The sequence below is a fragment of the Deinococcus detaillensis genome, assembly GCF_007280555.1.
GTDB classification, from domain to species: domain Bacteria; phylum Deinococcota; class Deinococci; order Deinococcales; family Deinococcaceae; genus Deinococcus; species Deinococcus detaillensis.
Window position 1 is genome coordinate 1 of the sequence record NZ_VKDB01000016.1, and the last position, 55,984, is coordinate 55,984.

Annotated in this window: 54 protein-coding genes and 1 tRNA gene (1 of these 55 cut by a window edge); 27 read left to right on the plus strand and 28 right to left on the minus strand. The window is 61.4% G+C overall.

Translation table 11 applies throughout. The annotated features are described in order from the left end of the window. Window positions 1-234: 234 nt before the first annotated feature. The 3 genes from FNU79_RS13185 to FNU79_RS13195 all read left to right on the plus strand — a co-directional run bounded on the left by FNU79_RS13185 (window position 235) and on the right by FNU79_RS13195 (window position 3,172). Window positions 235-969 carry a hypothetical protein gene (locus FNU79_RS13185; RefSeq protein ID WP_143721286.1) on the plus strand — a complete coding sequence of 245 codons (735 nt, stop codon included), beginning with the start codon at window positions 235-237 and terminating at the stop codon, window positions 967-969. A gap of 62 nt (window positions 970-1,031) precedes the next feature. After that, window positions 1,032-2,039: a sugar phosphate isomerase/epimerase family protein gene (locus FNU79_RS13190; RefSeq protein WP_143721287.1), complete on the plus strand. Its 1,008-nt coding sequence runs from the start codon at window positions 1,032-1,034 to the stop codon at window positions 2,037-2,039. Continuing rightward, window positions 2,036-3,172, plus strand: coding sequence for a Gfo/Idh/MocA family protein (locus FNU79_RS13195; protein ID WP_143721288.1), 1,137 nt, complete (start codon window positions 2,036-2,038; stop codon window positions 3,170-3,172). Before FNU79_RS13190 ends, FNU79_RS13195 begins: the two co-directional genes overlap by 4 nt. Before the next feature lie 5 nt (window positions 3,173-3,177). Here the strand turns inward: FNU79_RS13195 and FNU79_RS13200 are convergent, their stop codons facing one another. Then, entirely contained in the window at window positions 3,178-4,074 is an 897-nt protein-coding gene (locus tag FNU79_RS13200) for an ROK family protein (RefSeq protein WP_143721289.1), read from the minus strand. Between the two features lie 81 nt (window positions 4,075-4,155). On the opposite strand from FNU79_RS13200, the gene FNU79_RS13205 reads away from it, so the two are divergent. The 6 genes from FNU79_RS13205 to FNU79_RS13230 all read left to right on the plus strand — a co-directional run bounded on the left by FNU79_RS13205 (window position 4,156) and on the right by FNU79_RS13230 (window position 11,597). After that, window positions 4,156-4,944, plus strand: a complete 789-nt coding sequence (locus FNU79_RS13205) for an SDR family oxidoreductase (protein ID WP_143721290.1) — start codon at window positions 4,156-4,158, stop codon at window positions 4,942-4,944. A 92-nt stretch (window positions 4,945-5,036) separates the two neighbouring features. Continuing rightward, entirely contained in the window at window positions 5,037-5,297 is a 261-nt protein-coding gene (locus tag FNU79_RS13210; RefSeq protein ID WP_143721291.1) for a hypothetical protein, read from the plus strand. Window positions 5,298-5,586: 289 nt separating this feature from the next. After that, entirely contained in the window at window positions 5,587-8,436 is a 2,850-nt protein-coding gene (gcvP, locus tag FNU79_RS13215; protein ID WP_143721292.1) for an aminomethyl-transferring glycine dehydrogenase, read from the plus strand. Between the two features lie 146 nt (window positions 8,437-8,582). After that, complete coding sequence (locus FNU79_RS13220) at window positions 8,583-10,748, plus strand: S8 family peptidase (RefSeq protein WP_185974710.1); 2,166 nt, start codon at window positions 8,583-8,585, stop codon at window positions 10,746-10,748. Window positions 10,749-10,960: 212 nt separating this feature from the next. Further along, on the plus strand, window positions 10,961-11,404 hold the full coding sequence (locus tag FNU79_RS13225) for a hypothetical protein (RefSeq protein WP_143721294.1): 444 nt from the start codon (window positions 10,961-10,963) through the stop codon (window positions 11,402-11,404). 4 nt (window positions 11,405-11,408) lie between these two features. Next, the gene (locus FNU79_RS13230) at window positions 11,409-11,597 is read left to right on the plus strand and encodes a hypothetical protein (protein WP_143721295.1); all 189 of its coding nucleotides are present in this window, start codon (window positions 11,409-11,411) and stop codon (window positions 11,595-11,597) included. Window positions 11,598-11,661: 64 nt separating this feature from the next. Here the strand turns inward: FNU79_RS13230 and FNU79_RS19155 are convergent, their stop codons facing one another. Both FNU79_RS19155 and FNU79_RS13235 read right to left on the minus strand, forming a co-directional pair. Further along, on the minus strand, window positions 11,662-11,829 hold the full coding sequence (locus FNU79_RS19155; RefSeq protein ID WP_185974711.1) for a hypothetical protein: 168 nt from the start codon (window positions 11,827-11,829) through the stop codon (window positions 11,662-11,664). Between the two features lie 94 nt (window positions 11,830-11,923). Then, window positions 11,924-12,130, minus strand: coding sequence for a type II toxin-antitoxin system VapB family antitoxin (locus tag FNU79_RS13235; RefSeq protein WP_143721296.1), 207 nt, complete (start codon window positions 12,128-12,130; stop codon window positions 11,924-11,926). A 473-nt stretch (window positions 12,131-12,603) separates the two neighbouring features. Between FNU79_RS13235 and ppk1 the strand changes: the two genes are divergently transcribed. Next, entirely contained in the window at window positions 12,604-14,853 is a 2,250-nt protein-coding gene (ppk1, locus tag FNU79_RS13240) for a polyphosphate kinase 1 (protein ID WP_143721297.1), read from the plus strand. A gap of 33 nt (window positions 14,854-14,886) precedes the next feature. Here the strand turns inward: ppk1 and FNU79_RS19160 are convergent, their stop codons facing one another. Beyond that, window positions 14,887-15,039, minus strand: coding sequence for a hypothetical protein (locus FNU79_RS19160; protein WP_185974712.1), 153 nt, complete (start codon window positions 15,037-15,039; stop codon window positions 14,887-14,889). An 87-nt stretch (window positions 15,040-15,126) separates the two neighbouring features. Between FNU79_RS19160 and alaS the strand changes: the two genes are divergently transcribed. Next, window positions 15,127-17,814: an alanine--tRNA ligase gene (gene alaS, locus FNU79_RS13245; RefSeq protein ID WP_143721298.1), complete on the plus strand. Its 2,688-nt coding sequence runs from the start codon at window positions 15,127-15,129 to the stop codon at window positions 17,812-17,814. A 73-nt stretch (window positions 17,815-17,887) separates the two neighbouring features. Here alaS and FNU79_RS13250 read toward each other — a convergent pair whose 3' ends face one another. The 3 genes from FNU79_RS13250 to def form a co-directional block, all read right to left on the minus strand. Beyond that, window positions 17,888-19,237, minus strand: a complete 1,350-nt coding sequence (locus FNU79_RS13250; protein ID WP_143721299.1) for a BCS1 and AAA domain-containing protein — start codon at window positions 19,235-19,237, stop codon at window positions 17,888-17,890. A gap of 259 nt (window positions 19,238-19,496) precedes the next feature. Next, window positions 19,497-20,459 carry a methionyl-tRNA formyltransferase gene (gene fmt / locus FNU79_RS13255; protein ID WP_143721300.1) on the minus strand — a complete coding sequence of 321 codons (963 nt, stop codon included), beginning with the start codon at window positions 20,457-20,459 and terminating at the stop codon, window positions 19,497-19,499. Next, entirely contained in the window at window positions 20,456-21,124 is a 669-nt protein-coding gene (gene def, locus FNU79_RS13260) for a peptide deformylase (RefSeq protein WP_225430067.1), read from the minus strand. Before def ends, fmt begins: the two co-directional genes overlap by 4 nt. A gap of 145 nt (window positions 21,125-21,269) precedes the next feature. Between def and FNU79_RS13265 the strand changes: the two genes are divergently transcribed. The 3 genes from FNU79_RS13265 to FNU79_RS13275 all read left to right on the plus strand — a co-directional run bounded on the left by FNU79_RS13265 (window position 21,270) and on the right by FNU79_RS13275 (window position 23,603). Next, a complete protein-coding gene (locus FNU79_RS13265) occupies window positions 21,270-21,767 on the plus strand; it encodes a DcrB-related protein (protein WP_143721301.1) in 498 nt (165 codons plus the stop codon). Window positions 21,768-22,031: 264 nt separating this feature from the next. Beyond that, the gene (locus FNU79_RS13270; protein ID WP_124873110.1) at window positions 22,032-22,445 is read left to right on the plus strand and encodes a hypothetical protein; all 414 of its coding nucleotides are present in this window, start codon (window positions 22,032-22,034) and stop codon (window positions 22,443-22,445) included. A gap of 69 nt (window positions 22,446-22,514) precedes the next feature. Then, a complete protein-coding gene (locus FNU79_RS13275) occupies window positions 22,515-23,603 on the plus strand; it encodes a M20/M25/M40 family metallo-hydrolase (protein WP_143721302.1) in 1,089 nt (362 codons plus the stop codon). 7 nt (window positions 23,604-23,610) lie between these two features. Here the strand turns inward: FNU79_RS13275 and FNU79_RS13280 are convergent, their stop codons facing one another. Then, window positions 23,611-24,330 (minus strand): ABC transporter ATP-binding protein, encoded by a 720-nt coding sequence (locus FNU79_RS13280; protein WP_143721303.1) that lies wholly within the window; start codon window positions 24,328-24,330, stop codon window positions 23,611-23,613. Next, window positions 24,327-25,481, minus strand: coding sequence for an ABC transporter permease (locus FNU79_RS13285; protein WP_124871383.1), 1,155 nt, complete (start codon window positions 25,479-25,481; stop codon window positions 24,327-24,329). Before FNU79_RS13285 ends, FNU79_RS13280 begins: the two co-directional genes overlap by 4 nt. 106 nt (window positions 25,482-25,587) lie before the next feature. On the opposite strand from FNU79_RS13285, the gene FNU79_RS13290 reads away from it, so the two are divergent. Both FNU79_RS13290 and FNU79_RS13295 read left to right on the plus strand, forming a co-directional pair. Further along, complete coding sequence (locus tag FNU79_RS13290; protein WP_143721304.1) at window positions 25,588-26,298, plus strand: metal-dependent hydrolase; 711 nt, start codon at window positions 25,588-25,590, stop codon at window positions 26,296-26,298. Window positions 26,299-26,475: 177 nt separating this feature from the next. After that, on the plus strand, window positions 26,476-27,459 hold the full coding sequence (locus FNU79_RS13295; RefSeq protein WP_143721305.1) for a serine/threonine-protein kinase: 984 nt from the start codon (window positions 26,476-26,478) through the stop codon (window positions 27,457-27,459). A gap of 46 nt (window positions 27,460-27,505) precedes the next feature. Here FNU79_RS13295 and FNU79_RS13300 read toward each other — a convergent pair whose 3' ends face one another. Then, entirely contained in the window at window positions 27,506-27,943 is a 438-nt protein-coding gene (locus FNU79_RS13300; RefSeq protein WP_143721306.1) for a 23S rRNA (pseudouridine(1915)-N(3))-methyltransferase RlmH, read from the minus strand. A 195-nt stretch (window positions 27,944-28,138) separates the two neighbouring features. On the opposite strand from FNU79_RS13300, the gene FNU79_RS13305 reads away from it, so the two are divergent. The 3 genes from FNU79_RS13305 (at window position 28,139) to FNU79_RS13315 (ending at window position 31,837) form a co-directional block, all read left to right on the plus strand. After that, the gene (locus tag FNU79_RS13305; RefSeq protein WP_185974713.1) at window positions 28,139-30,226 is read left to right on the plus strand and encodes a DUF5693 family protein; all 2,088 of its coding nucleotides are present in this window, start codon (window positions 28,139-28,141) and stop codon (window positions 30,224-30,226) included. Further along, window positions 30,223-31,191 carry a polysaccharide pyruvyl transferase CsaB gene (gene csaB / locus FNU79_RS13310; RefSeq protein ID WP_143721307.1) on the plus strand — a complete coding sequence of 323 codons (969 nt, stop codon included), beginning with the start codon at window positions 30,223-30,225 and terminating at the stop codon, window positions 31,189-31,191. Before FNU79_RS13305 ends, csaB begins: the two co-directional genes overlap by 4 nt. Before the next feature lie 91 nt (window positions 31,192-31,282). After that, window positions 31,283-31,837, plus strand: a complete 555-nt coding sequence (locus FNU79_RS13315) for a type I phosphoribosyltransferase (protein ID WP_143721308.1) — start codon at window positions 31,283-31,285, stop codon at window positions 31,835-31,837. Window positions 31,838-31,891: 54 nt separating this feature from the next. Here FNU79_RS13315 and tatA read toward each other — a convergent pair whose 3' ends face one another. The 8 genes from tatA to FNU79_RS13355 all read right to left on the minus strand — a co-directional run bounded on the left by tatA (window position 31,892) and on the right by FNU79_RS13355 (window position 39,736). Beyond that, complete coding sequence (gene tatA, locus FNU79_RS13320; protein ID WP_143721309.1) at window positions 31,892-32,185, minus strand: twin-arginine translocase TatA/TatE family subunit; 294 nt, start codon at window positions 32,183-32,185, stop codon at window positions 31,892-31,894. Window positions 32,186-32,341: 156 nt separating this feature from the next. After that, complete coding sequence (locus FNU79_RS13325) at window positions 32,342-33,331, minus strand: hypothetical protein (protein ID WP_143721310.1); 990 nt, start codon at window positions 33,329-33,331, stop codon at window positions 32,342-32,344. Between the two features lie 50 nt (window positions 33,332-33,381). After that, the gene (locus FNU79_RS13330; RefSeq protein ID WP_124871362.1) at window positions 33,382-34,590 is read right to left on the minus strand and encodes an ABC transporter permease; all 1,209 of its coding nucleotides are present in this window, start codon (window positions 34,588-34,590) and stop codon (window positions 33,382-33,384) included. Beyond that, window positions 34,587-35,354, minus strand: coding sequence for an ABC transporter ATP-binding protein (locus FNU79_RS13335; RefSeq protein ID WP_225430068.1), 768 nt, complete (start codon window positions 35,352-35,354; stop codon window positions 34,587-34,589). Before FNU79_RS13335 ends, FNU79_RS13330 begins: the two co-directional genes overlap by 4 nt. Beyond that, window positions 35,351-36,700: an efflux RND transporter periplasmic adaptor subunit gene (locus FNU79_RS13340; RefSeq protein WP_143721311.1), complete on the minus strand. Its 1,350-nt coding sequence runs from the start codon at window positions 36,698-36,700 to the stop codon at window positions 35,351-35,353. Before FNU79_RS13340 ends, FNU79_RS13335 begins: the two co-directional genes overlap by 4 nt. Window positions 36,701-36,845: 145 nt before the next feature. Beyond that, window positions 36,846-37,574 (minus strand): YIP1 family protein, encoded by a 729-nt coding sequence (locus FNU79_RS13345; RefSeq protein WP_185974714.1) that lies wholly within the window; start codon window positions 37,572-37,574, stop codon window positions 36,846-36,848. Between the two features lie 95 nt (window positions 37,575-37,669). After that, window positions 37,670-38,674, minus strand: coding sequence for a CPBP family intramembrane glutamic endopeptidase (locus FNU79_RS13350; RefSeq protein ID WP_143721313.1), 1,005 nt, complete (start codon window positions 38,672-38,674; stop codon window positions 37,670-37,672). A gap of 27 nt (window positions 38,675-38,701) precedes the next feature. Further along, window positions 38,702-39,736 (minus strand): threonine aldolase family protein, encoded by a 1,035-nt coding sequence (locus tag FNU79_RS13355; protein ID WP_143721314.1) that lies wholly within the window; start codon window positions 39,734-39,736, stop codon window positions 38,702-38,704. 143 nt (window positions 39,737-39,879) lie between these two features. On the opposite strand from FNU79_RS13355, the gene FNU79_RS13360 reads away from it, so the two are divergent. After that, the gene (locus FNU79_RS13360) at window positions 39,880-40,626 is read left to right on the plus strand and encodes a CoA transferase subunit A (protein WP_143721315.1); all 747 of its coding nucleotides are present in this window, start codon (window positions 39,880-39,882) and stop codon (window positions 40,624-40,626) included. A 2-nt stretch (window positions 40,627-40,628) separates the two neighbouring features. Further along, complete coding sequence (locus FNU79_RS13365) at window positions 40,629-41,258, plus strand: CoA transferase subunit B (protein WP_143721316.1); 630 nt, start codon at window positions 40,629-40,631, stop codon at window positions 41,256-41,258. 64 nt (window positions 41,259-41,322) lie between these two features. Here FNU79_RS13365 and FNU79_RS13370 read toward each other — a convergent pair whose 3' ends face one another. Beyond that, window positions 41,323-42,036 carry a peptidylprolyl isomerase gene (locus FNU79_RS13370; RefSeq protein WP_225430069.1) on the minus strand — a complete coding sequence of 238 codons (714 nt, stop codon included), beginning with the start codon at window positions 42,034-42,036 and terminating at the stop codon, window positions 41,323-41,325. A gap of 133 nt (window positions 42,037-42,169) precedes the next feature. Between FNU79_RS13370 and FNU79_RS13375 the strand changes: the two genes are divergently transcribed. The 4 genes from FNU79_RS13375 to tkt all read left to right on the plus strand — a co-directional run bounded on the left by FNU79_RS13375 (window position 42,170) and on the right by tkt (window position 46,814). Beyond that, complete coding sequence (locus FNU79_RS13375) at window positions 42,170-42,928, plus strand: phosphodiester glycosidase family protein (RefSeq protein WP_143721317.1); 759 nt, start codon at window positions 42,170-42,172, stop codon at window positions 42,926-42,928. Window positions 42,929-42,976: 48 nt separating this feature from the next. Continuing rightward, window positions 42,977-44,497, plus strand: a complete 1,521-nt coding sequence (locus tag FNU79_RS13380) for a Ppx/GppA phosphatase family protein (RefSeq protein ID WP_143721318.1) — start codon at window positions 42,977-42,979, stop codon at window positions 44,495-44,497. Between the two features lie 90 nt (window positions 44,498-44,587). After that, a tRNA-Met gene (locus tag FNU79_RS13385) sits at window positions 44,588-44,664 on the plus strand. A 173-nt stretch (window positions 44,665-44,837) separates the two neighbouring features. Next, window positions 44,838-46,814, plus strand: coding sequence for a transketolase (tkt, locus tag FNU79_RS13390; RefSeq protein ID WP_143721319.1), 1,977 nt, complete (start codon window positions 44,838-44,840; stop codon window positions 46,812-46,814). Window positions 46,815-46,872: 58 nt separating this feature from the next. Here the strand turns inward: tkt and ilvA are convergent, their stop codons facing one another. The 5 genes from ilvA to FNU79_RS13415 form a co-directional block, all read right to left on the minus strand. Continuing rightward, the gene (gene ilvA, locus FNU79_RS13395) at window positions 46,873-48,420 is read right to left on the minus strand and encodes a threonine ammonia-lyase, biosynthetic (protein WP_143721320.1); all 1,548 of its coding nucleotides are present in this window, start codon (window positions 48,418-48,420) and stop codon (window positions 46,873-46,875) included. A 159-nt stretch (window positions 48,421-48,579) separates the two neighbouring features. Next, a complete protein-coding gene (locus FNU79_RS13400) occupies window positions 48,580-49,053 on the minus strand; it encodes a hypothetical protein (RefSeq protein ID WP_143721321.1) in 474 nt (157 codons plus the stop codon). A 78-nt stretch (window positions 49,054-49,131) separates the two neighbouring features. After that, a complete protein-coding gene (locus FNU79_RS13405; RefSeq protein WP_143721322.1) occupies window positions 49,132-49,638 on the minus strand; it encodes a hypothetical protein in 507 nt (168 codons plus the stop codon). A 41-nt stretch (window positions 49,639-49,679) separates the two neighbouring features. Further along, entirely contained in the window at window positions 49,680-50,561 is an 882-nt protein-coding gene (locus tag FNU79_RS13410) for a hypothetical protein (RefSeq protein WP_185974715.1), read from the minus strand. Next, the gene (locus tag FNU79_RS13415) at window positions 50,562-51,239 is read right to left on the minus strand and encodes a nucleotidyltransferase family protein (protein WP_143721323.1); all 678 of its coding nucleotides are present in this window, start codon (window positions 51,237-51,239) and stop codon (window positions 50,562-50,564) included. A 63-nt stretch (window positions 51,240-51,302) separates the two neighbouring features. On the opposite strand from FNU79_RS13415, the gene FNU79_RS13420 reads away from it, so the two are divergent. Next, window positions 51,303-52,214 (plus strand): AAA family ATPase, encoded by a 912-nt coding sequence (locus tag FNU79_RS13420; protein WP_143721324.1) that lies wholly within the window; start codon window positions 51,303-51,305, stop codon window positions 52,212-52,214. A 46-nt stretch (window positions 52,215-52,260) separates the two neighbouring features. Here FNU79_RS13420 and FNU79_RS13425 read toward each other — a convergent pair whose 3' ends face one another. The 4 genes from FNU79_RS13425 to FNU79_RS13440 form a co-directional block, all read right to left on the minus strand. Beyond that, window positions 52,261-53,436, minus strand: a complete 1,176-nt coding sequence (locus tag FNU79_RS13425; protein WP_143721325.1) for a mechanosensitive ion channel family protein — start codon at window positions 53,434-53,436, stop codon at window positions 52,261-52,263. A 101-nt stretch (window positions 53,437-53,537) separates the two neighbouring features. Beyond that, the gene (gene plsX / locus FNU79_RS13430; protein WP_143721326.1) at window positions 53,538-54,605 is read right to left on the minus strand and encodes a phosphate acyltransferase PlsX; all 1,068 of its coding nucleotides are present in this window, start codon (window positions 54,603-54,605) and stop codon (window positions 53,538-53,540) included. Next, window positions 54,595-55,215: a LabA-like NYN domain-containing protein gene (locus FNU79_RS13435; RefSeq protein ID WP_124871281.1), complete on the minus strand. Its 621-nt coding sequence runs from the start codon at window positions 55,213-55,215 to the stop codon at window positions 54,595-54,597. Before FNU79_RS13435 ends, plsX begins: the two co-directional genes overlap by 11 nt. 211 nt (window positions 55,216-55,426) lie before the next feature. Further along, window positions 55,427-55,771, minus strand: a complete 345-nt coding sequence (locus FNU79_RS13440; RefSeq protein ID WP_143721327.1) for a DUF309 domain-containing protein — start codon at window positions 55,769-55,771, stop codon at window positions 55,427-55,429. A 134-nt stretch (window positions 55,772-55,905) separates the two neighbouring features. Here FNU79_RS13440 and trxA point away from each other — a divergent pair, with 134 nt between their 5' ends. Next, a protein-coding gene (gene trxA / locus FNU79_RS13445) for a thioredoxin (protein ID WP_143721328.1) crosses the window boundary here: on the plus strand, window positions 55,906-55,984 show its beginning. 254 nt of this gene lie beyond the right edge of the window; 79 of the gene's 333 nt are visible here — the first part of the coding sequence; it begins with the start codon at window positions 55,906-55,908; the stop codon falls past the right edge of the window.

Consider the following 55,984-nt stretch of genomic DNA (forward strand, 5'->3'; position numbering starts at 1 on the left):
GCAGATCCTGTTCTCTCAGCGTCCCAGCCATGCGCCACAGCTTAACAGCAGCACCCTCGTCCTTGGACGGGAGCGCCGGAAGCCGCTAATCAGATACGTCTGCGGATTATAAAAACACGCTATTCAAAGGGCGTGACGGGTTTCAGCGTCGCGGATTCCACTGTGGGGCGCAGTTCATTCGCTGCCAGGTGCTGTGAGGCGTCGCGCACCACGCCGAGCACGGAAAGGAGAATGATGAATAGACCTGAACCGCAACACCGCCAACCTTCCCGGCGCACCTTTCTTGAGTGGGTCGGGCTGGGCCTCCTGAGTTTGCCCGCCGCCAGTTCATTTCAAAACTCGGCGCTGGCCGCAGGACTCAAACCTACTCACTCAGCCGCCGTACCCAAAATTATGCTGATTCGCCACGCCGAAAAACCCAACGGTGACGGCAGCGGGCCGCTGGGCATCACCGCTGCGGGCCAGCCCGATTCAGAATCGCTGACGGTGCGCGGCTGGCAGCGGGCCGGAGCGCTGACACAACTGTTTAGCCAGCCCTCTCTCTTGGCCGACATCCATTACAGCGCCCTGTCACAGCCGACACGCCTCTTCGCCTCGGCGATTGGCAAGGGCAGCGCCAGCCAGCGGCCCGCCGAAACGCTGACGCCACTGGCAGAGCGCCTGGGCATCGCGCTTGAGCAGCCGTACCCCAAAACCCAGACCGATCTCCTCGGCCAGATGCTCGGCGCGGCGGCGCGGCAGGGCGGCGCTCAGGGGGCCGCCTTGGTGGCCTGGGAACATACCCTGATTCCCGAACTGGCGCGGGCCATCACCGGACAGCCCGATCTGATTCCGGCACATTCGATTCCAGCACAGTGGCCCGATGAGCGCTTTGATCTGATCTGGATGCTGAACTGGCAGGCGGGTAGCCAGCAGTTCAGCTTGACGCAGATCGATCAGCGGCTGTTGGCGGGCGACGCTGGCCTCTAAAGAAGTACCAGTGCTTCTCTATTTTGCGATTTTGGGCTCAACCTCTTGAGATACTGTCAACTATGCCAAGACCCATCACTTTGTTCACCGGCCAGTGGGCCGATTTGCCCCTTACCGAACTCGCGCCGCTGGCTAAGAAAATGGGTTTTGACGGCCTGGAGCTGGCTTGCTGGGGCGATCACTTTGACGTTCAGCGGGCCTTGAAAGAAGACGGTTATGTCCAGAACGTGCTCGATTTGCTTGCCCAGCACGGCCTCAAGGTGTATGCCATCGGCAACCATCTGGTCGGGCAGGCCATCTGCGACCCGATTGACGAGCGCCACAAGGCCATCGTGCCCGCCCACGTCTGGGGCGACGGTGAGACTGAGGGCGTGCGCCAGCGGGCCGCGCAGGAAATGATGGACACCGCCCGCGCCGCTCAAAAGTTGGGCGTCAGCGTGGTGACGGGTTTCACCGGCTCAAGTGTGTGGCACAGCATCTACGCCTTCCCGCCCACCGATCAAGCCTACTGGCAACGCGGCTTCGATGACTTTGCGGGGCGCTTCGGGCCAATTCTGGACGTGTTCGAGGAAGTCGGCGTCAACTTTGCCCTGGAAGTTCACCCCACCGAGATCGCCTTCGATACGGCCACGGCGGAGCGGGCGCTGGAAGCAGTCGGCCAGCACCCGCGCTTCGGCTTCAACTACGATCCCAGCCACCTCGCTTATCAGGGCGTGGATTACGTGGGCTTTTTGCGGCGCTTTCCCGAGCGGATTTACCACGCCCACATCAAAGACGTCTGGTGGAATCACGGCAGCGGCGAAGTGGGCGTGTTCGGTGGCCATACCACCTTTGGCGACTCTCGGCGCTTCTGGGACTTCCGCTCAGTGGGGCGCGGCGACGTGAACTTTGAAGCCATCATCGTGGCGCTGCACGACATCGGCTATGCGGGGCCGCTGAGCATCGAGTGGGAAGATGCCCGGATGGATAGGGTGTTTGGAGCCACCGAGAGCGCCGACTACACCCGTAAGCTGGATTTTCCCGCTTCGGACGTGGTGTTCGACGCGGCCTTTGCCAAGGATGAGGCGTGAGTGACTATCAACGCCCTTTAAGACTGGCGATGGTCGGCGGCGGCAAGGACGCCTTCATCGGCGCGGTTCACCGGCACGCGGCGGCGCTGGACGGGCGCTATCAGTTGGTGGCTGGAGCGCTCTCCAGCACGCCGGAGCGCTCCAAAGCCTCGGGCGCGGCGCTGGGACTACCCGCCGAGCGCAGTTACGGCACCTGGGAAGAATTGCTGGCGAGCGAAAAAGGGCGAGAAGACGGCGCGGAAGTTATCAGCATCGTGACGCCCAACCATATGCACTTTCCTGTGGCGCTGGCCGCCGTACAGGCCGGGTTTCACGTCATCTGCGACAAGCCGCTGGTGCATACGCTGGCACAGGCGCACGAACTTCAAGCGGCAGCCGAGCAGACCCAGAGCGTTTTTGCCGTGACTTATAACTACTCCGGCTATCCGCTGGTGCGCCAGGCCCGCGAGATGGTGCGCGGCGGGCAACTCGGCACGGTTCGCAAAGTGATTGCCGAGTACCATCAGGGCTGGCTGGCCGCCGGAAGCGAGGGCAAGCAGGCCGACTGGCGCACCGATCCCGCCCGCAGCGGTCCCGCCGGAGCGCTGGGCGACATCGGCACCCACGCCGAGCAACTCATCAGCTTCGTGACGGGCCTGGAGATGGCAGCAGTGGCCGCTGATTTGACCCACTTCGTCGCGGGCCGGGCGCTGGACGACGACGCCAGCATGCTGCTGCGTTTTGAGGGCGGCGCAAAGGGAATACTCACCGTTTCGCAGATTGAAATTGGCCGCGAAAATGACCTGCGCCTGTCCGTGTTTGGCACCAAAGGCAGCTTGAGCTGGCGGCAGGAAGACCCCAATATGCTGGTCTACGATCAGCTCGACGCGCCGCGCCAACTGCTGACACGCGGTGGGCCAGGGCTAGGCGCGGCGGCGACGGCAGCCACCCGCCTGCCTGCCGGACATCCCGAAGCCTTTATCGAGGCGTTTGCCAACATCTACAGCGACGTGGCGGACGACATCTGGGCGCGGCAGCGGGGCGAGAACATAGAAACGCTCTACCCGACCCTGCAAGACGGTGTGCAGGGCGTGGCCTTTGTCGAAAAGGTGCTGGAAAGTGCCGGGATGGATGGAATGTGGGCGAAGTTCTGAAGAGCTTAAAACCCCCGCCCCGCCCACAGCCCCGCACCGATCAACCCGGCGTCTGAGCCGAGTTCGGCGTGAACCACCTGCGGCTGATAGCGCTCTGGAAAATGGGCGAGGCTGTCTCGCACCCGCGCCAAATAACCACCTCGCAGGCCCACGCTGCCGCCCAGCGCCACTTTGGTAACGCCCAGCAGGGCGGCGATGTCTGCCACCTTCCAGGCGATTAGAGCTGCCGAGCGTCGGTACACGGCGTCGGCCTGTTCGTTGCCCGCTTCGGCGGCGGCGGCGAGGGCGCGGGCGTCGGCAAAGCCCAGCGCTTGAGCTTGCCCGCCCAGCGCCGTGCCGCTGGTTTCAAATTCCAGCGGCCCCAGTGGACCGAGGGGCGGCACCTCAGCGCCCGTTGCCCAGACAGCAGGCACGCTGACAAAGCCCAGTTCAGCGTCAAGGCCGTTGGCCGCCAGATGAAGCTGCCCGCCCAGAATCAGCCCCGCGCCGACGCCCGTGCTGATGGTGATAAACATGAATTCGCTGGCCCCGCGCCCCGCGCCCGCCGCGTACTCTCCCCAAGCGGCGGCGCGGGCGTCGTTGAGCGCCGAGCAGGGCAGGTTCAGCGCTGAGGCGAAGGTGTCGGCCAGAGGGATGTCAGTCCAGCCGGGGAAGGTGTGGGCGGCAGTGGCGGTAACGCGTCCAGCCGCCACCGCGCCCGCACAGGCGACGCCCACAGCGGCAGCTTGCCCGGCCAGCGGCGTGGCCAGCTCAAAGGCTGCCGCCATCACCGCGTCCGGCGTGCTGGGTTTAGGGGTGCGGGCTTCCCGGCGCTCGATGACGCGCTCGCCCACAATGAGGGCCGCCCGGAGCGACGTGCCGCCGATGTCAACGGCCAGAAGGGGCATGGAGTCAGAAGGCATGGCTCAATTTTAAGCGGAAGCGCTGGCCCCCAGAAGCTCTAGACTCCACTCCACAACTTTAACTTGATCGCAGGAGGCCCAATGGATTTACAACTCACAGGAAAAACGGTGCTTGTGACGGCGGCCAGTGCAGGTCTGGGTTACGCGACGGCAGCGGCGCTCTCGGTAGAAGGGGCGCGGGTGGCCATCTGTTCGCGTGATCTGGCCCGCGCTCAGGCAGCGGCCCAACAGATTCAAGACGCAAGCGGCAACGAAGTGCTGGCTTTCGGGGCCGACGTTGCCAGCGAAACCGACTTGACCCAGCTCTTTGCCGATGTGAACGAGGTTTTTGGCAAGCTCGACATTCTGGTGTGCAACGCGGGCGGGCCACCAGCCGGTAACTTCTCAGCGCTCAGCGAGGTGCAGTGGGCCACTGGTTTTCAACTCACCCTGATGAGCGTGGTGCGGAGCGTGCGGCTGGCCTTGCCACTACTGAAAGCGGCAGGCGGCGGGCGTGTCCTGACCATTCTCAGCAGCAGCGTCAAGAAACCGATTGACAACCTGACTTTATCGAACACTTTCCGGCCCGCCGTGCAGGGGCTGTGTAAGAGTCTGTCGCTGGAACTGGCGGGCGACAATATTCAGGTGAACGGCTTAGCGCCGGGGCGCATTGAAACCGGGCGAATCAACGAGCTGGACGACGCGCTCGCTGCCAAGCAGGGCAAGAGCCGGAGCGAAATCCGGGCCGCGTCCGAGGCGCAGATTCCGATGAAACGGTTGGGGCAACCCGATGAGTTCGGACGGGTAGCGGCCTTCTTGTGCTCGCCCGCCGCCGCTTATGTCAACGGTAGCGTGCTGCTGGTGGACGGCGGGGCAATGACCAGTTTGTAGACACTGACTTTACGAATACTGCCAAGGTTTGGGTCTGGGCCGCACGCCCGGATGTGACGCCCATGTCAGAGGCGGTGTGGTTTGCTGAAGGCATGCAAGCTGACCCCAGACACCTGACTGTTCACGCGGTTGGGCCGATTCGCGCCGCTGAGCAGGGCACCGAATACTTGGAATGTGAGACTTCACTCGGCACCATCGCCATCCTCGGCTCGGAGCGCAGCCGCTGGAATATCGGCGTGGTGGAAGCCGAAGAATTGCCATTTGAAGCGGTGATGTTTTGCGTTCCTGCCCAGAGCGGAGCGCACGCGTACTGGGTACCGGAAGAAACCACCTTGTTTTTCCCGGCGATCTGAAGGCACTCAAAAGCGTTTTTTGACCCATGATCCGGTACGCAAATTGAGGCGGCTGGGCTGGGGGCGCAGAGTTCCCCTGCCCTCCGCTCAGCCACTCAGCTTTGCCTTTAGAATGAAGAGGACTTGTTTCCTCGCCTGCCACTCCCCTGCCCAACGACTAACCCGCACAGGCGGGCGTGTCCGTTTGGCAAACACGGCCCTTACTGCAATCTCGGGGGCCGTTTCGGGCTATTCAGTGGTGAGTTGACCCTGCCCCCTCCGCTTCCAGACCACCAAAGGAGTCCTGCCCATGCGCCCCCTCTCTGAACTCTTGCAAACCGACGACTTTACCCGCCGCCACATTGCCCCGAGCCCCGCTGAGCAAACTGAGATGCTGCGTGAGCTGGGCGCTGACACTCTGGAAGCTTTCATCGCATCTGTCGTTCCTGCCGCCATCGTACGGGAAAACGAAATGCTGGTCGGCGGCCCAGTCACCGAGGCGCAGGCGATTGCCGATCTGAAGGTGCTGGCGAGCAAGAACAAGGTGTTCAGGAGCTACATCGGGATGGGGTACAGCGGCACCCACACACCGCCTGTGGTGCTCCGCAACATCCTGGAGAATCCGGGCTGGTACACCGCTTACACGCCGTATCAGGCTGAGATCTCGCAGGGGCGGCTGGAAATGCTGCTCAACTTTCAGCAGATGGTGATGGACATGACCGGCATGGAGGTCGCCAACGCCAGCTTGCTGGACGAGGCCACTGCCGCTGCCGAGGCCATGACGCTGGCCAAGCGCACCGCCAAAGCCAAGGGCAACGTGTTCTTCGTGGCCGACGACGTGCATCCGCAGACGCTGGACGTGATTCGCACGCGGGCCGAGTACTTCGGCTATGACGTGGTGGTAGGCGCAGCGGACGCCGAAATGCCAGAAGGCACCTTCGCCGCGCTGGTTCAGACGCCCGGCACTTACGGCGACTTGCACGACATCACCCCGATTGCCGAGCGCCTGCACGCTTCGCAAGCGGCCCTGATCGTCGCCACCGATCTGCTGGCCTGCGCCCTGGTGACGCCTCCCGGCGAGCAGGGGGCCGATATTGTCATCGGCAACTCGCAGCGCTTCGGTGTGCCGATGGGCTTCGGTGGGCCGCACGCGGCGTTCCTGGCTTGCCGCAGCAGCTACCAGCGCTCAATGCCGGGCCGCGTGATTGGCGTCAGTAAGGACAGCAAGGGCAAAACTGCACTGAGAATGGCGATGCAGACCCGCGAGCAGCACATCCGGCGCGAGAAGGCGACCAGCAACATCTGCACGGCTCAGGCGCTGCTGGCGAACATGGCCGCCGCCTACGCGGTGTGGCACGGGCCGGAAGGCATTAAGACCATTGCCGAGCGGGTGCATCTGCTGACGGGCATGCTGGCGAAGGCGCTGCAAGACGCGGGCCTGAAGCCGAGCGAAAGCTTTTTCGACACGCTGAGCTTTGAGGGCGATCAAAACGCGATTCGGGTGCGGGCCGAGGCGAAGGAAATCAACTTTCGGTATAGCGGCGGCAAGATCGGCGTCAACCTGGACGAAACCGTCACCGTTCACGACCTCGCGGACATTATTGAGGTCATTACGGGCGGGGCGGCAGATATAGCCACACTGGAAGCAGGCGCAACCGAGGGCATTGCGTCCAGCCTTCAGCGTTCCACGCCGTTCCTGACGCACCCCACCTTCAGCGCCCACCACTCCGAGCACGGCATGTTACGCTACCTGAAGCTGCTGGAGAACAAGGATTACAGCCTGACGCACGGCATGATTCCGCTGGGCAGCTGCACCATGAAGCTGAACGCCACCACCGAGATGCTGCCGGTGACGTGGCCGGAACTGGGGGCCATTCACCCGTTCGCGCCCACTGACCAGACCGAGGGGTACGCCGAGCTGCTGGCCGAGCTGGAACGCTGGCTGGCCGACATCACCGGCTACGACGCCGTGAGTTTGCAGCCCAACAGCGGAGCGCAGGGCGAGTACGCGGGCCTGCTGACCATTCGCAAGTACCACCAGAGCCGAGGTGACTCGCACCGCGTCATCTGCCTGATTCCGGCCAGCGCCCACGGTACCAACCCGGCCAGCGCGGCCATGATGGGCATGACGGTGGTGGTGGTCAAGACCGACGCGGACGGCAACATCGACTTTGCGGATCTGAAGGAAAAGGCCGAGCAGCACAGCGACAACCTGGGCGCACTGATGATTACCTATCCCAGCACGCACGGCGTGTTCGAGGAGAACGTGCGCGAGGTCTGCGAGCTGATTCACCAGCACGGTGGACAGGTCTACCTCGACGGAGCCAACATGAACGCGCAGGTGGGCCTCACCAGCCCCGGCTTCATCGGCTCGGACGTGTCGCACCTGAACTTGCACAAGACCTTTGCCATTCCGCACGGCGGCGGCGGGCCGGGCATGGGGCCGATTGGGGTCAAGGCGCACCTGACTCCGTTCTTGCCCAACCACAGCGTTCGCCCCACCTCGGACAGCACCACCGGAGCCGTCAGCGCCGCGCCGTATGGCAGCGCCAGCATCCTGCCTATTTCGTACCTGTACATCCGGCTGCTGGGAGCGGCGGGCCTGAAGCGCTCCAGCGAGGTCGCCATTTTGAACGCCAACTACATTGCCCACAAGCTGCGCGGGGCGTATCCGGTGCTGTACGCCGGAGCAGGCGGGCGGGTGGCGCACGAGTGCATCATCGACATCCGGCCCCTCAAGCAGGAGAGCGGCATCAGCGAGGAAGACATCGCCAAGCGGCTGATGGATTACGGCTTCCACGCGCCCACCATGAGTTTTCCGGTGGCGGGCACGCTGATGATCGAACCCACCGAGAGCGAGCCGAAAGCCGAGCTCGACCGCTTTGTGGAGGCCATGCTGGGCATTCGCCGCGAGATTCAGGAAGTGGAAGACGGCCTGATTGCCGCCGAGGACAGCCCGCTGAGGCACGCGCCGCACACGCAGGACGATCTGGTCGCTGGCGAGTGGAACCGGGCCTACAGCCGCGAGGTGGCGGCCTTTCCCGCGCCCGCGCAGAAGCACTGGAAATACTGGCCGAGCGTGAACCGCGTGGACAACGTGTACGGGGACAGGAATTTCGTGTGTAGCTGCCCGCCGATGGAGAATTGGGTCGGGGTGTGAAGTTAATTCAAACTCATATGCAACTCATCTCCAGAGGAATAATATGGATCCCCAAGACGGCAATTTTGATCACTGAATGTGAATTGTGTCATATTTAACGCATGAGACAGATTCGCATCCCTTCAAGGCTCGTGAGGTCATCTCCAGTGACATCAACAGGCGGTGGGAAAACTTACACCCGTGACGATTACTCGAGTCATGGGCGAAGATTATATTCAAAATTTATTGAAACTTCTGAAAATCTAGAAGCCAAGTCTGATTCGGATTTAATTGGTGATGTTGTCTATGCTGTTGTGACCGCAAAAGATAGTTCAATTAAAGACAGCAGACATCGTTTAAAATCTGTTGGCGTTGAAGTTATACAGATTGATGCTAAAGATAAAAGCAGAGGAATAGCGGTTAGCACAAAATCTGATTTTAAAAGATTACGTCTAAAAGTCGAAACTTATGCTACTACAGACGAACATACAGGAAAATCTTACTTTTCTTCTATTGAGAGCATAGAAGAAGTGGATCCTCTGGCTAAGATAGATACTGAACTGCTAAAAACAGGTGTTCATAATTGCATAATATATTTATATTCTAGATTATCCAATGATGAGCAGAGGAAGGTATTGCAGGATATATCCGTGAAGGTGCAAGTACGACAAGAAGCCGCGTCGAAGTTTTTGAGGACTAGCTCTTCTGGCTTAGCTCTGACTGTTACTCTCAATTCTGAGAGAATAATTGAATTGGCAACATCATATAATTCCATACGTCTTATTAAAATGAATGCCTCTTTACGTTTAGAACCAGCAATAGTAGGCGAAATAATATCACCTATAACACGAGTTGCAACTTCTGAGACGAATGTCATAGTTGCCGTCTTGGATTCAGGTATTGTGCAAGGTTCACCGTTTATTAGTCCTTTCGTTGTGGCAAGGTTTGAGGATTTAGGCTTAGGGTCATCATTTGACACATCTCACGGAACTTTAGTTGCAAGCCGAATCATATATGGCAACGATCTGGAAGATCAAGTTAATTCAGGAAACCTTTTGCCAAAATGTCATGTTATTGACGTTCCGTTATTTTATAGAGACGTTTTTGGCAGAGATCAATCTTTAATGGAGAGCGATGTTATAGATCTTTTAAATAACTTTGTTGATAGTTTTCCTCAAGTAAGAATATTCAATTTATCTTTCGGCACTCCTAATCCGATAAATAGCGGCTCCATTTCCGCACTAGCAAATGAGTTAGATTCGATTGCTAAAAAATTCGACAAAACATTCATTGTCGCCTCAGGAAATATGCGACATGGTGAGCCACATGACTGGGCAACTTTTCCTGCATATTTAGGTGATCCAGATACACGAATCAATGCGCCTGCTGAGTCAATTCTGAGTTTGGCCGTCGGCTCATATTCACACGTTCAGAGTATGACTGATATTTCGCTACCCATGCAGATCTCTGCATTTTCTAGAACTGGCCCAGGAATGGACGGTGGTATTAAGCCTGATCTAGTTTCTATCGGCGGTAACTGCTTCGTTAGCAGTGGTGATCCAGATTTCAGGAACACATCGGCTGCTGTAGGTTTAGATGCTACTGGAAAGAGACTGGCATACAACATAGGAACGAGTTTTTCAGCACCCATAGTGTCTCACTATGCAGCTCAAATTTTGGGCAGTGATCCTCAGATGTCTGCGAATCTTCTTAAATGCTACCTTCTACATTTTGCTTCTAATAGTGGGTTAAATGGAGCAATTTCCGCTAAGCCAGATAATATTTATGGATTCGGTGAATTTCAGGACGCCGACTATCAGGGTTCAAACATCAGTAGGATGATTTTCATCCATGAGGGTGAATTATCAAGTGATCAATATAGCCATATACCTTTTCACATTCCTCGTTTATTCGACAGTCAGACATCTAAAAAACTGAAAATTAAATTCACATTGATACACGATCCCGAGGTTGATAGCGATAATCCAGCTGAGTATTCTCTCGCTGATATTTTATTTGTACTATCAAAAAATGTGACAGGAGTTAAACAAAAGGTGACCGGTACGAACGAGTCTCTCTCGAAATATAGCTCTAAATTTAATCCGGTTGTAAAATACGAGCGAGTTTTCGACAGACAATTCTCTTCCGGCGAGTGGGAAATACGTTTGAGGTTAAATACGAGGGGTAGGCTGGATGAAGATTACAAGCAGGCATTCGCGTTGATCATAGAATGTATAGATGAAACTGGAACTATAGATATGTATAGAAGCTTTATGAGTGATTTTGGGGCTGATTATATAATCCCCATGACGCAACCAGGCAGCGCAGTGTAAAGAACACCAAACAGTTTTCAAACCTCCCAGCTTCAGCTCAGGCACGCGCGAACTTGGCTGGGCGGGCTTAGGTAGCTAGGGCAGATAGTATTCGGGGCAACCCCCTCAAACTGATTGAGCGGGGACATGCCTCCCTTCACTAGCCCCAGCCTCCGCTTTTGCTCGGTGGTGGGCGCGGGGCGGGGGGCTAGGGTGTAGGATAAACAACTGCCATGACGCAACTTCCAGACGACTTTCGGGAATTTCTGGAAGCCCTTAACACCCATCAGGTACGGTATCTGGTCGCTGGCGCTTTTGCTTTAGCGGTTCACGGCCACCCGCGCTACACCAAAGACCTTGATATCTGGGTGGAGGTCAGCGAGGACAACGCCACCAGGATTCTCGCGGCCTTGGACGAGTTCGGATTTGGGAGCCTCGGGCTGAGTCAGGCCGACTTTCTGACTGAAAATACAGTGCTGCAACTTGGGTACGAACCGACCCGAATCGACCTTCTGACTAGCCTCGACGGCGTTTCCTTCATCGAAGCCTACCCACGCCGGGTTATGGCCTTCCTGTCCGGTACACAAGCGCCCGTGCTGGACGTAGAAACATTCAAGGCAAACAAACGGGCCACTGGCCGCGCCCGTGACCTCGCCGACATCGAAGCACTGGAGTAAGCACATGACTGAGCGCGTTCGTACCATCAAAAAATTCCGGCTGGGCGAGGAACCCAAGGAAAGCATCTACTGGCTGACCCGCCCCACCCATGAACGGATTGCCGAGGTGTTCCGGCTACGGGCCATGTGGCCAGGCACTGATCAGCCGATGCGCCGGGACGTGGTGCGAATAATCAAACTAGGCGAGAAGTAGACGCCCGCGCCATATACAGCCCCTGTCTCTATTCCAGCTGGGTAACTTCTGACACCCGCATCAGTCAGCCATTCGTCGCCAATTCGCCATAATGAATTGACCTCAGCAGTTCTAGTGCTTCCAGCCGCTCAGCAGGCGGGTGGGTCAACCAGTACTCAAGGTCGCTGCTTTGGGTTTCAAACGTGGCAACTTCCAGAATGGCGCGGTTCATGCGGGCGTCCCGTAGGGCCATATTCAAAGTTTATCCGTCAGGGCAGGCGGTCTTCTATGGCGGGTTCCACTTTAGGGGCTTTAGCGAGAACGGCGAGGAAGGCTTCGCAGTCAGCCTAGTTTTTGCGCTCGTCCATACGCCGCTGCTCTTTGTAGTCATACGGCGGGTCAGCGTCAAACTGGCCTTCAAAATCCAGAACCCGGAGTTGCCGCTGATAAATATAATCCTCAAGCGCCTTCAGCACGGCGGCGTCAGCGCCCTCTTGCCCAGTGATGGTCTGTAGATGCCTCACCAGTTCGTCGGGAAGTTGCACGGTGGTCATGGCTTATTTTACTCGCTTCAGCCTCCGCTTTGGCTCTGTGGTGGGCGTGGGGCGGTCTTCAGAAGCGGGTTCCATTACGGGAACGAGAGCCATCCGTTCGCCAAATTTTTCGCGGCTCCCCTTAACGGCCCGTGTTTGCAAATAAGCCGAGCCTCTGTACTTCTCCACAAAGAACGAAAGCGCCGCCGCTTCCGGCGTGGGCTGCTCGGTCAGCGCCGTCAATTCCTCCACCGGCTCCCCTAAACGTTACGCGGTGGTTGTCCCCCGACTTGCCCTGTGCCAATCCAACCTTAACCTTTTTTATTTTGCCTGCGCCGCCCAAAGCGTTAGGCTCATGGCACCTTCCCGCGCCCGGCGGGTCAACTCACGCTCCGCTGACTTGTTTGCTTTCTAATACCAATTCGGCACGGCCCGTTCAGATCCCTTCACCAAAAGCCCCATTCTCAAGCAGTCCAAAGCGGTGAATCCAAACCATGAATAAGCAGACCCCCAAACCAGCGCCGAGTGGGGAGCATTCGGCCCCGGAACCCAAAGCCACAGACCTCAAGGTGTCAGACCCCAAAAAGGTGGCGGCCCCCAAAACCGCTGCCCCGAAGAGTAAAGGGGCGGGCAAAACGCCGCCCAGCAGCGTGGGTATCGAAACCCAGAGCACCAGCGCGGTGGATGACAGCACGTACCTCAACCGCGAACTCTCGTGGCTGGCCTTCAACGAGCGGGTTCTGTTTGAAGCCCAGAACGAGAGCAATCCCCTGCTGGAGCGCCTGACCTACGCCGCCATCTGCGGCAGCAACCTCGACGAGTTTTTTATGGTGCGGGTGGCGGGCGTCCACCGCCAGATCGCCGCCAACGTGACCACCAAGAGTCTCGACGGCCTGCTGCCCAAGGAAGTGCTGAACCTGGTGCGCTCCCGCACCCACGTGATGCTGCAAGGTATCGAAAAAGTCACCCGCAGCATCTTTAAGGCGCTGCAAGAGCGGGGAGTGGAAATTGGGCGGGTCAAGGATTTGGGCAAGCGGGCGCGGGCCACGCTGCGCGAGCAGTACCTTTCGCAGATTCAGCCGGTGCTGACGCCGCTGATCGTTGATCCCAGCCACCCGTTTCCGTATATCAGCAACCTCAGCCTCAATCTGGCGGTGCTGATCGACGCCGGAGCAGGCGAAGACCCGGAGTTTGCCCGCGTCAAGGTGCCGGTGGGCGTGCTGCCGCGCATCGTCAAATGCGGCGGCCAATTGCTGCTCCTCGAAGACGTGATCGCCGAGCATCTCAGCGAGCTGTTTCGGGGCCGGATGGTGCTGCGCTCGCACGTGTTCCGCGTGACCCGCAACACCGATTACGAGTTTGACGAAGAAGAAGCCGAAGACCTGCTCGCCACCATCGAGGACGGCCTGCGGCGGCGGCGCTTCGGCTCGGCGGTGCGGCTGGAAGTCACCCGCGACATGCCCGCTCCGATGCTCGAATTTCTCAGAAGCCGCCTCAAGCTCGCTCACGAAGACATTTTTGAGCTGCAAGGCCCGCTCGGCACCGCCAATTTGATGGGCCTTCCCGTCGAGCGCCCCGATTTGCAGTTTCCAACCTTCTCGCCCCGCGTCCCCGACCTCGGCGGCGAGGATGACGAGGGCATCTTTCACACCCTGAGCGGCGGCGACGTGCTGCTCCACCACCCCTACGACTCGTTTACCAATGTGCTGGCCTTCGTGCAGGCGGCGGCCAACGACCCCGACGTGCTGGCGATCAAGCAGACCCTCTACCGCACCGGAGACGACCCGCGCCTGATCGGAGCGCTCAGGACTGCCGCCGAGAACGGCAAGCAAGTGGTGGCCCTGATCGAACTCAAGGCCCGCTTCGACGAGCAGCGCAATATCTCCTCGGCGCGGCAGCTTGAGCGGGTCGGGGCGCACGTGGTCTACGGGGTCAGCGGCCTCAAGACGCACGGCAAGGTCACTTTGGTGGTGCGGCGCGAGGGCGAGAAGCTCAAACGCTACGTGCATGTCGGCACCGGCAACTACAATCCCAAAACCGCCCGCCTCTATACCGACCTTTCGCTGCTGTCGGCCCGCGACGAACTCGGGGAAGATGTGGCGGCGCTGTTCAACCACCTGACCGGTTACGCCGAGGCCGATTACGATTACCTGCTGGTGGCCCCCGACACCGCCCGCACTGGATTCCTGAAATTATTGGAACGCGAGGCGGCCAATGTCGCGGCGGGCAAACCCGGCTGGGCACGGCTCAAGTTCAACCAGCTCACCGATCCGCAGATGATCGAGGCGCTGTATAAGGCTTCGCAGGCGGGCGTCAAGGTGCAGCTGATGGTGCGCGGCGTGTGCTGTCTGCGCCCCGGCGTGGCGGGCTTTTCCGAGAATATCGAGGTTCGCAGCCTGATCGGGCGCTTTTTGGAACACGCCCGCATCTACGCTTTTGCCGGAGACGCCAGCGAGCACAAACCCCACACCAAAGCCAGCAAGGACCGCGCCCCCGACGTGTACTTCGGTTCCGCCGACTGGATGAGCCGCAACCTCGACAGGCGGGTGGAAGTGATTGCTCCACTGTTTGACGAAAAGCAGAAAGTCAAGCTGCTGAGCTTGCTCGATACCGAGTGGGCCGACACACGTGGCGCGTGGGTGCTGGCGGCCAGCGGCGAATATGCCAAGCTCAGCGGCGACAGCAGCGCTCAGGCCGCCTTCATGGGCGCGGAAGAGTTGCCGACTGCTCGAACTTTGGGGTAGAACCTCTCAAGTCAAATTACGCTGGCCTGCCCCTTACTCCGGCGGGCCAGCATAGTTTGGCCCCACGTAAGGTCCGCTGCCTTCCGGCCCGTCACCCATTTGCCGCATGGCCTTGTTCAGCCGCGCTTGGCGCACACCCATCCACACCGCGAGGCCGATAAACCCGCCCAAGAAGAGAAGTCCCATGCCACTGAGTATGCGCTCCTACTTAAACAAGTTCCCAACGTTCCCTCCGGCACGGCGTCACTTTGGCCCGCCGTTATACTGCTGAACATGACTTCTGCGCGTACCACAACCCTGACCACCGCCCAAATCCGCGAGAAATTTCTGCACTTTTTTGAGTCCAAAGAGCATTTGCGCTTGCCCTCGCACTCCAGCATTGCGCCCGATCCGACCACGCTGTTCACGGTGGCGGGCATGCAGCCGTTCAAGCCGCAGTTCATGGGCGCTGCCGCCAAGTTTGAAGAGGGCGCGAGCAAGCGTGTGACCACCGCCCAGAAGTGCATCCGGGTGGGCGACATCGAAAACGTGGGCCGCACCCGCCGCCACCTGAGCCTGTTTGAGATGATGGGCAACTTTTCGTTTGGCGATTACTTCAAGCGTGAGGCGATCAGTTGGGCCTGGGAGTTTCTGACCGAGCCGCAGTGGATGAACATGAACGCCGAGCAGATGTACGTGACCATCTACGAGGACGACGACGAGGCGTTCGGTTACTGGACGCAGGACATCGGCCTGGACCCCAGCCACATTCACCGCTTCGGCGCGGACGAGAACTTCTGGCCTGCCGACGCGCCCGCCAAGGGGCCGAATGGACCGTGCGGGCCTTGCAGCGAGATTTTTTATGACCGTGGGCCGAAGTACGGCGACGATTCGTGGGCCGACTATCACCAGACCCGCGAGAGCGCCCGCTTTCTGGAAGTCTGGAACTTGGTGTTTCCGCAATACGACCGCCAAGAACCGCAGGCGGACGGCACGCCAACTTTGAAAGATTTGCCGTTCAAGAATATCGACACCGGCATGGGCCTGGAGCGCGTCGCCAGCGTGGTACAGGACGTACCCGACTTTTACAGCAACGATGTATTTTTGCCGCTGATCGAGAAGATTGCCGAGCTGTCGGGCAAGCCGTATGAGGGCGAGCAGAGCGTGTCTCACCGGGTGGTGGCCGAACACGCCCGCGCCGTGAGCATGACGGTGGCCGACGGCGTGGCACTGAGCAACACCGGACGCGGCTACGTGATCCGCAAGATTCTGCGCCGCGCTTCCCGGCACGCCTACTTACTGGGCCTGCGCGAACCGAGCATCTACAAACTGGTGCCGCTGGTGGTGCAGAGCATGGGCGAAGCGTACCCAGAATTGAAAGAAAATCAGAGCCGAATTGAAGCGGCTTTGAAGGGTGAGGAAGAGCGGTTTTTGCGGACATTGGAGAGTGGGATTCAGCGGTTGGACGCCTTACTGAATCAGCAGGAAAAAGACAGCGTATTGAGTGGTCAAGACGCCTTCACTCTCTACGGCACTTACGGCTTTCCCATCGACCTGACCCGCGAGATTGCCGAGGAGTACGGCGTCAGCATTGACGAGGCGGGCTTTGATAAAGCGCTGGCCGAGGATCAGGAACTGGCGCGGGCAGGAAGCAAGTACGGCAAGTCCGAACTGTTCGGCGGCGCAGACGAAACGCTGGCCAATGTGCCGCCCACCGAATTTGTCGGCTACGGGCAGCTTGAGGCGTCGGGGTTGGTGCAGGCCATTGTCAGCGGCGGCGAGAGCTTGCCCCACCTTCCGGCGGGCAGCGAGGCGCAGGTCGTGCTGCACCGCACGCCCCTGTATGCCGAGGGCGGCGGTGAGGTGGGCGACACCGGGCGACTGGAGTGGGAAGGCGGCGAGGCGCAAGTATTAGATACACACAAAACCGCACAGGGCGTCTTCCTTCACCGCGTTTTGGTCGAGCGCGGCGAACTGGTGGTGGGACAGAAGGTGCAGGCCAGCGTCAACCCCGAGCGCCAGTCTACCGAGCGCCACCACACCGCCACCCACCTCTTGCACGCGGCTCTGCGGGCGGTGCTGGGCAGCGGCGTGCAGCAGAAAGGCTCGCTGGTGGCCCCCGAACGCCTGCGCTTTGACTTCTCGCACGGCGCGGCCCTCAGCGCCGACGAACTCAGTCAGGTGGAACAACTGGTCAACCGCTGGATTACCGCCAACTTTGCCGTGACCTGGCAGCAGTTGCCAATTGCACAGGCGCGGGCAGCAGGCGCGATGGCCCTCTTCGGCGAGAAATACGGCGATGTGGTGCGAATGGTGACGGTGGAAGGCGGCGTGCCTTACGGCGAGGCAACCGTGACCAGCCTGGAACTCTGCGGCGGCGCACACGTGGAGCGGACCGGCGACATTGGCGCGTTTGTGATCGTGGGCGATGAAAATGTGGCAGCGGGTGTGCGGCGCATTGAAGCCCTCACCGGAGACGTGGCGCTCAGATGGGTGCGTGAGCGCCTCACCTTGGCCAGCAAAGCGGCCAGCAGCCTTAACACCAGCCCCGAGCAGTTGCCGGAGCGGGTGGCTCAGCTTCAGTCTCAACTCAAAGCAGCCCAGCAAGAAACCGTACAGGTGCGCCGTCAACTCACCCAAGCTCAGATGGGCGGAGCGGGCGAGGGCGGCACCCAGACCCGCGAGTTGGGCGGCTTTAAGGTGGCGACGGCCCGTCTTAGCGGCATTGAAGCGGGCGAGCTACGCGGCGCAGCAGACAACCTGCTCGACAAGAGCGGCGCGGATATGGCGATTGTGGTGGGCGACAAAGGGCTGGTTGTGAAGGCCACCAAAGACGCCGTGACACGCGGCGCACACGCGGGCCAACTCATCAGCAAGCTGGCGGCAGCGGGCGGCGGCAAGGGCGGCGGGCGGCCCGATATGGCACAGGCGGGCGTGCAAGACCCGGAAGCGGCTTTGGGAGCGCTGGAAGGGGCTTTCTAGGAGAGTCCAAACCCAAAGAAAGAACTCCGGCCACATGCACCGGAGTTCTTTCTTTGAAGGGCCAAGCAGTCGCTCAGGCGCTTTGCAGCCGCAACCGGGTTGGGCAGGGCTGGTCTTTTGCCGCAGACAACTGAGTGCCGCACAGCTCGGCCCAATCGCTTTCCGCCGCGCTTAGATTGCCGCGCCGCTCCAGCAAGTACTCCTGCACGCGGGCCATGCTGAGGGTCTGTTCAGGGATGCGCTGGGCCAGGGCACTGGCGCGGGCTTCTTCCAGCTCGGGAAAGAAGCGACGCAGCATTCCAGCGATCTGAGTAGTGCTGGCGTTGCTGATCTGAATATGGCGATCCGCTCGGCCCGGACGGATTAGCGCCGGATCGAGGTCGCCGAGGTGGTTGGTGGTCATAAAGGTCAGGCGGCCCTCACCCGCTGCCACACCGTCCAGTGCGTTGAGCAGGCCGTTAAAACTCAGCTTGACGCTGGGGCTACGCGGCTCGCGGCCCTTGAACACGGCGTCGATGTCTTCCAGCAGCAGCAGGGCGCGGTTCGGCAAGCTGGAGAGCAGGGCGCTGAGCCGGTCATCCGAGAGATCAGGCGTGGCCAGATTCAGCACGCAGATATTCAGCCCCGCTGCGCCCGCCAGAGCCGCCACCAAGCTGCTCTTGCCGTTGCCCGGCGGGCCGTGCAGCAGGTAGCCCCGGCGGTAAGGAATGCCCATTTCAGCGTACCAGGCCTGATCGGTGCCGAACTCCAGCACGTCGGCCAGCACGTTTTCGAGCAGATCCGCCGCGTAGACCAGACTGCTCAGGGGCCGAACCTTGCGGCGCTCAGCCACCTGCCAGTCGTTGTACTGGGGAATATGGATTTCCAGTTTGCCGCTGTTGGCTCCGGCGGTGGCCGTGTACGCCTCGCGCAGCAGTTCCGGCAAAATCTGGCGGGAAGCCGAGAACAGCCGTAGGGTCAGCGTCTGGGTGTAGCCGAGCAGCCGCTGATCCTGGCCGCTCTGCTTTTCGCGGCTGGGACGGGCCAGCAGCCAGTGGCCCCGGTAGCGCAGCAGCGTCTGACCGCTGAGCGGAATCAGGCGCACCGTGATCTCGTCGCCGTCAGCGTCAGTGCCCACCGGCAGGTTGTGGCCGCCGAGCTGTTCGTTGTAGCGCGTGACAATGCCGAGGTGTCGCAGCCGTTTGCCCTGCGGTTGAGCGGCCAGCCAGGCGGTGAGCCAGGTGTAGGCCGCGTCGTCGCCCTGCACTTCTACGGTCAGGGTCAAGCGGTTTTTGAGGCGCTGGATCATCTCGCCGGGCAAGTTCCGCAGGTAAGCGGCCACCGCGCCCAGAATGCCGAGCATCAAGCCGCCCTGCGCGAAGGCATTGCCGCTGAAGGTCGTGGAAATAAGGTGGATAAAGTCCTGAAAAAAAGTGTGCAACATAATAAAGGTCGCTGCCAGTGCAGAGGCAGACGTTTCTGAATCGGAGGTAAAAGTTTGAGAGGCGGTCAGCCAGTAGCGCCGCACGCAGCGTTTGACCCCCTGACTCTAATCTCTCCTGCACATCCGCGCCTGCGCGAAATGGCGGCGCAGAGCTAGGCTAACTGGCTCAGCTTGACCGCTGATTCGCGTTCTCACTCCTCAGCTAAGCTATGCTCCACCAGAAATCTCTTTCACTGTGCTGCATCTTCTGATATCAAGCTCAGCAGAGCGGGTTACCCGCATCAAATCTCTCCCCCACCTTCAAGTTGCTGCCGCGCTGCCAGTCGGCGGCGGACATGGCTTTTTTGCCTTCCGGCTGCACCGTTCGGATGAGCAGTGCGCCCGCACCGCAGGCCACCCGCAGTCCCTCGGCACTGACTTCGAGCAGCTCGGCGGGCTGACCCGCGCCTTCGGTAGGCCGCAGCTCCAACAACTGCATATCCAACAGCTTGAGCCGCTTTCCGCCCACGAAAGCGCTGGTTTTCGGCCAGGCATACACGCCCCGGTAGCGGTCGTAAATGGCCCGCGCCGAATCCGCCCAGCGCACGTCACCGTCGGACTTGTCCAGCATCGGGGCGTGGGTGGCATGAGCGCCGTTTTGGGCAGTGGGCGTCAGGGTATCCAGGGTATCCAGCGCCCGCACGATCAAGCGGGCGGCCTGAGTTTGCAGCGCCGCAGAAAGATCCAAGCTCGTCCAGTCCGACGCAATCGGCAGCGCTTCCTGAAGCAAAATCGGCCCGGTGTCCATGCCCACGTTAGTCTGCATGATAGTGGTTCCGGTGGTGTCCAGCCCCGAAATCAGCGCCCACTGAATCGGAGCCGCGCCGCGCAACTGGGGCAGCAAACTGGTGTGGGTATTCAGGAAACCGTATTTCGGAACTTCCAAGAGTGCAGCGGGCAAAATCTTGCCGTACGCGCAAGTTACCGCCACTTCCGCACCGCTGCCGCGCAACACCACTTCAAAGTCGGTGTTCTTTTTGAGACGGGTCGGCTGCGCGAGGGGCAAGCCCAGTTCGGCGGCGCGGGCGGCTATCGGCGGCGCAGTCAGCTTCAGGCCGCGTCCGACGGGTTTGTCTGGCTGGGCCACCACCAAGACCACTTCGTGCGCGGCCAAGATGGCGTCCAGCACCGGCAGCGCGAAAGCAGGCGAGCCGAAGAAGGCAACCTTACGGCGCTGACTCAACCTTCCAACTCTTTGAGATTGGCTTTGGCTTGCCGCTGCAACGCGCTCAGTTCCCTGCGGTACTCGTCGGTCACGCTGGCGGGCAAGTGATCCAAAAACAGCACGCCGCTCAGGTGATCCATTTCATGCTGAAAGACGCGGGCCAGATAATCCTCAGCCTCGACGCTCTGGGACTTGCCGTCCAGATCAAAATAATCGATCCGCACGGCCCGGTTTCGCTTGACGCCTTCTTCGTAAATGTTGGGAATACTCAGGCAGCCTTCGGTGAGGTCCGCATCTTTTTTCTTGTTGAGTACCGTCATCACCGGATTGACGAACACGAAGTCACGTAGCACCTTACTTCTGAGGGGCCGGTCTTGGCCTTCGTTTTCTTCTTCGTCGTCTTCGTACTCGACAGCCACAAAGAGGCGCTGCGACAAGCCGACTTGCGGCGCGGCAATACCGACACCCCGCGCTTCAAACATGGTTTCGAGCAAGCTGCGGGCGACTTGTTTGAGGCTGGCGGCAGCGTAACCCGGCACGTTCACGGGCGCGGCAAAGTCGCTGACGGCATTGGCTTTGCGGCGCAGCACCGGATCGCCGTAGAGGCGCAGCGGGTAGACGCTGGGCTGGGGGCGCAGCACTTTGGGTTTGAGCGCAGGGGGTTTGAGGACAGGATTAGGCACAGTGCCGCTTATTTTACGGCATTTGGGTCAGGCTGCGGGAACACGCCTCACCAAGTTGAGCGCCCAGCCCCGAGCTTGGGTACCGGGTTTGGGTATCCATTCGGCCGCTCACCCTCCGTCAGCTCCTCACTGCTAGCCTGCGTCTATGAAACGCCCCACCGTGTTGCTGCTGGCCCTCCTGCTCGGCAGCAGCCAAGCCGCCACCTTTAAGAGCAAAGCCTACCCCTACACCCTCAGCGTGCCCGACGACTGGCAAAGCAAAAAAGTCGCGGGCGTAGACGTGGCCCTCGCCGCGCCGAGCAGCGGCGGCAGCGTGCCCGCCAGCTTCAATGTCACCGTGACCAAATCGGCCACCTCGCTCAAAGTCACGCTGGCCGACGTGCGGGCTTTGGCCCTTCAGCAAGCCGGTGAAACAGTCAAAAACCTTCAAATGCTCAGCGACGCCGACGTCAAAGTCAGCGGCTTGCCGGGCCACCTGCTCAACTATGTCGGCAGCCAGCAAAACGTGTCGATGCACTGGGTTCAGGTGTTTACCATCAAAAACAACCTGACCTATATTCTGACGTTCGCCGCGCCGCAGGCCAACTTCGACGCCGACAAATTGATTGCCAACACCATGCTTAACAGCTTCAAGATCAACTGAAGGCTGGGCGCGTGAGGAGGCCAGTGCTCTGAGCGCAGCAGGCCCAACGCGCCGAGCGTTCAGAAGGCTTTAGGTGTGTCTCACGCTGGCTAAGCGCCGGCGTCTTACCGTTGGAAAGGAAGAACCCATACCATTTTCTGCCGCCCGCTTCTCGGCGTGGTGCAGGCAGTCAGGGGAAGTGGGTAAGGAGGCACCATCATGGCTTTTGATCTCAACAGCTTGACCAATCTATTCGGCGGCAACCAAGACCCCCAGGCCCAGCAAATGCACCAGCGCATGTCGCAGGCGGCTGACCCCCGCGACACCAACGGCGACGGCGTTGTCAGCCCTGAAGAAGCCGCCGCTTACGTCCACAGCTACTTGCAGCAGGCCAGCCCCGAAGAGCGCAGCCAGGTGCTGGGCGGCTACTTCCAGAACATGCCGCAGGAGCAGCGCCAGCAAATTGGCAACGCCATCGTCCAAGACCCCAACAACCCCGTGCAGAGCGTCAATGCCAATGATCCGGCTGAACTTGCCAACGCGTATAGCCAAGCTGCGCAGGCCCCGGTACAAAATGGCAAAAGCCCGTTGGAGTCGGCGTTCGGACAAGGCGGAATGCTCAGCAGCCCCCTCGTCAAAGCCGGATTGGTGGGCTTGGCCGGTGTGATCGGCAGCCAACTTCTGCGCGGCAACCGCTAAAACCCAATTGACCTTGAGTCTCGCTTAGAGACGGCCTCAAACTGCGCCCAAGTGGTTTAGACTGGTGCCGTGCCGCTTGCTTACCTGACCCGCATTGCCCAAACGCCCGCGCCTACCTTTCACGAGGAGGAGCGGGCGCAGCTTATTGAAACGCTGTGGCGAGAACTCGGCTACCGCCCCGAGCGCGACGCGGTGGGCAACGTCTTGGTAAAACTGGGCCCGAGCGTCAGTTTGTCGAGCGCCGCCTCGCCGCACAGCAAAGCCCTGCTGCTAGCCGCCCACCTCGATACCGTGTTCAGCTCGGAAACCGACGTCACCGTGCGCGAGGAAGGCGGACGCTTGGTCGGCCCGGGCGTGGGCGACAACTCGTCGAGCTTGGCGGTGCTGAGCGCTTTTTTGCGCGACCTCGATGCTAGCCAACTGCGCCGCCCGTTGTGGCTGGCGGCCAATGTCGGCGAAGAAGGCTTGGGCGACTTACGCGGCGCGAAGGCGCTGCTCTCGGCCCACGCTCCCGAACTTGCGGCTTTTGTGGCGGTCGACGGCTACCTCGGCGTGGCCGTGACCAAAGCGGTGGGCGTGCGGCGCTACCGCGTGACCTTCACGGGTCAGGGCGGCCACTCGTGGGGCGACCAAGCGCCCAGCGCCCTGCACGCGCTGGGGCTGGCGATCACGGCGCTTTACGCCCTGCCGCTGCCGCAAAGCCCGCGCACCACCCTGAATGTCGGCACGGCGTCGGGCGGCAACAGCGTCAACAGCATCGCGGGCAGCGCCGAACTGCTGCTCGATCTGCGCTCGCTCGACGCCCAGCTTCTCGCCGACCTCGACAACAAAGCCCGCTACGCCGTGCAGGGCGCGGCCAGACAAGCGGGCGTGCAGGTGCGCCTCGACCAAGTGGGCGACAGACCCGGCGGTAACCTACGCTCCGATACTTTGCTGAGGCTGGCGCGGCTGGCTTCTCAGCCTGTGGGCATCGACCTCAAGACCGCCGCCAGCAGCACCGACGCCAACGCCGCCGCGCCGCACGGCGTACCGTCTATGGCGCTGGGCGTGTACCGGGGCGGCAATGCCCACCGAGAAGACGAGTGGGTGCAGCCAAGCAGCTTGAACGTGGGGCTGGGCATTTTACAGCGCTTCGTGCGCGGCTACATGCACGAGTGAGGGGAAGTTATTGGCTCCCCTCCACACTCACTTCGCCGTCTCTGACCCGCAAATGATAATCGGCGAGGGCGGCCACATCGGGGTCGTGGGTGATCAGCACCACCGTTTTGCCTTCGAGCGCCGGGCGGGTCAGCAACTCCAAAATCACCTCGCCGCTGCGGGTATCGAGGTTGCCGGTGGGCTCGTCGGCCAGCAGCACCGCCGGGTCAGACACCAGAGCGCGGGCGATGGCAACCCGCTGGGCCTCGCCACCGGAGAGGTGTGAGGGCAGGTGATGGGCACGCTGCTCCAAGCCGACTTGAGCCAGCAGCGCCCGCGCCCGTTCGCGTCGTTCTTTGGGCGGCACCCCAGCCAGCATCAAAGGAAATTCGACATTTTCCTGAGCGCTGAGAATCGCCACCAGGTTGTGACTTTGAAAGACGAAGCCGTAATTCCCCAGCCGGAAGTCGGCCCGGCCCGCTTCGCTGAGGCTGTGAATATCGGTGCCGCCCACCCGCACCGTGCCGCCGCTGGGGGTGTCGAAGCCCGCCAGCAAATTGAGCAGGGTACTTTTGCCGCTGCCCGACGGCCCCACCACCGAGGTCATCCCCGCCGCGAAGGTGTGCGAGAAGGGCCTGAGCGCCGTGATCTGGCCGTCGCCACTCGGATAGGTGCGGCTGAGGTTCTCGGTCTGAAGCTGAATTTTGGGCGTCACCACACTCGCTGGCGGCAAAACTGAAGCGGTCATACGCGCCCCAGCGCTTCGTTGATACTCAGGCGCGAGGCCGAGCGGGCAGGCAGCAGTCCGGCGAACAAGCCCAGCAGCAGCGAGATGAACAGGGCCAGCAGCGTCAGGCGCGGAGTCAGCGCCGCCGCGTCGAAGCCCGCCAGATTCTGGGTGTACAGGTTCACGCCCCAGATGCCCACCAGCCCCAGCAGCAGGCCGCCCACACCGCCCACCAGCGAGAGCAGCAGCGACTCGGTCAGCACCAGCTCACGCACGAAGCTGGGGCGTGCGCCGATGGCCCGCAAAGTCCCAAACTCACGGGTGCGCTCGAAGACGCCCATCATCACGGTGTTGGCCACGGCCAGGCCGCCCACGATCAGCGAAATCAGCGAGATGCCGAAACGCACCGCGTCGCTGATTTTGAGGGCCCTATCCGCAAAGCTCAGGAAGTCGGCCTGGGTCTGGGCTTCGAGCTTGAGTTCATTGGCCAGCGCGGTGGCGACAGGCTTGGCCTGACGGGCGTCGTTGAGCTTGAGCACCACCATCGAGATGCGGTTTTGTGCGCCCTCAGCGGCCTGCATGGTGGCCAGCGGCAAAAAGATGAACGAGTCGTTCAGGCCACCGGATTTGTCCAGCACGCCCACCACCTTGACCGCGTTGCGGCGGTTGAGCCGCAGAACGCTGCCGACTTTGAGTCTCAGGTTCTGCGCGGCTTTGGCTCCCACCACCGCCACGCCGCTGTCACCGGCCTTCAGGAGCCGTCCCTGACCGATGTTGACGGTGCTGAACACCGCATTGATGCCCTGCTCGGCGGGCAGGCCGTACAGCACGGCGCTCTGCGACGGATCGAGGCCGCCCCGAATCGCCATGATGACCGGCGTGACCCGCGCGATGCCCAGCTTGGCACTCAGCTTCTGAATGTCGTCCACGGTGCTCTGCGGCAGGTTAGGCTGCGGCGCGATGCCCTGATTCAGGCCGTTGAGCGTGACCTGAATATCCGGCCCGATACCGCCGAGTTCATCGTTAAAGACTTTGCGGATGCCCTCGCCCAGCGACAAAAAAATCACCATGCTGGCCACCGCCACCACGATCCCCAAGGTCGTCAGGAAAGTTCGGATGGGTCTACGGGTCAGCCCTCGCCGGGCCAGCGTCCACAAGTCTCGCCTTTGCACACCCGCCAGATTAGCGCCTGTTGGCAAGCAGGGTGTAGGCCAAATGACAAGGCAAGGCGCTTACGCGGTGCATCCTTAACGCATTCCCGGCTTTAGAGGAGACTTTATGACGCAGTCCAGCAACTCGGCTTCCAATCTGACCATCCGCTTTTTAGGCCACTCGGCGTTTTTGTTTAGCGCAGGCGATCAGCAAATCCTGATCGATCCGTTTCTGGAAGGCAACCCCAAGTGCCCGGTGACGCTGGACGTTGCGCTGAGCTGGAAGGTGGACGCGGTGCTGCTCAGCCACGCGCACGGCGATCACTGGGGCAACGCGCTGGACTTTGGCAAGGCCGGCACCATGATCATCGGCACGGCGGAAATCGCCGGTTACGCCGCCCAGCACGGCGCGGCCAACACCACCGGGGCCAACATCGGCGGCACGGTGCGCGGCGACTGGGGCGCGGTGACACTGACTCCAGCGTGGCATTCCAGCAGCTTTCCTGACGGTACTTACGGCGGAATGCCCACCGGCCTGATTATCGAGATAGGCGGCAAGCGGGTGTACTTTGCCGGTGACACCAGCCGGTTTTCCGACATGGCCCTGATCGGTGAGGGTGGCCTCGACTTGGCGATCTTGCCGATTGGCGATCACTACACCATGGGGCCACTGGAAGCTGCCAAGTGCCTCGATCTGCTAAAGCCCCAGGCCGCCATGCCGATGCACTACGGCACCTTCCCAGCGCTGAGCGGCGACCCGAAAGTCTTTGCCGCCGAAGCCGAGAAGCGCGGGATTGAGGTGTACCTGCCGCAGCCGGGAGACAGCGTCACCCTCTAAGCTCTGCGCAGTATCTGACGACCCGTCAAGGTAACGTGATAAAAACGGGGGCCACCGCGCCGTCCGTCCGTTAGAATGTTGTCATCTGGCGGTGGTTATCCTTGAACCTGAACACCCCGTACTTGCGTGTGCAGTTTAAATCCACAATCCCGCTCCACCCTTAGGACTCTTTTTATTTTGACAAATGCTGATCTCCCTCAACTCGCTGGCTACACCCTGAGCCGCCCGATTGGTCGCGGCAACACTTCTTTGGTGTTTTTGGGAAGTGCAGACGCCGCGCCGGAGCGGGAGATGGCCATCAAAGTCCCGCTGGGCACCACCCTCGCCAATCACACGGCGGCGGAGCGGTTCGGCAACGAGGTCAGGCTCTCGCTGCAATTTCGCCACCCGCATCTGGTGCGCGGCTACGCGGGCACGGCGTTCGGGCCGGGGGCTTACCTCGCCATGCGTTACTTTGCCGAAGGCACCCTGGCCGAGCTACTCGAAGGCCGGGTGCTGCCTTACGAAGCGGCCCTGCGGGTGCTGGCCGACGTGACAGCTGGAGTGGCCTACTTGCACCACCAGGGCGCGGTGCATCAAGACATCAAAACCCAGAATGTCTATTTGAGTGGGGGCCGCGCCGCGCTGGGCGATTTCGGCAACACCTACTTCGTCTCGGCGGGCGGCAATATCTCGGGCAGCCCGTTTTATATGGCCCCGGAGATTTATCACGGCGAAGCCAGCAGCATCCAAAGCGACGTGTACAGCCTCGGCGTGCTGTGTTTTGAGTTGCTGGCCGGGGTGCGGCCCCACCTCGGCAACAGCTACGAAGAGCTGATGATCTCGCACCTGACCCGCTTTCCCGCGCCCGTAACGGCCAGCAACCGGCAGGTGCCGCGTACCTTGTCGCGCCTCATCGAGCTGGCGATGGCCAAAAAATCCCATGACCGCCCCAGCTCGGCGGCGCTGCGCCGCGCCCTGCTGGAAGCGCTGGGAGAAGAGGACGAGCAAGTTGAGATTGAACCCTCCGACTCGCCGCCCGCTCAGCGCAGCATCATGGGCCGCCACCAACATACCGACGCCGTAGCCATGCCGCGAGTGCCTGGCGGGCCATCAGAAGAAAGCCCGAAGCCGCAGAAGCCTGGCGCGAAAAGTTGGAATCCGTTCAAGCGCGGAAAGTGAGAGCGGCGGGGCAAGTTGGCGCAGTTCGGAACAGGCACTTCCCGCTTCAGCGGTGGTACGGCTCGCCCGCCGAGATGGTGGCGGCACGGTAGAGCGCTTCGCTCATCACCACCATGGCCAGGTCGTGCGGCAAAGTCAGGTGGCTCAGGCTCCACAGCGCACGGGCCTGAGCGCGGAGTCCGTCACTGTGCCCGTCGGGGCCGCCGATACAAAAGGCCAGCTCTCCGGTGCTCTGCACCCCCTGCTTTTCGATGTACGCCGAAAGTTCCTCGCTGCTCCATTCCGCGCCGCGCGGATCGAGCGCGATGACCGGAGCGCGGCCCGCCGCCCGCAGCATCGCCTCGCCTTCCTTTTGCGGCGTGCTGCCGCCTAGGTGGGTGAGTTTGAGCTTGTGGTAGCGCCCCAGCCGCGCCGTGTACTCTTGCCAACCGGCGCGGGCGTAGGCCAGTTTGGGTTCTCCAACGGTGATGAGGTGCAGGCGCATGGCCTTTACTCTAACCGCCGCACTGGCTCGCAGACCTCCGGAGCGGCAAGGTCTCATCCAATTCCCAACCTGGCGTTTCTGGTCATCTTTAGAATACCTTGATACAGTGAGTGGCTTACACCCGTTACTCAGCGGTGTATCTGTGCCGAGTTCAGCCCCCGCTCTCACCACCCGCGCCGTACCAAGGACAGCGAAATGACCAATGCCAACAAGCCCACCAACGCCCTCAGCGCCCTGCCGCTGCCGACCCGCTCGCGCTTTCAGCCGATCTTGCTGGGCGTCTTGGCCCTGAGCCTGATTCCCGCCGGACTGCTGGCCGTCAGCCGCGTGCAGTTTGAAAACAGCGAGAAGAATGTGGCGCTGGTCATGGATTACCCGGCCCTCTCGCAGCAGGCCAAGGAAACCGGCCAAGACCCCAACGCCCTGCTGCTGCGCTACAAAAAGCTGGGCGTCAACGGCGTGGCGGTGTTTGAAGACGTGGTGGCCTCCACCATTCAGCGCGGCGACGCTTACTTTTTGAGCGGGGCCGAATTGAAGGCCCGCAATCCCGGCGCGGTGGGCATCAACCCCGAGTGGTCGTACATGAGATCGATCAAGCCGGGCACGGTGGAAAATCTGGTGAACAGCTTCGGCTATATCTCAAATGCCGGAGCCATCAGCGAAGCGCAGGCGGCCAATCTCGCGCTGCCCAAAGACCAAAGACCAGAATTGCCCGCCGCCGTCTACAAACCGCTCGACACCAACACCCTGAATGTGGCCGGGCAAAAGTGGATCGGCTGGGCGGTTGACCCACGCTACTTGCCGGCTGGCCCCGACACCGAGCGCATCAAGCAGCTTCAAGACGAAGGCTTCGTGGTGGTTTACCGACCCTGGCCGGATCAGCGGGTGCGCGATCCCGGCAAGAACTGGCCGGATGTGCCGTTCATCTCGTTTACCGGGGCCAAAGTCATCGGCGCGGGCAATCCGAGGGTGCTGCAAGACATCAAAGACCGGCTGGGCAAGCGGATACCGACCATCATCGAAAATAGCGTGCAGCAGGGCTTACCTGAGCTGATCAAAGACCGCACCGCCGCGCGGATGTTCAGCCTCAATCCCAGTTGGCAAAACAGCCTGACCCCCGACGAAGTGGCCAGCAAATTCGGACTGGCCGCCCGCGAACGCACCCAAAGGATTTTGTATCTGCGCCCTTTCCCGACGCAGGGCGAAACCGAAGTCTTCCTGAACAACCTCACCAAACTGCTGGCCACCCGCGACATCAAGATCACGCTGCCCATCATTGAAAACTACGCGCCCAGCGACGTGCTGCGCTGGCTGACCATGCTCGGCACGCTCTCGGCGCTGCTGCTGCTGGCGCTCAGCTATCCACTGCCGCGCCTCGGACTGTTGGTGGCGGGAGCGGCGCTGCTCGGCGCACTGGGCCTCAACGGATTTCAGCCGTATCCGGGCTTGGCGCTGGTCTCGGCCATCACTTTTCCGGCACTGGGGCTGGTGCTACGGCGCAAGCAGATGACCGATTGGTATTTGGCCACCGGCTTCAGCTTGCTGGGCGTGCTGTACGTCAGCGCTCTGGGCACCGACAAAAACAGCATGCTGGGCTTAGATCCGTTCAGCGGCGTGGGCCTGACTTTGGTGCTGCCGATTGCTTTGGTGGCGCTGAGCTTCTTGCCGCGCCAGGACATCCGACAAACTGTCAGGGACTTGTTTGCCATTCGCCTGACGCTCGGCGACGTGATCATGATGGGCGTGGCGCTGGGAGCCTTCGCGGTGGCGGTGCTGCGGCGAGGCAACACCTCAGCGGTGGGCGTCAGCGACACCGAAGCCAAAATCCGCCAAGACCTGCAAGACGCCATTATTCGCCCGCGTTTCAAAGAAGTCTTCGGCCACCCGCTGCTGCTGCTGGGCTTGTCGGGCACCTTGCCGGGGTACTTCACCATTTTGGCGCTCTTAGGCGGCTTAGAAGGGCAAGCGAGCATTCTCAACACCTTCTCGCACTTTCACACGCCGCTGCTGATCAGCCTCACGCGGGCGCTGCTCGGGCTGGCGGCGGGCTTGCTGCTGGGCTATCTGGTGGTCTGGGCGCTGCGAGTGGCGATTCGGATCTGGAACAATTACGGCGGCTGGAACGGCGGCAACCCGTCTTCCGGCACGCCCACCACTCCGCCCAGCCAGCCCTCACTGGGAGAAACCCTGCGCCGCCCACTGGTGCCGCGTACCGAGGCCCGCATGACGGATATTCGTCCTGAAGACGGACTGGGCCTAGACCGTTTGGGAATGAAACCCTGAACGTCACGGTCAGCGGCTATTACGGCTTTGGCAACACCGGAGACGAGGCCATCGCACTGGCGATTTCACGGGAGCTCAAAGGGTTGGGCCACTCTCCCCTGCTGCTCTCGCAGACACCAACCCAGACCGCTCAGCTTTACGGCTGCCGCAGCGCGGGCCGGATGCAGCCGCTGGCACTGGTGCGGGCGGTTGCCAGCAGCGGGGTGCTGCTCTCCGGCGGCGGCGGGCTGCTGCAAGACAAAACCAGTTCGCGTACCCTGACGTATTACCTCAGCGTCATCCGCTTGGCGCGGACGCTGGGCAAGCGGGCGGTGGTATTTAACCAGAGCATCGGGCCACTGAGCGAGACGGGTGGGGCGCAGGTGGCCCGCACCCTGCGCGGCGTGCGCGTGATCGTCAGGGATCGGCAGAGCTTGGAGACGCTCGGCAAGCTGGGGCTCAAGGGGAAACTGGGCGGCGATCCAGCTTTGCTGCTGAGACCCTCGGGCAACATTGTCAGAGACAACAACACAGTAATTCTGGCTCCACGCGGCGACGTGAAGGACGCCACCGAGCGCCTGACCAGCCTCGCTACTCAGCTGAGGGCCAGCGGGCGTCGGGTGATTGCCCTCAGCTTTTACCCGCCGGAAGACGACGCGGCGGCCCACTCGCTCGGCGCGGACGAGGTTATCAGCACCCAAGACCCTCAGGTGGCCTTAGATGCCATCGCGGGCGCGGGGGCAGTGGCGGGCGTGCGGCTCCACGCGCTGATTCTGGCAGCGGCGGCGGGCACGCCTTTTGTGGGGCTGAGTTACGATCCCAAAGTCAGCGGCTTTTGCTTGGACGCCGGAGCGCAGAGCTTTCCCACTCACGTTGACCCCGGAACCCTGCGGACAGCTTTGGAGCGGGCCCAGCCGGATTGGAACGAAGTCGCGGCCATGCAGACGCGGGCGCGGGAAAGTTTTGAATGGGCTTTGGCAAAATGAAGTGGGCCTGACAGCAAAATTAGGCCGTTCAACGCTCACGGCGCGGTGCGGAGTGGGCCACGGCGTCCCCCCGGCGCGTTAAGCTCAGTCCATGACAACCTCTACAGGTGCCAACCCGTACCAGATCACCGTCGGTTCCGTGACCCGTCAACTCCGTTTGGTGCCAGTGGGCCAAATGGGATTTGTGCCGCTGATCGAGTTTATCGGCGACAGCGAACTGACCAAAGCGGCGGCGCAGGCGCTCGTCCCGCTGATTCCTGAAGGCACCGAGGCGCTGCTCACCGTCGTGACCAACGCCTTGCCGCTGACCCACGAACTCAGCGACTTATCGGGTTTGCCTTACCAAGTGGCCCGCAAAAAGCGGCGCACTTATATGCAGAATCCACTGATTCAGGAAATGCCGGGCCTGACGCTGGGCGTCTCCGAGACGCTGTGGCTGGACGGCCCCCACGCCGAGCGGCTGAGCGGCAAAAAAGTGGTGATCGTGCAAGACGTGATCGCCACTGGATCGATGGCGATGGCCCTCGCCCGCTTAACGGAACGGGCAGGCGGCACGGTTCACGGCTACCTCGCCGCCTTCAAGCAAGGCGAAAATACCTTGCCGGTGCAGTATTTACAGGAGTTGCCGAAGTGGGTGCAAAGCTAAGCGCGGGAAGGTAAGACAACTTTGCCCACCTTCCCGCGCCTTTGGTCTCCGCTTTTAAAGAGGAGGCTCTTGGCGGAGGTGCTCGGCGGCGGGAGCGGGCACCGCCGCGATCACCTGAACGGTTTGACCCGCCGGCAAGATCTGGGGTTGGGGTACTGCCTGGGTTTGAGCAGCCGGCTCCGACAAACTGGCGGACAGGTCGCTGCTCAGACCGCTGGTGTGTTGGCGAAACTCGCGCAAGGTCTGGCCGAGGCTCTTGCCGAGTTCCGGCAGTTTGCGGGGCCCGAAAATCAGCAGAGCGGCGAGCAAAATTAAGATCAGGTGACCGGGTTCTAGAATGCCGAGCATAGTGCCTCCGAGCGGGGGATTGGCCCTCAGCCGATTGGAGCTGCTTGGGTCTGTTCCCGCGTTCCCTTAGTCTGGAGAGGGCAGGGAGCGGGCAGATGAAAGGGTGAAGGCTTTTAACCGCCGTTAAGGAGGTAAAGAGGGAAAGCTCTCCAGGCTTTATCCTTGAGCTGAGGTCATGATCAGGCCCACAGACATGGATAACCAATCCATGCCTTGATCCAATCGATTATCCACAAAACGCGGCATACCGCTCCACCAACGACTCGGCTTTTCATCTTCCGGGCCGCGTCTCTGCACATCTGAAGGCAACTCAGCTTCTCGCGCAGCCAGCGTCAACTGACTCAGATAACGCTCCATCACGCGGAGCAAGGCCAAACGCTGAGCCAGTGAATTGCGCGATCTGGCAAAGTGAAAACGCAAGCCCTTCTCCTGACTCATACTGATCACCATAGGCAAGCCGCTGGGACACTCAACGTGGGCGTAAGCCGTTTGCGCTGGAAAATCAGCCCGTGCTACGCCGCTCTCCGCTTCAGCCCATCCGACTTGAAGCGCGATCACCCCGCACAACAGTGACCCATATTCATCCTGAAGCTGATAAATCCGATCAAGCATCTGTGCATACTCGCTGCCCACCAAGCGGTCTTCGGCACTTTCTGGCCACCACATCAAGTAATCGTCTTCAGGGAGGGGCTTATCGTGCTCCAAAACAGAGAGCGGAAAATGGAAAGGATCGAAAAGTGACCTTCCTTCAGCGCCCTTAAGCGGTAAAGGGGCAGGAGCAAAATAACCCGCTGTAGCACCAGCTTTTAGGGCCATTTGCTCCACACTTATGAAATGGCTGGCCGCTTGTGGAGTGGCAGCCGAATAGATGAAAATCCAAAATGCTTGCTGATGCTGATATGCCAGTAAAGGAACTTCCAACAGCATATCCTGACCTGTTTCATCCTGGGTCAACTGTGGAGCAAGAAACTGGGCGATTTTAATTCCTACGGCTTCCCAGACTTCAAGGTGGCGGCCAGACAGCCGAACAAGATTGAGCGCGTCGGCTTCTGAAGTCTGCGCCGTGTCCCAAGACTCCACTGGCACCACCGGCCAGTTTAAGTTGCTGAAGAGCACCGGCTGGTTCGTTTTTTTGCGCCTGAACATGGCTGCATTTTTGCAGATAAATCAGACAAAACATTGATTATCTGGCATAGTCACTCATACCGCAGCGCTTCAATCGGCGGCAAAGCGGCGGCGCGTTGGGCGGGCCAGACGCCGAAAATCACGCCGGTCAGGGCGCTGACGACGAGGGCCAGCAGCGCCACGCCCGGCGACAAGATCACCTGCGGGAAGAACTTGGGCGCGGCCAGACTCACCAAAGTGACGGTCACGACAGTCAGCAGGTAACCGACTAAGCCGCCCAGAGCTGTCAGCGTCACCGCTTCGATCAGGAACTGGCCCAGAATAGTGCCGCGCCGAGCGCCCAGCGCTTTGCGGAGGCCAATTTCGCGGGTGCGCTCCGTGACCGATACCAGCATGATGTTCATGATGCCGATGCCACCAACCAACAAACTCAGCCCGCCGATGCCCGCCAGCAAAATCTGCAACACGGTGGTGATCTGCGAAAACTGCTGCACGAACTGATCGAGGTTAATGACCTGAAAGTTGGTGCTGCCGCGTCGCCGCTCCAAGATTTGCTTGAGGCGGGCTTCGGTGCGCACAGCGTCGGCCTGTGGACTGATCTTGAACTGCAAAAAGGAGTAGGTGCCGCGCTCAGTGTAGTTGCGCCAAACATACGACAAAGGAACATAAGCGCTGTCTTGCCCGCCACCAAAAACCCCACCCTGCGGCTGGGTCACGCCGATAACGGTGAATTGCTCGCGGCTCACCGTCTGGCCTTTTGCGCCCAACATCTCCAGCCGCACGGCTTTGCCGACAGGGTTTTGATTGGGAAAGAGCTTGTTGGCAGTGGTGGACAAAATCACCATCACCGGAGCCGCGCCCCTCTCCTCGGAAGCAGTAAAAAAGCGCCCGCTGCTGAGGGTCACGTCACGGGCCTTTTCGGGATAATCTGCCGCCACGCCGCTGGCCTGCACACTGACGCTTTTGCCCGCAGCGCTGGCCTGCAAGCCCACTGGAACAGAACTGATGTTGGTGATCGGCAGGCTTGCCAGAGCATCGACGTCATCTTGGGTGAAGTTGGGGCTGGGTTTCCCGCTGGAAAAGTCCTGCTGCACGAACAAAGTGCGCCCGCCGATGCTATCGAGCTGCTTGGTAATGGTCTGCGTCGCCATTTGCCCGAGGCTGAGCATGGTCGTCACCGCAAAGACCCCGATGATGACGCCCAGCATGGTCAGCAGGCTGCGGAGCTTGTTGGAGGCAATCGCCGAGAGGGCGGTTTGAATATTTTCTAGAACGTTCACGCGCTGGCCTCTGGCACTCCGGGCTGGTCATCTAAAATGTTCTCGTCTAAATCGTCGTCCAGCACCGGACGCCCATCCGAGATCAGGCCGTCACGCAGCCAGATGATGCGCTGTGCCCGCGCTCCGACTTCTTCTTCGTGCGTCACCAAGACGATGGTGCGGCCCTCGGCGTGCAGCTCGTCAAACAACCGCAAAATGCCTTTGGTGCTTTTGCTGTCGAGGTTGCCGGTGGGTTCGTCGGCCAGCAGCACTTTGGGATCTTGGACGAGGGCGCGGGCAATCGCCACCCGCTGCTTTTGCCCGCCGGACAGTTCGCTGGGCTTGTGGCCGAGGCGGTCGCCTAAGCCCACCCGCGTCAGGGCAAGTTTGGCCCGCTGGCTGCGCTCACGCATTCCCACCCCCCGGTAAGCCAGCGGCAATTCCACATTTTTCTGGGCGCTGGTGCGGGCCAGCAAATTAAAGGCCTGAAACACGAAACCAATCCGCTCGTTGCGAATCTGGGCCAACTCGTCTTCACCCATCTGGCTCACGTCGTCGCCGCCGAGCCGGTAACTGCCCTGCGTGGGTTGATCGAGGCAGCCCAGAATGTGCATCAGGGTGCTTTTGCCGCTGCCGGACGGCCCCATCAGCGCCACGTACTCGCCTTCAAAAATATCCAGATCAATGCCCGAGAGCGCGTGAACTTCAGCGTCGCCCTCGCCCCCATAGACTTTGGTGATGCCGGACAGTTGAATCACCGGTTGACGTGCAGCGGCCTGACTCACGGCGCTCGGCGGCTCGGCGCGGAATACAGCACGCGGCTTCCGGCTTTGAGATCGGGGTCTGGGGTGTCCACGATCAGGTCGCCCGCTTTGAGGCCCGTCACGGCGGCGAGGTTGGCGTTGCGGTCTTGCTGGGTGACGGTCACAGGCTGGGCGGTGCCGACGAGTTGAGCGCCTTTGGGTGTGCCGGGCGTGACTCTAAAGACTTTGAGGGTGTTGCCCTCTCCCTCCAAGGTGGCTTCAATCGGCACCGTCACGGCGTCTTGAATGCGGCGCACGGTCACGACTGCCGTGCCGGTAAAGCCCGGTTTAACTTTGCTCACACCCAATTTACTGACATCGGGCAGCCGGATTTTAACCACCACGCTGGCCGCGTTGCCGCTGGCGTCGGCGGTGGGGTCTATTCGGGCCACCGTACCGCTAAAGGTCTGGTTGGGCAGCGCGTCGAACGTTACCACAGCAGGCTGGCCGCTTTTTAAATCGGGAGCACGAGTTTCGTCAAAAGGCACTTGCAAGTAAAGCTGGGCCGGATCGGTGATCACCACAGCAGGGCTGGCGGTGGCGTTGCCCGCTGTGATGCCCACCGCACTGACCACTCCGCCCGCCGGAGCCTTGAGTTCGGCGTCCATCAGCGCGGCCCCGGCATTGGCCAGCCGCACGCGGGCGCTTTCTAGGGCTGAACGCGACTGGGCTACGCTGGCGGCACTGCTCTGGGGACTGCGGTTTTGGGCGTACCGCAAATCCGCGTCGGCTTGGTCACGCTTGCGGGCAGCGTCGTCGCGGCTGGCCTGCGCCGCTTGCAAATCCTGAGCGCTGACGGCTCCCAGCGCTTGCAATTTGGTTTGACTTGCCAGAGTGGTCTCGGCGGTTCTCAGCGCCGCCTCAGCGCTCGCCCGCGTCAACTGAGCGTTGATGAGGTTGCGGCTGTTGTCTTGGGCAGCGTCGCTGGCAGCAGCCTCGGCGCGGGCGACATCAGACTGCGCCGCGTCAAAAGCGGCCTGAGCGCTGGCAAGGTCGCGGATTTGGGCGGCGGTGTCCAGCTTGGCCAGCACCTGCCCCACCTGCACGGTGTCGCCCACTTTGACGTTGACCTGCGCCACGTTGCCGTTCACGGCAAAGTTGACGCTGCGGGCCACTTCGGCTTTGGCACTGCCGGTGCCGCTGACGGTGCGGGTAAAAATCTGGGTGGTGGCCGCCACCACATTGACCGGCAGTCCGGTAGGGCCGCTGGGCCGCAAGAAGGCAAACGCGGTGATCCCGACGCTGATAACCACCAGCGCGGGCAACCAAAAGCGGCGCACGAAGCCGGGGCGGCGCTTTGGATTACCGGCAGATGTGGGGGTGGTCATGGGGTGACTCCTCGCTGAACGCTCATGCCTCAAGAACTATCACGCGGCGGCAGGGTGGCGCGACTTACTTTTGGTGGAGGCTGGCTTTCTGTAGAGGTCAGCTTTCGGTGGACGTCGGGAAAGAAACGCCGTGGATCACAGACGCTCAGCCTGCCACCAAGCTGGTCACGGCTTTTGAAACCAGGTAGCTGGCCAACACCAAAACCGCCAGCAGCGCCGCCGGAAACAGCACGCCGCGCCAGGCTTTGGTTTGGTTGCCGGTCAGTACCCGGAAGCCGATGAAGGCGAGGATAAATTGCCACAGGTAAATGGCGTAACCGACATAAGTGCTGATCTTGCTGATGACCAGGCCGTTAAAGGAGGCCTGCAAAGCTTGGGTATACGGCTGCAAGGCTTTTTGCAGCTCCAATCCGGTCAGGCCCGTCAAGTTGGGCGCAGCGACAGTGATTTCCGGCGCAAAAAGAGCGCCCAGCGGCAGCAAGAGAATCGCCCAAATCAGCGAAGGAAAAAAGACCGCTCCGTACACTTCGGCGGCGCGTCCTTCCTTGCCTGCGCCCAGCGTGCCCAGACCCCACAACAACAACCACAGCAGCACACTGATAAAGGTGGTGGCAAAGGCCGCCGCGCCGTAGCTGAACAGCGGTGAAATGGCCAGGCCGCCAGACAGGGCGCTGGACTGGGCCGACAGTAAATGACGGGCCAGCACTGTGGTCGAAATTCCGCCGACCAGGGTGGCCAGGGCCACCAACCACAGGTAGCGGCTGGGCTTGGCGGGCAGGCGGCCCAGCGCTTCAAAAAAGGCTCTCGGCTGAGTGATCAGGTCGGCGAGGTTGGGCGCAGGGGCAGGGGCGGCAGACTTGGAAAGATTGGTCATCAGCAGTTGGCCTTTTTGGAGAGGGTGAAAGTCACAGGGAGCACTTGAATCTTGATACGTGACCATGCGGCGGCGAGTTGCCAAGCCGGTGCGGGTTATAGCCCTTTAGGATTTAGTTGCGGGAAAAAGATCGGTACCGTCGCCAACACCACCACTGCCACCACCAAAACCACCAAGACCAGAGTGCTGACGGTCCAGACGGGCCAACTCGGAAAGCGCAGGGCAGGCGCGGGTGAGGTACGGGGCGTGAGCCACAGTGTGCCCACCACCAGCGCCGCCACGCCGATCAATAAAGCGGCCAGACCCAAACTCAGCGGTATGGTGGTGCTGGCGAGGTCTCCGGTCAGGGCGTTCATGTCGCGCCCCTGCAATAGTGCGCCGAGACCGACGGCCAGCGCGTTGTTGAGGATGTGCACGCCGACGCTCGTCCACAGTGAGCCGCTGTACTGCACGCTGCGGGCCAGCAGCCACGCCAGCGGCAAAATAGCGATGACCTGAGCGGGCGCACCATGCGCGAAGCCGAACAGCAAGCTGGAAACGACGGCAGCGAAGACTGGCCCACGTACCCATTCCAAGCCGCGCAGCAACAGCCCCCGGAAAGCGATTTCCTCGGCCACCGGAATCAGAAAGCCCGCCACCAGCAGCAGCACCCACACGTCGTAGCCTTTAGAGGCGAACTCCGGCACGGTCTGAGCGCCCTGCGGCCAGAGACTGAGCACGAACAGCAAGAAGGCCCGCGAGGCGACGAAGCCCAGCCCGAACGCGCCGAACATCACACCCCAGTTGGGCCTGGTGCGCCAACGTGAATCTTGGAAGAGGGCCAGTGCGGTGCGGCGCATAGTCAGGCCGAACACGATGACGGTGCTGAGAAAAGCCAGCAGCAGAGACACACCCAGCGGCAAGTGGAACACGCGTGTGGCCAGCGCCGAGATCAGGTTTTGCATTCCCAGCACGATCAGCGCCGCCCAAGCGCCTTCAGCGGGGGTGATGGGAGGCTGGCCCGGCTTCAACTCGGCAGGCAGCGGCGCGACTTCGCCAGCAAACAATTCGGAAACCGGATGCAGATCAGGGGAGGTTTTGTAGGGCGGCAGATCAGCCATGCCGTTAGGTTAGCGCCCGCCTTCCCCCTAAGCGGTGAGTACCCTTACCGCCCGCTCCAGCATTTCATCGGTGATTTGGTAGTGCAGCACAAAACGCACGCTGTCGATGTCGAGGGCGCTGGCGAGTAGACCCTGCTCGGCCCAGCGCTCCACTTTGCTTTGGGCGTCGGGAATGGTGGCGTAGATGATGTTGGTCTGCACCGCCGCCAGGTTCACGGCGTAGCCTGCATTGACCAGCGCTTCGGCCAATTTGCGGGTGCGGGCGTGGTCGGCGGCTAAGCGGGCGGGGCCGTCGCGCAGGGCCATCAGACCCGCCGCCGCCAGGATTCCGGCCTGACGCATGCCGCCGCCTAGCATCTTGCGGTAGCGGTGCGCCCGCACCAAGTCGGCTTTTGTTCCGGCCAGTACGCTGCCCACCGGAGCGCCCAGCCCTTTGCTCAGGCACAAAGAGACGCTGTCAAAGGGTGCGGCGACCTCGGCCAAACTCACGCCCAGCGCCGCCGCCGCGTTGGCCATGCGTGCGCCGTCGAGGTGCAGCGGCAAGCCTTCTTCGTCAGCCACCGCCCGGACGGCCCACATCACGTCGACTGGAATGACGGTGCCGCCCATTTTGTTGTGGGTATTTTCCAAGCTGATCAGGCCCGTCGGCGATTGGTGAATGCTATGGCGCACCGCGCGGCGAACTTGCTGCGGGTCAGGAATGCCCAGTGGCGCAGGCACAAAACGCGGCACCACTCCCGAAAAGGCCGCCATCATGCCGAGTTCCCATTCGTAGATGTGCGAGCCCTCGGCGCAGATGACTTCCTGGCCGCGCGAGGTGTGCATGGCAATGGCGGCCTGATTGGTCATGCTGCCCGAGGGCATAAACAGCGCCGCTTCCTTGCCGAGCAGCCGGGCCACCTCACTTTGCAGGGTGTTGACGGTGGGGTCTTCGCCGTAGACGTCGTCACCCACCACCGCCTCGGCCATCGCCAAGCGCATTTCAGGGGTGGGCACGGTGACGGTATCGGAGCGCAGATCGATACGCTGCGTGGGAACAGGCTGAACGTCTTGAAAAGTCATGCCGGAATGCTAGCGCCACAATACCGTATGAGCGCTTTATGGACGTGATTGCCGCACGCCAAACGCCACCTGGGCCGCCCCTCTCCAGATTCCGTACTAAAGTGGGCCAAGAACTTCAATTCAACTTGCATTTCAGGAGAGCCATGAACAAGGTCTATCCCAGCGCTCAAGCCGCGCTTTCGGACATAGTGCAAAACAATCAGACGGTGGCGGTGGGCGGTTTCGGGCTGTGCGGCATTCCCGAAGCGCTGATCGCGGCCTTAAGAGACAGCGGCGTGACGGGCCTGACGGCAGTCAGTAACAACGCGGGCGTGGACGGCTTCGGGCTGGGGCTGCTGCTGCAAAGCCGCCAGATTCGCAAAATGGTCAGCAGCTATGTGGGCGAGAACAAGGAATTCGAGCGCCAGTACCTCAGCGGCGAACTGGAGCTGGAATTCACGCCGCAGGGCACCCTGGCCGAGCGGATGCGGGCGGGCGGCGCGGGTATTCCGGCCTTTTACACCAAGACGGGCGTGGGCACGCTGGTGGCCGAGGGTAAAGAACTCAAGGACTTTGACGGCCAAATGTACCTGCTGGAGCGCGGCATCGTGGCCGACGTGAGCTTGGTCAAGGCCTGGAAGGCTGACAGGGCAGGCAACCTGATCTACCGCAAGACCGCCCGCAACTTCAACCCGGTGGTGGCCACCTGCGGGCGCGTCACGGTGGCGGAAGTCGAAGAGATCGTGGAAATCGGTGAGCTCGACCCCGACGCCATCGACACCCCCGGCATCTATGTTCAGCGGGTGGTGCTGAATGCCGAGCCGGAAAAGCGCGTCGAGCAGCGCACCGTTCGGGCCGCCGTTGCTACATCGGCCGCGCCCGCGTCTTCCGCCGCTGGCGAGGAGGTTTAAACATGCCTTGGACGAGAAACGAAATGGCCGCCCGCGCCGCTTTAGAGCTGAAAGACGGCATGTATGTCAATTTGGGCATCGGCCTGCCCACCTTGGTCGCCAACTTCATTCCTGAAGGCGTCAGCGTCACGCTGCAATCCGAAAACGGGCTGCTGGGCATCGGCCCCTTTCCCACGGATGCTGAAGTGGACGCCGACCTCATCAACGCGGGCAAGCAGACCGTGACGGCCCTGCCGGGAGCCAGCTTTTTTTCCAGCGCCGAGAGCTTTGCCATGATCCGGGGCGGGCACATCAACTTGGCGATTTTGGGTGCCATGCAGGTCAGCGAGTCGGGCGACCTCGCCAACTGGATGATTCCCGGCAAGCTGGTCAAGGGCATGGGCGGCGCGATGGACTTGGTGGCCGGCGTGCAGCGGGTGGTGGTGCTGATGGAACACGCGGCCAAAGACGGCAGTCCCAAGCTGCTGCGCGGGTGCAACTTGCCGCTAACGGGCCTCGGCGTCGTCAACCGCATCATCACCGATCTGGCGGTGCTGGACGTGGTGGAAGGCGGCCTTAAGGTGCTGGAACTGGCCCCCGGCGTGACTTTGGACGAACTCAAAAGCAAGACTGAGGCGCGGTTGGTGGACTGAACAACACCGCCCGAATCTCATCTTGATTCGGGCGGCGTTGCTTTTACTCATTACTGCTCAAGTTTTACTTGCCACCTGTCATCTCCACCTGAATTTCCACGCTTTGGATGCTGTCTGGCTTGATGGCAGAGTCGGGCTTTTGCGGGTCGATCTTTTGCAGGGCGTCCACCACTTTTTGCCCGTCCACGACTTTGCCGAACACGGTGTATTGCCCGTTGAGGAAGGTCGCAGGGGCCAGCGTGATAAAGAACTGGCTGCCCTGCGAGGACAGGCTCTGCGAGCGGGCCATACCCAATACGCCCGCCGCATCGAACTTCAGCGCGTCGTCAAGTTCCACGTAATAGCCGTACCCAGGGCCACCCGCACCCGTGCCGGTGGGGTCGCCGCCCTGCGCCATAAAGCCGTCGAGGACGCGGTGAAAGGGGTTGCCGTCGTAGTAATGATTGAGCGCCAGAAACACGAAACTATTGACCGCTTTGGGCGCTTGCTGAGCGTAAAATTCCAATGTCACGTCGCCCTTGGTGGTCTTGAGAACGGCGCGGTAAGTTTTAGCCGGATCAATGACCCATTGGGGCTTGTCAAATTTCAGCACGGGTTTGTCGGATAAGGGCGTAACCGGCACCCAAGCGGCGTGGGCTGAACCCACCGCCAACAAGCCTGCCGTGAGCAGAGCGGCTTTGCTGACTTTGCGGCGTGGCTGGTTGGTGCGCAGTTGGACAGAGGAATCGGAAGTCATCAGGCGGGGGGCCAAGCCGATCAGGGTGAGAAATGGGCGCATGGCGTTAGGGTAGCAAGCGGGCCGCGTCAGCGGATTGGAGAATGCTGGGGCGTGACAGGGACTCGGGTTGAATCGGTGCCCTCCCATCCCCGCTCATCTCACCCACCCGCTCAGGCGGCATGATAAGCGCCTTATGCGCCGCGTTTTCTGTTTTTTGATCCTCACCCTCAGCGCCTGTGCGCCCAGCCACGCGCTTGAAGTCAGCCAGACCGTCTGGGGCGGCGCGAGTTACACCGTCACCACGCTTGACCTGAGCCGCGACACCTTGCGCCTCTACTGGCAAAACCCGGGCACCAAACAGCCGTTTTTGCGCTTTCAGACGCTCCGCACTTTTCTGGCGGGGCGCGGCGAGAAGGTCTTGTTTGCGACCAACAGCGGCATTTACACCCCCGAATATGCTCCGCTGGGCCTGCACATCGAGGGCGGCCAGACGCTCCGGCGGCTCAACAATGCCCGCAGCAGCGCAGGCGGCGGCAATTTTGCGCTCAGGCCCAACGGCGTGTTTTGGATAAGAGGCCAGCAAGCCGGCGTCACGGAAACGGACGCTTACGCTGCCAGCACCCTAGCGCCGGATTACGCCACCCAGAGTGGCCCCCTGCTGGTCATCGGCGGCAAACTCCATCCCGAATTCAACGCCCGCAGCACCAGTTTCAAACTCCGCAGCGGCGTGGGCGTCTGCAAGAGCGGCCCAAACGGAATCAGCACGGTCAAGTTTGCCATCAGCGCCGCGCCGGTCAACTTTTATACCTTCGCCACCTTCTTCCGCGACGCTTTGGGCTGCCCCGACGCGCTGTATCTGGACGGCTCGATCAGCGCGGTGTACACGCCCCAACTGGGCGACGGGCAGTTTGTCAATTACGCGGGCATCTGGGCCGTGACCCAGCAGCGCTGAGAAAACGGGCGTGCTGAGCGCAGAGCGACCAACCGGTATGCTGAGTTCATGCGCGTTGCCGTTGCCGATATTGGAACCAATTCCTGTCACCTCTTGATTGCTGAAGCGCGGGGCAGCAGTTATCAAGTGCTCGACACCCTCAAAGAGCGCACTCGGCTGGGCGCGTGCTTGGATGAGCAGCGCAACATTACCCCCGAAGGTGAGCGGCGGCTGACCGAAGCCCTCAAGCAGTTTCAAGAACTCGCCCACGCCGCGCAGGTCTCCGAGGTGCGGGCCTACGCCACCAGCGCCATGCGTGAAGCGCCCAACGGCAAGGAGGTGGCCGCGCGGGTCAGTGAAGCCTCCGGCGTTTATCCGGTGATGATCAGCGGCGAGCGCGAAGCTCAACTGACTTATCTGGGCGCGGCCCACAGCGTCGAGTTTGGAGCCGACAACCTGCTGCTGGATTTGGGCGGCGGCAGCTTGGAACTGGCACGCGGCGGCCCCGAGCAGCCGGATCACGTCATCAGTTTGCCGCTGGGCAGCGTACGGCTGCACCTGACGCATCTGCAAAAAGAGCCGCCCGGCCCCCGCGCCGTCAAAGCCTTGCAGCAGCTCGTGACAAAAGCGCTTGAGCCGCACTTAAGCACCTTCCGGGTCGGCAGCGCCACCCGCGTTTTCGGCTCCAGCGGCACCTTCGAAGCGGTGGGCGCGGCGATTGCCCAGCGCCGGGGCGTCTTGGGCGTTACCGAAATCAGCGTGGGCGGCTTTTCGTTTGAAGTCTCGGCGCTGAGCGACTTGGTGCGCGACCTTCAAAAACTGACTCCAGCCGGACGCATCAGAGCGGGCATCGATCCGCGCCGCGCCGACATTATCGTGGCGGGAGCGGCCATTTTGGAAGCGGCCCTCAGAGCGGTGGGAGCCGAGCGGGCCACCGTCAGCGAGGGAGCGATGCGCGAGGGAATGGTCATCGAGGAACTGGCCGCCCAGACCCACTGGGAAAGTGGCCTGAGCGCCCGCCAGCGCAGCGCCGCCGCCTTGGCCGAGCGCTTCATGGTCAGCTTGCCGCACGCCCGACAGGTCACCGCGCTGGCCCAAGACCTGCTCTCACGCCTCCAGCGGCGGGGTGAGTCTTTTCCCGAAGAAGCGCCCAGCTTGCTCAGCGCCGCCGCTTTTTTGCACGAAATCGGCCAAAGCGTTTCGCAGAGCAGTCACCACAAGCACAGCGCCTACCTGATTCGGCACGCAGGCCTGCGCGGTTTTGACCCCCGCCAACTCGAACTGATTGCCCAAATTGCCCGTTACCACCGCAAAAGTGCGCCCAAGTCCAGCCACACCGAATTTCAAGCCCTCAGCAGCGTTGACCGCGAAGGAGTGGCCAAGTTGACGGCCATCTTGCGGGTGGCCGACGGCCTAGACCGCACCCACAGCAGCCAAAGCCAGATCGTGGATTTGCACCGGGAAGGCGGCAGCTGGGTTCTCACGGTGGCGGGCGTTACCGCGCTGGATTTGGCCGGAGCGCAGGACAAAAGTGATGTATGGCGGCAGGTGTACGGCGAGCTGAAGGTGGAGGCGGCGCAGGGAAGCTGAGCGCACTGAGCAGCGCTGCGTCCCTGCAAGGCTTGTATTTTGCCCGCGCCTCCGCTAAAGTCTTGAAGCCTGCTGCGTGCGGGTGAGTAAGGCGATGTAGCTCAGTTGGTTAGAGCGAACGACTCATAATCGTTAGGTCCCCGGTTCAAGTCCGGGCATCGCCACCAAGACCAGGAACCCTGTCTGAGACGGGGTTTTTTTTGTATCTCGCGAAAAATTGTACTCGGTACAGCCAACTGTGATCGTTCGCTCTCCAGACCCATCTGAAGCCGCCTGTCAAAGCGGCGTTCATGGTAGATAACCAAGCGCCTTGTCTCAAAGAGGCAGTAAACTGAGCGGCATGACCACCCAATCGTCCGTGGAGCAACTCAGCGTCAACACCATTCGCACCCTCAGCATTGACGGCGTGCAGGCGGCCAACAGCGGCCATCCCGGTGCGCCGCTCGGCATGGCCCCAATGGCTTACGTGCTGTGGCAAGACTTCTTGCGCCACAACCCCAAGCACCATGAGTGGCTGGGCCGCGACCGCTTCGTGCTGTCGCCGGGCCACGCCAGCATGCTGATCTACTCGCTGCTGCACCTGACCGGCTACGATTTGAGCTTGGAGGAACTCAAGAATTTCCGGCAGTGGGGCAGCAAAACCCCCGGCCACCCCGAGTTCTTCCACACGCCCGGCTTAGACGCCACCACCGGCCCGCTGGGTCAGGGCGCGGCGATGTCGGTGGGCATGGCCCTGGCCGAAGTGCATTTGGCCGCCCGTTACAACAAGCCCGACCTTAAGATTTTTGACAACCACACCTACGCCATCGTCTCGGACGGCGACCTTCAAGAAGGCATCAACCACGAAGTCGCTTCACTGGCCGGACACCTGCAACTCGGCAAGTTGATCTGGATGTACGACGACAACGACGTGCAGCTCGACACCGGCACGTCCAAAACGTTTACCGACATCACCCCGCTGCGCTACGAGAGCTACGGCTGGCAAGTGCTGGAAGTCCACGACGGCAACGATCTGGTGGCCATCAAGAACGCGCTGGAATCGGCCCGCAACGACACCCGCCGCCCCAGCCTGATCAAAATCAAAACCATCATCGGTTACGGCAGCCCCAAGGCCGGAACCAGCAAAGCGCACGGCGAGCCGCTGGGCGAGGAAGGCGTGGCCGCCACCAAAGCGGCCCTCGGCTGGGATTACCCGCCGTTTACCGTGCCGGAGGAAGTGGCCCAGCACATGGACGCCACCGAGCGCGGCGCGGCGCAGGAAGCCGAGTGGAACACCCTGATGGACAAGTACCGCGAGGACTACCCCGCCGAGGCCGCCGAACTCGACGCCATGATCGCCCGCAAACTCGCGCCCGATTTCGCGGCCACGCTGCCCAACTTCGAAGTCGGCAGTAAAGGCATGGCCACCCGCGCCGCCAGCGGCAAAGTCATCAACGCGATTGCCGCCAAGGTGCCGTCGCTGCTGGGCGGCAGCGCCGATTTGTCTGGCAGCACCAAGACCACCATCGAAGCCTCAGGGGCCATTCAGCCTGGCGACTACGGAGAGCGCAACATCTACTTCGGGGTGCGCGAGTTCGGTATGAGCGCCATTGCCAACGGCCTGAGCTTATATGGCGGCCTGCGCCCGATGGTCGGCACCTTCTTGGTGTTCGCCGACTACCTCAAGCCTGCGGTTCGTCTCTCGGCCCTTCAGATGCAGCCAGTGATCTATGTGCTGACCCACGACAGCATCGGGCTGGGCGAGGACGGCCCCACCCACCAGCCCGTCGAGCAGCTCGCCATGCTGCGCTCGATTCCCAACACCTTCGTGATGCGTCCCGCCGATGCCAACGAAACCGCCGCCGCTTGGCAAGTCGCTTTAGAGCGCACCGACGGCCCCACCGCACTCATCTTGACCCGTCAGGATTTGCCTACCCTGCCGCGCAATTACAGCGGCGTGCAAAAGGGCGCTTACGTGGTCAAAGACGCCGAGAACGCCCAGATCATTCTGGTGGCCTCGGGCAGTGAGGTGGCGCTGGCCATAGACACCGCCGAGAGCTTGGCCGCCGAGGGCACCCCGGCGCGGGTGGTGAGTATGCCGTGCATGGAAGCCTTCCGGCAGCAAGATCAGGCTTACAAGGACAGCATCCTGACGCCGGGCGTCAAGCGGGTGGCCATCGAAGCCGCCTCGCCGCAGCCCTGGTACGAATGGGTCGGTTTGGAAGGCGCGGTCGTCGGCATGACAACTTTCGGCGCGTCGGCTCCCGCCAAGACCTTGTTTGAAAAGTTCGGCTTCAGCGTGGCGAATGTCAGCAAAGTGGTCAAGAGCGTTCTCTAAATTCAGCCGCCCCAACAAAAAAGCCGCCCCACATTGGAGGCGGCTTTTTTGTTGAGTTTCATTTCAAAAACAACTTGTACGCCGCGTTCTGGCTCATGTCGTGGGCCGGGTAGCCGAGCGCCTCCACCGACGCCAGAAAGTCGGGCAACTCGGCGTCTGGCACCTGAATGCCGGCCAGCACCCGCCCGTGTGCGCTGCCGTGGTTGCGGTAGTGAAAGAGGCTGATGTTCCAGCGGGACTGCAACTGAGTCAGGAAGGCCAGCAGAGCGCCGGGGCGTTCGGGGAAGTCGAACGAGTACAGCCGCTCATCCTGCGCTTCGGGAGCGCGGCCTCCGACCATGTGGCGCACATGGACTTTGGCGAGTTCGTCTTCGGTCAGGTCCGTGACGGGATAACCCTGCCCTTCCAGCGCGGCGACGAGTTCGGGCCGCTGATCGGGGCGCTCAAGTTGCACGCCGACGAAGATTCGGGCGTCGGTGCGGGGCGCGTAACGGTAATTGAATTCGGTGATCTGGCGCACGCCCAGCGCGGTGCAAAAGGCCTTAAAGGCTCCAGCCCGCTCAGGAATGGTGACGGCGAGAATGGCCTCGCGCTGCTCACCGATCTCGGCCCGCTCGGCTACGTGGCGCAACCTATCAAAGTTCATGTTGGCCCCGCAGGTCAGCGCCACCAGCGTCTCACCTTCTAACTTGTGCTGCCGGGCGTACTTCTTGAGGCCCGCCACCGACAGCGCTCCAGCAGGTTCCATCACGGCGCGGGCGTCGTCGTACACGTCTTTGATGGCGGCGCAGACTTCATCGGTGCTGACGGTCACCCAGTCGTCAACGTACTGGAGGGCCAGCGCGAAGGTGTGCTCACCGACCATCTTGACTGCCACGCCGTCCACGAACAGGCCCACCGTGTCAAGGCGCACCCGCTCTCCGGCCCGCACACTCTGGGTCATGGCGTCGGAGTCGTCGGGTTCGACGCCGATGATTCGCACATTCGGCTTGAGCGCCTTGAGAAAGGCCGCCACGCCTGCGATCAGGCCGCCACCGCCCACCGGGACGAATATCGTGTAGGCGTCGGCTTTGACCTGTGAGAGGAGTTCCAAACCCACCGTACCCTGCCCGGCGATCACGTCGGGGTCGTCATAGGGATGAACGAAGGTCAAAGCCCTTTCGCGCTGTAACTCGTAGGCGTGGGCCTCAGCGTCGCTGAACGAATCGCCGAACAAGACGACCTCGGCTCCCCGCGCCCGGCAGGCCCGCACCTTGATCTCGGGCGTCGTCACCGGCATCACAATGACGGCCCGCACGCCGAGTTTCTGGGCGCTGAAGGCCACCCCCTGCGCGTGATTGCCCGCCGAGGCGGTGATGACGCCGCGTGCTTGCTCCTCGGCGCTGAGCTGGGCCATCTTGTTGTACGCTCCTCGCAGCTTGAACGAAAAGACCGGCTGCTGATCCTCGCGCTTGAGCAGCACGGTGTTGCCGAGTCGGGCCGAGAGCTGCGGCGCAAGCTGCAAGTCGGTTTCGATGGCCACGTCATACACGCGGCTGGTCAGCACGCGGCGCACCCAGTCCATATTGGCTCGGGAAGGTTGAGTAAGGACGGCGGGTTCGGTCATAGAAGCTCCTTTGGAAGTTGGACAGACAAAAAAAGCCCCCAACACGAAGTTAGGGGTCACGGTAGGCGCGAACAAGCCGCCCGGTTTACCCGGTGGTGAGAATAATTCGCGCCTGCATGTTGAACAGTCTACGCTTTAAGCGCAAATGGGGGGAAGGGGTTAGGGCTTGGCAATAACCTTGATATTGATAGAACCTGTACCACCCGGCCCACTGGAACCCACTCGGCGGATACCGAAAATTGAGCCAACAAGATTGGGGGCTGACAGCGTGGCGTCCGCGTCTACACTCACTGAAATTCGGGCGATTGACCCGGTGAACGTCTGTGCGCTGCGTCTGACCGTGACCCGGCCAGCATCCAGATAAGCCAGCAGATTTGGGTCTTTCTTGGCGGTAGCTTCGGTTTGTTTAGAGAAGAGTTCCAAGATCGCCGAGTCAGGTACGCCGTTCTTTGTGAGAGGAATTTCTATCTGTGTTGTTGAGCCGCGTGCCAAAGTTACTTCCACGTAAGCGGCGTAAGGCTGATCCGGCCCATTGTCCACAAACGGGCAAATCCCCGAGTCCCGGCAATTGTTACAGCTCGTCAGCAGCGTGGGCGTGAGCAAAAGCGCCGCCACCAGAAGCAAAGATTTCATAGGCCGTAAGTGTAACACATACTTTCACGAGGTATGAGGCAGCATTTTATTCAGAGTTGCAGAGTATCGTCAGACAGCTTATCTCCACGGAGCCGTAATCTCCGGCCCGATCTCGATAACTGGCGCAAATCCAGTACGGCTGACATAGGTGCCGACGTAGGTTTGATCGGGTTTGGGGGCGGAGATGTGGATGGAAACGGATAAGACCGTATCTTCTGTATCGTTGACAGGACGCATATTCCTGATACTTTCGCCAACAACATTGCCATTTTTAACGCATTGCAATGTAATTTTTGGTGAAAATATTTTCTGGCTTGTATGGGAAGGATATCCCCTCAAAGCGTAACCATTCGTGTAGCCCGAGCCGCTAATGTTGGCGGGACTGAAGTCACCTGAAATAGACGGACTTTCGCCTGAATCAACTTTCAAACGGAGTAATGGGCAAGTGTCCGTGACATCCAATTGAGGGTTAAAGATTGCTGTGGCACCTGCATTCAAAAAAGGCTCCTGATTGCACCCAGAAAGTAGATTTGCCGCTACAACGAATCCAGATAAAAGGAGCGATCTCTGCAAAGGGTTGGTCATACGCCTCAAATCTTAACACATATTTTTCCAATGTATACGTCTTAGCTTAACTTGGCTCCCCACCCGCTTACCGCTCTCAATCTCAGCACATTCAGCGTTCCGTCATCTGCGAACATAGGCAGCACATCGCTCAGCGCCAGCACTTGCCGGGGCGAGTCCCAGCACTGCGAGGGCTTGTGCAGGGCGAAGCCGCCGCCGAGACTGAGCGCCGCGTGCTGCACCAAGCCGTCCTCGCTGCGCCACACCAGTACACTTCCGGGAGTGTCGAGTGGGCCTCCTACAACAGTATTGGCCGATAGCCAGGCTTCAAACGGTTCGCGCTGCATCCACTCGCGCTCAGCATTCAGAACGCCCGCCGCCGCCATCACGGTGCCGAAGCAATTCGGGCCGCTCCCCGCCGCGAAGGTTCCGGCCAACTCGCGGGCGCGGGGGAGAATCGGGGACACCTCCGCCCAGAGAGTTTCCGGTACTTCACCGCGTTGACACGGCAAACGATCCCGCGACAGCAGGCGCTCAAGAATCTGGCGCTCGCGGCCCACCAGAAGAGAAGGCCACCAGACGAAGCGCTCACCACCTGCCTGAGACTCGGTGTCCAGGACATCGCGCCACGCTTCTACCCACTCCACTGCTCCGCGCCGATGCCTGATTTGAGCTTCCAGCAAGCCAGCCCGAGCCGTTGGTGGCAGAGCTGAAAATGCCCGCTCGTCCAACAAAACGGCTCCCGGCACTGCCACCTTCCAAAGCTGAAATGTGTCGCGCAGTTCGGGCGAAAACTCAAGTTCGCTGGGACCCGTCAGCCCGAAGGCCCGTGCTTCTTCGTCGGTCAGAAAAAACGGCTGCACCTGGGGAGCCAGCCAGCTTGACCAACGGCTGAGCAAAGCAGGGCCAACCGGGATATTGAGGATGTGGTCAGGAAGTTGCATTTACTCGCCCCACCCGGCCTGGAGCTTCGTCCAGTCCTGCGGCGTGTCCACGTCGCGCAGAGCTTCTCGCGGCAAGTCCACCCACACCGCTTCCTGCCCGTACTCCGCAATCAAATGTTTGGGGCCGTGATCGCCCGTCTGGGTAAAGCCGCCGAACAAATCGGCCCTGAACAGATGCGGCGGGGCGCGAACACCGCCAGTTTCCATTTGATACGGGCCAAACCGGGCCAGCACCAGTGGCGCACCGCTCGCCACAAACGCTTCCAGCACGGCGCGGTGATGCTCAGCCGTCACGAACGGCATGTCGGCCAGCGCGAAGTGAGCCGCCGCCACGCCCGCAGGCAACGCCGCCAGCCCCGCCCGGAAGCTCTCCGATAAGCCGAGTTCGGGATGGGAACATTCGGCCAAGGTCAGCGGCAAACCGGCGAGGGCGGCCCGGACTTGTTGCCCCAGTTCGCCCGGCGGAGTCACGACCACCACGCCCGTGAATCCAGCCTCCAGTACGGCGCGGGCGGCTCTGCGCACCAAGGCTTCACCCTCCAAAATCAGCAGTTGTTTGGGCTGCCCCAAGCGGCGACTCTGACCCGCTGCCAAGACGACGGCCCACACTTCTGGCCACACCTCCGGCACTGTGATGGTGGTTGGCACTGCGGTGGTGGTTGGTGCAGTGGCGGTCATTGGCACACGCTCAACATGCCGAACAGTCTAAAGCGGCCCGCGCCTGCTAGCCTAAGCTTATTCATGTCTGCACCCAATCTCAGCGCACCTGATCCCAGCGCATCCAGCCTTGGCGCGGCCCTGATCGCCACTGGTTATTTGCCTTCACCAGCTCTCGGCACGGCGCTGCGCCTCGTGACCTTGCTGGGCAAGCCGCTGCTGCTCGAAGGCCCCGCCGGAGTGGGTAAGACGCAGGCCGCCAAAGCGCTCGCGGAGGCGCTGGGCACCCGGCTGATTCGGCTGCAATGCTATGAGGGCCTAGACGCGCAGTCCGCCCTCTACGAATGGAATTATCCGCGCCAGTTGCTTCATTTGCGCCTCTTGGAAGGTCAGCACGCCTTAGAAACGAACCCAGAAGCTGAGCAGGATTTGTACCGCCCAGAGTTTTTGCTGCGCCGCCCACTTTTGGAGGCCATCACCCAAGACGCCCCGCCCGTCTTACTGATTGACGAGGTGGACCGCGCCGACGAAGCTTTCGAGGCTTTTTTGCTCGAACTGCTGGCCGAGTGGCAAATCAGCATTCCCGAACTCGGCACCATCAGCGCCACGCACCGCCCCCACGTCATTTTGACCAGCAACCGCGAGCGCGACCTGAGTGACGCCCTGCGCCGCCGCTGCCTGTACTTGTGGGTGGATTACCCCACGCCGGAAGCAGAACTGGCCATCGTGCGTGCCCGCTTGCCTGATGTGGAAGCCAGCCTCGCCCAGCAAGTCGTGAACGCGGCGGCGTACTTGCGGGCCCTGCCGCTGAGTAAAACCCCCGGCATTGCCGAAACGCTGGACTGGGTGGAAGCGCTGGTGGCGCTGCACAGGGACGCGCTGACCCCCGACACCGTGGAGGAAACGCTGGGCTGCGTGATCAAGCTGCGCGAAGATCAAGCGGTGGTGCGCCAGAAATTACAGGGCTTGATGACGGCGGCCCTGCAACAACTTTGAATGGGCATCAACTCTGAGCGGGCATCAGCCAGTCTAATTTTTACCCTCACTCGTCTTCTCCTTCCGGGTCGCGGGTTTCGCTGGGGCGCGGGTGCGGAGCGTCCACTTTCTGCTTGCTAAGATCACTTTTGGGGCTGTTCCGCACTAGGCGAATAGAAATAGGCGCGTCGCCCAAGCTGATCGAGCGCTGCGGAAAGGGAATCTCGATGCCGGCCTGATCCATGGCGATTTTGATGCGGCGGTTGAATTCGCGCTGCAAGGCGTACTGGGTTTTGGGCTGCACTTTGAAGAGCGCCCGCAGCTTTACGCCGTCGGCAGCCAAACTGGTGACGCCCTGAACCTCGGGGGCGTCCAGAAAGTTGCCACTCCATTCAGGGTCGGCGTAGAGGTCATTGCAGACTTTTTCCAGCACTTGCAAAGCCTCGTCGACGTTGGCGCTGTAGGTCACGTCCACAGTGGCCACCACCCGCGACCAGTCCTTGCTGCTGACGCTCACGGTATTGATCTGGCCGTTGGGCACGATATGCACCGTGCCGTCGAGGGCACGCAGAGCCGTGACCCGCAAGTTCAGCTTCTCGACTTCGCCGCTGAGGGTGCCGCTGTTGACGGTAATCACGTCGCCCACCCCGTACTGGTCTTCGAGCAGAATAAAAAAGCCGTTGAACACGTCTTTGATTAAGCTCTGCGCTCCGAAACCCACTGCCAGACCGAAGACCGAGACGCCCGCCAGCAAGGTGGTGGCGTTGATGCCCAGCGCCTGCAGGATGCTGATGGCGGCGATCAGCACCACGATGACGCGCAGGGTGCTGTCGACCACGCCGCGCAGGGTGCCGAGGCGCACCGCCCGGCGGTTAAACTCGTCGCCTGGCACGATCCGCGACGACAAATTACCCACCAGACGCCAGCCGATCAGGCTCAGCGCCACGATGACCACCAACTGTCCGGCGCTGACCCGGAACCAAGACGTGATGATCTGGCCCGCGCTGAACAAAATCGGCACCGGCACATAAACGGCGTAGACCACCACCGCCACCGCGCAAAAAATGCAGGTAAAGAGCCACCACCACCTGAGCAGCAGCAGCAAACTGGGCCGGATGTGAGGGGTGAGCTGGCGCAGCAGCAGGCGGCCAAAGCGCCAGACGGCGTAGACCACCACCAAAACCAGAACCACCTTGAGCCAAACCCAAGGCTTGGAGAGCTGTGCGACGAGGAGATCAAACATTAAGCGCTAGCCTGTCACGCGCGGATGAGATGAGCGGGTGAGCGAGCGGCCGAGCCTACCGGCGGCGCGGCCAGCCAGCCACAATTCTCAGCCAGCAGGGCTCAGGGCTGCGCCGACTTTGAACCCGCCAAACCCTCACTCAGCCGCTCGATGAGGCGCGACTGGTGCGCCCGTGAAGCCCGCAGCAAAGCGTTTTTGACCGCAACCGCGTCGGCGCTGCCGTGACCGATGTAGCTCAGGCCGCGCACGCCAAGCAAGATACTCGCGCCGTAGGTGCTGGGATTCATCCTTTCGCTGATGGCCCGCAGGCCGTCGCGCACCAACAAGCCGCCCAGCTTGGCACGCGGGCTGGAGGTCAGCGCGTCTTTGACCCAGCCGAGGAGCACCCGCGCTTCACCTTCGGCCAGCTTTAGCACGATGTTGCCGGTAAAGCCGTCGGTCAGCACGATATCGGTGGTGCCTTTGAAAATGTCGCTGCCCTCGATGTTGCCGTAAAAGTTAATGCCGGCTTGCTGCCGCAGCAGGGCGTGGGCTTCCAAAGTCATGGCGCTGCCTTTGTGGGCTTCCTCGCCAATGCTGAGCAGGCCCACCGTGGGGTTTTCGCGCTCCTCGATGACCCGCAAATACAAGCTAGCGAGCTGCGCCCACTGCGCCAGATAGCTGGCTTTCACGTCGGCGTTGGCTCCGGCGTCGAGCAGCGCCACCGGCCCGGTGCGGGCGGGAATGTAGGTCAGGATAGCGGGGCGGTCTATGCCGGGCAAGCGGCCTAAGATCAACAGTGAGGCGGCCATCGTCGCGCCGCTGTGACCCATGCTGACCAGCGCCGCCGCCTGACCCGCCTTGACCAGGTGGGCCGCCACGTTGATGCTAGCTTCTTTGCGCCCGCGCACGTCGCTGGCGTGCTCATCCATTCCGATCACGTCCGGCGCGTCGACCACCGTCAGCGGCAGCGCCGAAATGCCGGAATGTTTGCTGAGTTCGGCGTGCAGCTTGACCTGATCGCCCACCAGCGTGACCCGCACGCCCGCTTTGGCGGCCATCACCGCGCCTTCCACGTTCGGCACCGCGCCGTGATCGCCGCCGACAGCGTCTAGGGCAATCGGTAAGGTGGCAATGGGTAAACTTGCAGCGGCGTCGGGTGCTGCGTTGGTTTCAGACTCAGCCGTCATCTTCTGAATCCAGAGCGCTGCTCACGTAAAAGGGGCGCGGCTCGAAGCGGCCTTCGCTGCGGTTGCCCGTCCCACCCTCGCTGGGGAGGCGGTAGCCGGGACGCTCCACCGAGGCGCGGATGTCTTTGAGATCCACGTATTCGTCGGCGGCGTTGCGCAGCTCGTAACTGGTCATCTCGGGAATCGAGGCCACCACCACCCGCTTGCCGCGCAGCCGCAGCGCTTCGACGGGCCGCTCGAAATCGCCGTCGCCGGTCAGCAGAACGGCGGTATCATAGAGGCCAGCGGTGGTCAGCAAATCGGTGACGATCTCGATGTCGAGGTTGGCGCGGCGGTGGGTGTCGCCGTGTTCGTCGGTATTTTCGCGCAGAGTGCGGGTTCTCACGGTGTAGCCCATATAGGTCAGGGCGTCGATGAAGCGCTTTTGCTTGTCATCGACCGGCGTGGGAACGGCAGTGTAATAAAAAGCGTTGTAGAGCCGTCCCATGCTGGCAAAGTGCTCCAAAATCTTGCGGTGATCAAAGTTCCAGCCCAGCCGTTTGGCCGCCGCGTAAACATTTGCTCCATCAATAAAAAGTCCAATCCGCTCTAAATACTGTGGTTGTTCCATCTGTCCTCCGGGCGCGGCCAAATCGGGGAAGCGCCCATCTATGTGGTGCTGAAGTGGTGTTCAAAGGGTCAATGAGAGTTGAGTATGCCCGCAGTCACGCATCGGCAGTTGCCGCCCGCCAAAACAGTGGCCTTTGGCGGCTGGCTTTAAGATACCGGCTGCCCGCCCCGAAATGTCAATTCAGGTTCCCCTGAACAAGGTGTCGCTGAACTCACTTTAAGTTTGAATGCACCGGCAACTGTGGCCGCTGTCCCTCCTGTTGCAGCGCCGCCCACACGTCCTGATTGAGTTTGAGTAGATCAACGCCGCCGTATTCGGCTGGCAAGGCCTGGAGATATTTCTGGGCTTTGTCGAAGTTGCGGTGGGTGAGACTGCCGTACGCCCAGCGCCTGTGCAGCGCGGCGGCCAGCAAAATCAGGGCCTGCAAGAACGCCCGCTCCTCACCGGCAGCAATCAGCCAGCGGCCTTCCCACGCTTCGTGGGCTTCCCACCACAGGCCCGCATTAAACAGCCGCGCTCCCTCATTCCACTCCTGACTGCTCTGGGCCGACCACATGTCCTCAGTGTGGCGCATCCCTGCCGCGCCGCCCCCACACCCTCCCCAAAACTAAAGGCCGCCTGAAGGTGTTCACGCCATAATGCCAACTTGTCACACATGTGATTACAGGTTAGGCAGCGTAAACTGTGGACATGAAACCCGTAGAACTGAGCGACAGCAATTTTAAGAGCGAAATCGAAAGTGGCCTGACGTTGGTGGACTTTTGGGCCC

What these genes read in the sequence shown, in the direction of transcription:
- FNU79_RS13185 (WP_143721286.1), top strand. Translation starts at nt 235, where the DNA reads ATGAATAGACCTGAACCGCAACACCGCCAACCTTCCCGGCGCACCTTT.
- FNU79_RS13190 (WP_143721287.1), top strand. Translation starts at nt 1,032, where the DNA reads ATGCCAAGACCCATCACTTTGTTCACCGGCCAGTGGGCCGATTTGCCC.
- FNU79_RS13200 (WP_143721289.1), bottom strand. Translation starts at nt 4,074, where the DNA reads ATGCCTTCTGACTCCATGCCCCTTCTGGCCGTTGACATCGGCGGCACG.
- FNU79_RS13205 (WP_143721290.1), top strand. Translation starts at nt 4,156, where the DNA reads ATGGATTTACAACTCACAGGAAAAACGGTGCTTGTGACGGCGGCCAGT.
- FNU79_RS13210 (WP_143721291.1), top strand. Translation starts at nt 5,037, where the DNA reads ATGCAAGCTGACCCCAGACACCTGACTGTTCACGCGGTTGGGCCGATT.
- gcvP (WP_143721292.1), top strand. Translation starts at nt 5,587, where the DNA reads ATGCGCCCCCTCTCTGAACTCTTGCAAACCGACGACTTTACCCGCCGC.
- FNU79_RS13225 (WP_143721294.1), top strand. Translation starts at nt 10,961, where the DNA reads ATGACGCAACTTCCAGACGACTTTCGGGAATTTCTGGAAGCCCTTAAC.
- FNU79_RS13230 (WP_143721295.1), top strand. Translation starts at nt 11,409, where the DNA reads ATGACTGAGCGCGTTCGTACCATCAAAAAATTCCGGCTGGGCGAGGAA.
- FNU79_RS19155 (WP_185974711.1), bottom strand. Translation starts at nt 11,829, where the DNA reads ATGGCCCTACGGGACGCCCGCATGAACCGCGCCATTCTGGAAGTTGCC.
- FNU79_RS13235 (WP_143721296.1), bottom strand. Translation starts at nt 12,130, where the DNA reads ATGACCACCGTGCAACTTCCCGACGAACTGGTGAGGCATCTACAGACC.
- ppk1 (WP_143721297.1), top strand. Translation starts at nt 12,604, where the DNA reads ATGAATAAGCAGACCCCCAAACCAGCGCCGAGTGGGGAGCATTCGGCC.
- FNU79_RS19160 (WP_185974712.1), bottom strand. Translation starts at nt 15,039, where the DNA reads ATGGGACTTCTCTTCTTGGGCGGGTTTATCGGCCTCGCGGTGTGGATG.
- alaS (WP_143721298.1), top strand. Translation starts at nt 15,127, where the DNA reads ATGACTTCTGCGCGTACCACAACCCTGACCACCGCCCAAATCCGCGAG.
- FNU79_RS13250 (WP_143721299.1), bottom strand. Translation starts at nt 19,237, where the DNA reads ATGTTGCACACTTTTTTTCAGGACTTTATCCACCTTATTTCCACGACC.
- FNU79_RS13265 (WP_143721301.1), top strand. Translation starts at nt 21,270, where the DNA reads ATGAAACGCCCCACCGTGTTGCTGCTGGCCCTCCTGCTCGGCAGCAGC.
- FNU79_RS13270 (WP_124873110.1), top strand. Translation starts at nt 22,032, where the DNA reads ATGCACCAGCGCATGTCGCAGGCGGCTGACCCCCGCGACACCAACGGC.
- FNU79_RS13280 (WP_143721303.1), bottom strand. Translation starts at nt 24,330, where the DNA reads ATGACCGCTTCAGTTTTGCCGCCAGCGAGTGTGGTGACGCCCAAAATT.
- FNU79_RS13290 (WP_143721304.1), top strand. Translation starts at nt 25,588, where the DNA reads ATGACGCAGTCCAGCAACTCGGCTTCCAATCTGACCATCCGCTTTTTA.
- FNU79_RS13300 (WP_143721306.1), bottom strand. Translation starts at nt 27,943, where the DNA reads ATGCGCCTGCACCTCATCACCGTTGGAGAACCCAAACTGGCCTACGCC.
- FNU79_RS13305 (WP_185974713.1), top strand. Translation starts at nt 28,139, where the DNA reads ATGACCAATGCCAACAAGCCCACCAACGCCCTCAGCGCCCTGCCGCTG.
- FNU79_RS13315 (WP_143721308.1), top strand. Translation starts at nt 31,283, where the DNA reads ATGACAACCTCTACAGGTGCCAACCCGTACCAGATCACCGTCGGTTCC.
- tatA (WP_143721309.1), bottom strand. Translation starts at nt 32,185, where the DNA reads ATGCTCGGCATTCTAGAACCCGGTCACCTGATCTTAATTTTGCTCGCC.
- FNU79_RS13325 (WP_143721310.1), bottom strand. Translation starts at nt 33,331, where the DNA reads ATGTTCAGGCGCAAAAAAACGAACCAGCCGGTGCTCTTCAGCAACTTA.
- FNU79_RS13340 (WP_143721311.1), bottom strand. Translation starts at nt 36,700, where the DNA reads ATGACCACCCCCACATCTGCCGGTAATCCAAAGCGCCGCCCCGGCTTC.
- FNU79_RS13345 (WP_185974714.1), bottom strand. Translation starts at nt 37,574, where the DNA reads ATGACCAATCTTTCCAAGTCTGCCGCCCCTGCCCCTGCGCCCAACCTC.
- FNU79_RS13350 (WP_143721313.1), bottom strand. Translation starts at nt 38,674, where the DNA reads ATGGCTGATCTGCCGCCCTACAAAACCTCCCCTGATCTGCATCCGGTT.
- FNU79_RS13355 (WP_143721314.1), bottom strand. Translation starts at nt 39,736, where the DNA reads ATGACTTTTCAAGACGTTCAGCCTGTTCCCACGCAGCGTATCGATCTG.
- FNU79_RS13360 (WP_143721315.1), top strand. Translation starts at nt 39,880, where the DNA reads ATGAACAAGGTCTATCCCAGCGCTCAAGCCGCGCTTTCGGACATAGTG.
- FNU79_RS13365 (WP_143721316.1), top strand. Translation starts at nt 40,629, where the DNA reads ATGCCTTGGACGAGAAACGAAATGGCCGCCCGCGCCGCTTTAGAGCTG.
- FNU79_RS13370 (WP_225430069.1), bottom strand. Translation starts at nt 42,036, where the DNA reads ATGCGCCCATTTCTCACCCTGATCGGCTTGGCCCCCCGCCTGATGACT.
- FNU79_RS13375 (WP_143721317.1), top strand. Translation starts at nt 42,170, where the DNA reads ATGCGCCGCGTTTTCTGTTTTTTGATCCTCACCCTCAGCGCCTGTGCG.
- FNU79_RS13380 (WP_143721318.1), top strand. Translation starts at nt 42,977, where the DNA reads ATGCGCGTTGCCGTTGCCGATATTGGAACCAATTCCTGTCACCTCTTG.
- tkt (WP_143721319.1), top strand. Translation starts at nt 44,838, where the DNA reads ATGACCACCCAATCGTCCGTGGAGCAACTCAGCGTCAACACCATTCGC.
- ilvA (WP_143721320.1), bottom strand. Translation starts at nt 48,420, where the DNA reads ATGACCGAACCCGCCGTCCTTACTCAACCTTCCCGAGCCAATATGGAC.
- FNU79_RS13400 (WP_143721321.1), bottom strand. Translation starts at nt 49,053, where the DNA reads ATGAAATCTTTGCTTCTGGTGGCGGCGCTTTTGCTCACGCCCACGCTG.
- FNU79_RS13405 (WP_143721322.1), bottom strand. Translation starts at nt 49,638, where the DNA reads ATGACCAACCCTTTGCAGAGATCGCTCCTTTTATCTGGATTCGTTGTA.
- FNU79_RS13410 (WP_185974715.1), bottom strand. Translation starts at nt 50,561, where the DNA reads ATGCAACTTCCTGACCACATCCTCAATATCCCGGTTGGCCCTGCTTTG.
- FNU79_RS13415 (WP_143721323.1), bottom strand. Translation starts at nt 51,239, where the DNA reads ATGACCGCCACTGCACCAACCACCACCGCAGTGCCAACCACCATCACA.
- FNU79_RS13420 (WP_143721324.1), top strand. Translation starts at nt 51,303, where the DNA reads ATGTCTGCACCCAATCTCAGCGCACCTGATCCCAGCGCATCCAGCCTT.
- FNU79_RS13425 (WP_143721325.1), bottom strand. Translation starts at nt 53,436, where the DNA reads ATGTTTGATCTCCTCGTCGCACAGCTCTCCAAGCCTTGGGTTTGGCTC.
- plsX (WP_143721326.1), bottom strand. Translation starts at nt 54,605, where the DNA reads ATGACGGCTGAGTCTGAAACCAACGCAGCACCCGACGCCGCTGCAAGT.
- FNU79_RS13435 (WP_124871281.1), bottom strand. Translation starts at nt 55,215, where the DNA reads ATGGAACAACCACAGTATTTAGAGCGGATTGGACTTTTTATTGATGGA.
- FNU79_RS13440 (WP_143721327.1), bottom strand. Translation starts at nt 55,771, where the DNA reads ATGTGGTCGGCCCAGAGCAGTCAGGAGTGGAATGAGGGAGCGCGGCTG.